This window comes from Flavobacterium branchiicola, from assembly GCF_018383905.1.
GTDB lineage: Bacteria > Bacteroidota > Bacteroidia > Flavobacteriales > Flavobacteriaceae > Flavobacterium > Flavobacterium branchiicola.
In genome coordinates this window covers 366,275-423,945 of record NZ_JAGYWA010000002.1, presented here as the reverse complement: position 1 = coordinate 423,945, position 57,671 = coordinate 366,275, and the positions used below count along the sequence as shown (strand labels likewise).

The window sequence follows — 57,671 nt, the reverse complement described above, 5'->3', positions numbered from 1 at the left end:
TGCGTTGCTCCCGTAGAACAAATTGAAGTTCCGGTCGTGCTTATTGTAGGCTGTATAGGTTCTATAACATTTATAGTTACAGGTAGTCGTGAATCACTTTCGCAACCCGGGTTTCTCGAAGTACTTATATAATAAGTTGTAGTAGCCGTTAAAGCCGGCGTTGTATAAGTAGCAGAAGTGGAAAGCGCTGTAGTAGCTGTTGGAGTATCATACCATGCAATAGTTGTACCTGTAGCCACAGTAGCCGAAAGTGCTACAGATTGCCCAAAGCAAACAGATTGTGTTTCCCCTCCTGCAATAGTTGGTTTTGCAAATTGCAAACGCACATCATAAATTCTTAAATTAACCAAGCCGGACAAAAGTCCTCCTGATTGAATTTGTACCTGATTGGCATCTCCCGGTAATGTATACTTTATTACTGCAACATTTCCACCTGATAATAATTGGAGATTAAGTATCGGATTATTTATGGCAACTGCCGAACCAACATCCGCTGCTCCGTTTTTTGCCTGAATCGTGGCGTTTGCTAATAAACCAACATCCAGTAGTCCATTACCTTCACCCAGATAGATCACTATTTGATCTCCGGCTTTTGCCGTCTGGTTAAAATGTAATGTCTCCTGAGCAAAACAACCTACACCTAGCACATTTGTAATAGATGCATAAGTTGCCAGGCTGGAATCGAATGCATTGCCTGGGTTCGTTACACTCATGCCTACACATAAAAGACCACCAGTACTATTAGTCTGTGAGTCTGGTCGGCAAAAAGTTTGTGCAAAGTTTTTATTGCAAAAAAGCAACAAAAACAACAAACCAAATAATCTCTTCTTTAGGATGAGATCATAAAAAGTAATTTTTTTTTTCATAATTTGGAAGATTAGAAAATGGACAATAAAATACCTGTTGCGATAAGCACGTATGCTTAGGCAATTCAAAAAATCGTTAATAATCAACTACTTAAAATAGAATTTAAAATCTTATCGACTAAGAATTTAAATCATATTTCTTCAAAAAAATTCATGGTGCATTGCGTCTACTATTAAGTAAACTAAAGAGCATTTTACCTAAATTAGGTACAAAACGCCCGGAAACTTTTAGGGAATACAGATCTTAATCAGTCTTCCATACGGAGTGATTTAATGGTGGCCTAATTTTCATACACGAAAATTTAAGTTAAGCTAAACAGGGGGAAAAACACTATAAATATATTGGGTATTTCAATATTCAAAGAAAGTTGATTAGGCAATCTGTGAACTTGTTTTTTATTTTGAAATAGTCATGTAAGTCAAAATAATTGAAATACGATTTTTAATAATTACTGCTATCCTTAATTAATAATTATTAGACATGAAAAAGTTTTTCATTTGCACAATCGCCGACTGGGCTTAGCAAATAAAAAACAAATATAATTTTGACTTTCGTGAAACAAGTCTGCTATAGAAACAAAATTTACTTTCGTAGCAAATTTTAAAAAAGCAAAAAATAAAGTTAAAATAATTTGAACGCTTAATACAAACTTAATTATTAGAGTAGTTGTCAATTCCATATGCAAACTAATTTAAGTTAATTAATAAACCTTATTCTTTTCTAAGACATTTTTTATTCTTAAAGATTAAACAAAACTGACTCTTAATTTGTTTTTAGAAAAAACGCAAAGTATTTTGTTTAACATTTTCCTATCCTAAAATTAAGCAAAAGAAAAATATAAAACAAACAAAATATTATTATTATTTTAAGACACTTGTGGCTAAAAGAGAGTGAAAACAGCTATTTTATAGGAAAAGACAGCTATATATCGCAAAAAAAGCTGTTTTATGAGTCAAGTTAAAAATAAAATATTTAACAGTTAAATTTAAAAATATAGTAATTATACTACACAATACTCAATTTCAATCGTTTTAAATTTAACAACATTAGAAAAATAGAGATAAAACCTACATTTTAAACTTAAATATCTTAAAATTTTAAGTAAATGGGAAAAAACACGTAAAAATACGGGGCAAACGAAAAATAAAAGATTAAACAAACGTTAAAAAAATAAAGAAAAGACAAACAATTTAAAGCAATATTGTTTATCCTTTCTTCACTAGTTAAAGCAGAACTAAGACTCGATTATAGTATTAATTTGCTTAAACAACAGTCCGTCGCTTAAAAAAGCACCTTGTTGAATTAATTCAAATATAGAAGCATTTCTATCTTCCGTAAACACCTTCTTCCCTACTTTCATTTCAATGTTCTCCGTAAACATATTATCACTCAACCATTGCAAACCTTCTTTAGATAAAAAATCAGTTTCCTGAATCAAAGACTTCAACACTATAGATTGCACATGCGTATCAAAACACTGAAATAAAAAGATATGATTTCTTGAAAAATGCTCTAAATATTCTGCTCTGGACAAAACGCCTTCCCAAATCAAATCTGAAAAGACATCCAGTTCCTGCTCAGCAACCTCTGGTTTGTTTATTTTAAGTGAATCCCATTCAGCCTTATCAATTGCCTGCGTAGCTAAAAAGCTGGCAAATTCTGCATGCAATTCATCAAATTGCTCCTTAGTTAATCTTGCGTATTTCATTTTGTTTGTTTTTATATTTAAACACTTGTAAAGAACTAATAACATTTTTACGACATTATTATGCATAAAAAAAGCCCCCGCAAATGCGAGGGCAAATTTATCACTTTTTTTGCTTTACTAAAAAATGTATCTAAGACCAAATTGAGCTTGCCATCTTGAAGTCAAACTAGCATCATAGCTGTACGTTTTAGTCTGAGTACCATTAAAGGTATAAGTAGGCACATTTCCTGCCACTGTAACCCCAATAGGCTGAACACTGGTAGGAACTTGCACAACTCCCCAATCAGAGTTTATAAGATTTCCAAAGTTTAAAACATCAATACTAAACTGGATTGTATTTTTCTTCTCTGAAGCCGATGAAATTTTAAAATTATAATCCTGCATTACTTTAAGATCGCATCTTCCTCTCCATGGCGATATTGCCCCATAACGCTCTGCGTATTGCCCTCTTTTGTTTTTCATATAATCATCCTGCGCAATAAATTTATCAAAAGCCTCAGCTTGTCCCGCACCGCTAAAATTCATCTGACCGATTTCTGCTGTTGTCGGAATATAAATCAAATCATTAACAGAAGAACCATCTCCATTAATATCACCTCCGTATGTATAATTATAACGTCCTCCCTGAGCATATTCAAAAAAAGCAGAAACAGTAGTTGCCCATTTGTCCTTTCCGTATTTCCATTTTTTAGAACCAACTGCTATAAAACGATGATTATCTCCATATTTAGAATTTGAAAGCACATCATTATTCACATTACCTAAAGCCGGATTAAAAGCAAAAGCATCTCCTGTTATCTCAGCTTCAATAGAGTTTACGTCTTTTGATTTTAAATAATTATAAGCAACACTTGCATACAAACCATTTTCAAAAGTTTTCTGTAATTTAATCGTCGCATTAAAAGCACTTCCTTTATCTGAATTTGTCATTACATAAGCATTATTTGCACCATGATCCGCTGCAGTATAAATCAATCTGTCATCTACACCTGCCAATGTTCCTGTTGGAGGTTTTAATCCCCAGTTTTGCACATGTACCGCATTAATATCTTTATTATAAGACAAATCAAGAGTTACAATATAATTACCTTCAAATCGATGATCGTACCCTAAACTAGTTCTCCAAACCTGAGGCCATTTATAATCCGGATCCATAATTTGCAAGAAGCTATCATCTGCACCACTTACCTGATTACCTAACCAAACAAACGGAATTCTACCGGTAAAAATTCCAGACCCTCCGCGAAGTTGCGAGGTTGCATCACCTTTTACATCCCAGTTGAAACCAATTCTTGGAGACCAAAGAATCCTGTCACTAGGCAAATCTGTCGAAATTAATTTAACTGCCTGCCCAGTTTGCGGATCATAATAATCAATACTATTATCTCTACCTGATCCACCATTATCTGTATCAATATATTTCTGAATCAAATCTGCAGTATTAAAATACAAAGGCTTATCAATTCTTAAACCTAACGATAATTTAAAATCATCACTAAGACGTATGTCATCCTGTGCATAAAAAGCCAATTGTCCCACGTTTAACTCAGCAAGTTTCCAACCTCCATCAGAACCCACCGCAAACTGACTTTTAGAATTATTAGTATCCTGGGCGTATTGAAGATTTTGAGCGATAATACTAGTAGCAAAAGGTTTAGCAGCATCATTCAAAAAATCTTGTGTTGTAAAATAAGGCGTAAAGAAAGTACCTGCATATCCATTTGGATTGCCGAAATTATCATACCCTGCTAAATTGAAAGAATTTTTGAAAGCAAATTTTTCGAAAGATCCTCCAAAAGTAAAAGCATGTTTACCAACCGTATAAGACAAGTTATTGGTAATCTGAATTACTTTTTGATCAAGTGTATTATTGATAGAAAAAGGTTCGTGCCCAGCAATAATATAATTAGAACCCGCACCATCCTGAATATTAATTACCGGAGCCGGAGTAGAAAACGGTCTTCTGTAATCATTAAAATGAGTATAACCCGCTTGAAGTTTGTTAGAAACCGATTCACTGAACTTTGAATTTAATTCTAATAAAACCGAATTCAACTTGTTATTAATCTGATATCCTGAATTCTGAAATTGCAAGATTGAAGCATTTGGACCTCTAAAACCTAGCGCAGTCGGGTGAGCCGGTTTATCTTTTGAAGCATCCAGAAAATTATAAATAACAGCCAGTTTATGATTATCATTTATATTCCAGTCTACTTTTATAATTCCTTTACTTGAATTTGACTCATGTATAAATCCCTGATAAGCTCCGGTATTATAACCTAAATCTGCCAAAGCTTTAGAAACCGCAATCAAATCAGACTCCATAACTCTGGATTCATTAATTCCCGTTATACCGTCATTATTATTGGCCACAAAATTAGATCCAAGATCACTTCTTTTATCAATTTCAAAATTTCCAAAAACAAACAATTTATCTTTTATAATAGGCGCCCCCAAACTGAAACCAGCCTGAGTCTGCTCTAAAGTAGGTACAAATATTTTTTCCCCTTTAATTTTACTTCCTGTTAAATCCTGATTTCTGTAAAACACATAGGCAGTACCATGAAATTCATTTGTCCCCGATTTTGTAACTGCATTTACAGAAGCTCCAGTAAAACCAGATAAAGTAACATCATAAGGAGCAGTTGCCACCTGAATTTGCTCAATTGCATCTAATGATATTGGCTGAGCACCTGTTTGCCCTCCCGGAGTTGCAGCATCCAACCCAAACGGATTATTAAACACCGCACCATTTAAAGAGTAATTGTTATACTGGTCATTTCTACCTCCAAAAGAACCGCCACTTGCAGTTGGCTCCAAACGGGTAAAGTCTTCAGCAGATCTTGATATTGTTGGCAGAGCAGTTAATTCTCTTCTTCCAATAGAAGTTTCAGCACCTGTTTTTCCACTTTTAAAAATCTTATCTTTAGCAGTAACTTTTACCTCTTCCAACGCCTGGCTTTCATCAGCCAGCTGAACATCGAGAGTAAAAGGCTTTCCCAAATCAAGATAAAGATCATTATATTCCTGATTTTGAAAACCAACAAATGATACAATTACTTTATACGGACCTCCAATTCTCATATTTAAAATACTAAACCTTCCATCTTCATTGGAAATAGCAGAATATTTAGTTCCTGTTGGAGTATGTATTGCCAAAATTCCGGCACCTGGCAAAAGTTCATTACTTGAACTCTTAATAATCCCTTTAATACTCGAAGTTGTGGTTTGTCCCGTGGCAAGGGTGAGCCCAAAGACACACAGCATTAATACAAAGATTTTTTTCATTTTATTGGTTTTGAGTGAGTTATTCACCCAAAAATAGACAAAAAAAAATCACTCCGAAGAGTGATTTTTATATTTTATTAACAAGAAGTTAACAAAATGTTATTTTTCAGCTACGATTTCGTAAGCTAATTCAACGATAACATCTCTGTGTAAACGGATGCTCGCTGCATATTTTCCAGTACGTTTAACGATACCACTAGTGATGAATTTTCTATCGATAGCATTTCCAGATTTCTCTAATGCTTCAGCGATATCAATATTCGTGATAGAACCAAAAAGTTTCTCTCCACCAGCTTTTGCTGTAAGTTTAATCTCAAGAGCTTTTAAAGTTTCAGCTAATGCTTTAGCATCAGCAACAACTTTAGCTTCTTTGTGAGCTCTTTGTTTTAAATTTTCAGCTAAAACTTTTTTAGCAGAAGGAGTTGCCAAAGTAGCAAAACCTTGAGGAATTAAAAAGTTACGACCGTAACCAGGTTTTACAGATACTACATCATCTTTAAATCCTAAGTTTTGTACGTCTTGTTTTAAAATAAGTTCCATGTTGTTGTCCTTATATTTTAGAAGTTAGGTTCTGCTTTAACAGAAACCAGCGACTAGAGTTTTTAATTATTTTAATAAATCGGCCACGTATGGCATTAAAGCTAAGTGACGAGCTCTTTTTACAGCTACAGAAACTTTTCTTTGGTATTTTAATGAAGTTCCAGTTAAACGACGAGGAAGAATTTTTCCTTGCTCATTTACGAATTTCAATAAGAAATCAGCATCTTTATAATCGATGTATTTGATTCCAGATTTTTTGAAACGGCAATACTTTTTAGTTTTGTTAGTTTCAATGTTTAAAGGCGTTAAATATCTGATATCTCCGTCTTTTTTTCCTTTTGCAGATTGCTCAATTGTAGACATAATAATTACGCTTTAGTAGATTTTAATTTAGCTCTTCTTCTTTCCGCCCATGAAATAGCATGTTTATCTAAACTTACAGTTAAGAAACGCATAACTCTTTCGTCACGTCTAAATTCAGTTTCAAAAGCTACAAGAACTTCTCCAGCTACTTTGAATTCGAATAAATGGTAAAAACCACTTTTTTTGTTTTGGATTTCGTAAGCCATTTTTTTAAGACCCCAATCCTCTTTCGATACCATTTCAGCTCCTCTACTAGTAAGAAATTCTTCAAATTTCGTTACTGTTTCCTTCACCTGAACCTCAGATAAAACGGGATTTAAAATGAAAACAGTTTCATAATGATTCATAAATACAATATTTATTTGTTAAAATTGGGTGCAAAAGTAATCATTATATTTAAATATACAACACAAATTTTCTTTTATTCGTCATAATGCAAAAAATAGTCGCTCATTTTAGTTTTTTGTACAAAAAAATAATACATTTACTATTGCTATCCTGAATTTATTCTAAATTTAAATGTTATGAAACTAAACTGTGTTGTTGTAGATGATAGTTCTATACAGAGGACAATTATTGCAAAATTAGTTAATAATCACCCAGGTTTGCACTTAATCGGGGACTTTTCTAATGCAATAGAAGCAAAAAGCTGTATCTCTTTAAATAATATCGATTTAATATTTCTTGATATTGAAATGCCTGTTATCAATGGTTTTGACTTCCTTGACGGACTAAAATCAAAACCTCAAATTATATTTATCACTTCTAAAGCTGAATATGCTTTAAAAGCTTTTGATTATGATGCTACCGATTATCTGCAAAAACCAATTGCCGTTGATCGATTTAATGCTTCTGTCAAAAGGGCAATCGATATGCATTTACTTAAGAAAGAAGTTAAAGAGGAAGAAGGAGAACATATCTTCATCAAAAGCAACCTTAAAAAACTTAAAATTTTCACTGCCAAAATCAAATGGATTGAAGCTTTTGGAGATTATGTAAGGGTAGTTACTGAAGATGACAGCAATTTGGTTCTTTCAACAATGAAATCTTTCGAAAATGATTTATCGAAAGACAAATTTATTCGTGTGCACAAATCTTACATTATTAATATTGATAAGGTAGAACGATTTAATAGTAAGTTCGCTGAAATTGGAATCACCAAAATTCCGTTAAGCCGAAACAAAAAAGAGGACTTAGTTAAAGCATTATCTACATCGTCTTAATAAAAATCGACGTTCACCACAACTTTTATAGCTCTGTACTGCGCGACAGCTTCAAAACTATTCAACATTTTCTGAATAGTTTTTTTTGTATTCCCTAAATGCAGATTTTGCGGAATTTTAATCAATATAGTTCTAAGGTATTCATTCCTGATTCTGCTTATTGCCGGTTCTTCCGGTCCTAAAACTGGTATATTCAGATTCTGACTCAAAACCTGATACAACCACATCGACCCTTCTTTTAATTTTTCGAATTCACGATGTTTTAAAGTCAGTTTTATAATTCTGAAATATGGAGGATATTTATAGATTTGTCTGTCATACAATTGCTCCTTATACATACCTATATAATTATGGTCTGTAACTTGCTGAATTGTATTGTGATTTGGATTATAAGTCTGAATTACTACTTTTCCTTGTTTCTCAGATCTTCCGGCTCTTCCAGCGACTTGTGTCATCATTTGAAAACTACGCTCAAAAGCTCTGAAATCAGGATGATGCAGCATATTATCTGCATTCATAATCCCAACCAGACTTACATTATCAAAATCTAAACCTTTGGCCAGCATTTGCGTTCCGACCAAAATATCAATTTCTCTATTTTTAAAAGTATCTATGATCTTTTCAAAACCAAACTTTCCACGCGTTGTATCCTGATCCATTCTTCCGGTTTTTGCTTTCGGAAAAAGAGATAATAATTCCTGTTCGATTTGCTCCGTTCCAAAACCTTTTGTTGTTAAATCGATACTGGAACAACTGTGACAATTAGTTGGTTTTGCAATTGAATATCCACAATAATGACAACGCAGCTGATTTTTATTTTTATGAAAAGTCAAACTAACATCACATTGCTGACAATGCGGTACGTGACCACAAGTCATACATTCTATTATAGGAGAATATCCACGTCTGTTTTGAAATAAAATAACCTGTTCACCTAAAGCCAAAGCCTCGGCTATTTCTTCTATCAAAAGGTCACTAAAATGACCTGTCATTTTTTTTCTGAAATGCTTATCTTTTAAATCAACCAGAAGAACTTCGGGCATTCGAACATTTTTATAACGCTCCGTCAACGTAACCAAACCAAATTTTTCAATCTGCGTATTAAAATACGTTTCAATACTTGGAGTTGCAGAACCTAATAATACTTTGGCATTATGCAGGTTTGCCAAAACAATTGCAGCGTCGCGCGCATGATATCGCGGTGCAGGATCAGTTTGCTTAAACGTTTGCTCATGTTCTTCATCAACAATCAACAAACCTAGATCATTAAAAGGCAAAAACAAGGCCGACCTCGCTCCTATTACAATTTGAGCTTTCTCAGAATTTTCAAGTGTTTGCCTCCAAACCTCAACCCTTTCATTATTACTATATTTCGAATGAAACACAGCTACTTTATCTCCAAAATGAAGTCGTAAACGTGAAACCAACTGAGTCGTTAAAGCAATTTCCGGAAGCAAGTACAAAACCTGTCTTCCTGTTACCAGATATTCTTCTATTAATTTAATGTAGATTTCTGTTTTCCCACTTGAAGTTACGCCATGAAGCAGACAAACTTCTTTTTCTGAAAAGTTATTTTTAATCTTAGAAAATGCATTTTCCTGTGCTTCACTTAGCGTAAGTTCTTTCTCGGTCTTTTCACCATTATAAGAAACCCTGTCATGCTGTAGAAAATACTCCTCAAAAATCTCCTTTTCAATTAAAGCCTTAACAACTGATGATGTCACATTCGAAACCTCGGTAAGTTTTTTAACTGTAATTGGCTTTTTTTCCGTAGCGTTAAGCTGAAAATATGCCATTACAATTTCCTTTTGTTTATTGGCACTTTTCAATACTTCCAGTAATTCCGCCAAACCATTATCCGATTCGTATTTCGAATGTAATTTTACATATCGAATCAGTTTTGGTTTGTAGGTTTCTTTTATTTCTTCTTCTAAAACAATGATATCCTTATTCATTAATTTCTGAAGAACCGGAAGTATATTCTTCTTATTTAAAATCGAAGCGATTTCCTGAACTTTCAAGGAACTCTGATGCTGTAAGGCTTCATAAACCAAAAACTCATCATCAGAAAGCTCGCTGTCATTAACAACAACTTCAGGTTTATGCGTAACTATCGTTTCACTTTCCAGTAATAATCCACTCGGAAAAGCACCACGATAAACATCACCAATACCACACATATAATAATTTGCCAACCAAAGCCAGTGTTTAATCTGAATTTCGGTTGCAATAGGTTTCTCATCTAAGATCTGATGAATTTCTTTGGCTTCATATAATGTTGGTGCATTTTCATGAATATCCAATACAAGAGCCGTGTATATTTTACTTTTACCAAAAGGTACCGCCACCCGCATTCCTTTTTTAATGAAATGAAATTCAGCCTCAGAAACACGATATGTAAACGTTTTTGCTAAGGAAAGCGGTAAAATAACTTCGATAAAAAACATGTAGAAAATTATAAGAAAAACAAAAATTAAAGATTAGCAGATTTTGTTGCAGCAATTAATTTCTTTCAAACCAATTCTCCATTTGAATCCCATTTAAAAGTTTAAAATCTTTAGTATTATCAGTAACTAGAGTTAACTGATTTTCAATTGCAGTAACCCCAATTAAAAGATCAAATTCATCATTCATTGGTTTGCCAATTTTCCTAAGTCGTACTTTCTCTACTGCATATCTTTTAATAGATCCAAAAATTGGAATTATTGTTAGTCCTTTCAAAAAAGTATCAACTGCTTTATTTGATTTTGTTGGATCTTCGCTATTTTCAGCACCAAAACGAAGTTCAGCAACTGTAATTTCGGAAATATAACAATTTTCCAGTCCAACATCCCGAAACTTTTTATCAAGATCAAGTTTTCCCCTAAGAAAGAAAACACAAATACTAGTATCTAATAAATAACCCATTAAAAATCAATTTCCTTATTTTTAAAACTTCTATTAGCTTTAATTTCAGATACAATATCTTCTGCAGGTTTTTCTGAAGCAAATGCGCCAAATGATTTATAAAAATCATTTTCTTTGGCTTTATTACTTTTTATTGACTTTGTCAACCTTTCTATAAGTTCAATTTTATTAGAAAAACTAAGCCCCTCAAATAAATTTGAATACGATTCAAGTATATGTTTATCGGTTACTGTCATTTTCATCACTCTTTATACTGTTTCAAATATACGCATAAAAATTATTTCTTCCCTGAAGATTTCTGAGCCAGATACTCATCAACTAATTTCTGCGTATGATTTAAAGATCCTATATTACTCCAATCATCATGACCCGGAATAATATAAACTGGATTTTTACATTTTGCCTGTACTTTTTTAATCGATTTCTGCCACTCTTTTACATCGGCATCACCCAAATAACCTAAATCTGTAGCCACGGTACTTTTTACAAAACAACCTCCATATAAAATTTTCTCTTTAGCAAACCAAACCACAACATTATCCGGTGCGTGACCTTTTCCTGGATAATAAACTTCAAATTTATATTTTCCAAGTGTAAAAATGGTATCATTCGGGATTATAAATTCAGCCGTTTTTTCCTTATTCTTTTTAAGAATTTCGTCTGTTAATTTTATCGTGTAGGTTTTAATTCCTTTTTGTTTATAAAAATCCAGTCCGCCGGCACGATCTTCATGAGAATGAGTTGCAAAAGCCATTACTACATCTTTATGGTGTTTTGCTTTTATACTATCCAACAAAGGCTGAAACTGCGTTTTATCCCATGGAGCATCAAACAAAACAATACCTTTATCTGTAACCAGATACATGGCATTGGCAGAAATCAACGTTCCTTTATAATCATGAAACGTTTTATAAACATAAAAGTCACCTGTAAGATGACTTATTTGTAATGGCGAATTCTTAGATTGTCCAAAAGTATTTGAAAAAATCACTAAGAATAAAACTATCGAAGCTAATTTTCGCATTTATATTTTAATTAGTTTTTTACGCGTGTCCAGTATTGAGTTCTTCCCATTAAAGAGATTCCAACATATCCACGAAGTTTCAATTTATCTGCAGAATCTAAAGTGATATAACATTTGTATTTTTTACCATTTGTTGGGTCAAGAATAGTTCCGTCGTTGTATTCGCTTCCGTCTTTTTTAAGACCATTGATGATAACCATTCCTAAAATTGGTTTGTTTTTCTCTGCACCGTCACATTTAGTACAAACATCTTTTTTGTGGCTCTCACGAAGTATTTCTACTACTTTACCATAAATTTTTCCAGACTTTTCATAAACCTCTACAATAGATTTTGCTTCACCTGTTTCATCATCTATTGTTTTCCATTTGCCAACAACACTTTGCGCCTGCATTGTCATGGCGAAGAAAAAAACGCCAATAGTTAACATCCAATTTTTCATATTATTTATTTTTTTTTTGTTTTAATTTTCTGATAGTAGCATTCAGTTCGAACCCCAAAAGCAGAATCATACAGTTTATCCAAATGTAGAACATTAGAATTAATAATGTACCAATTGAACCATAAAGTTCGTTATATTTTGAGAATTTTATAACCCAAATCCCAAAAAAGAACGAAGATATAACAATTAAGATGGTCGTAAAAACAGATCCAATACTTATAAACGGCACTTTATTATACTGCTTAGTACCATAACGTAATAATATTGAAGATGTTATCAAAATCATTAAAACAACAAACAAATATCGACCCAAAATAATCAACGGAATTCGGTCACTAAGTACATCCTGAATAATCGTTTTTTGAATAAATACCTCAAAAACTACAATTGTTGCCACGGTTACAAATAATATAATAGTCATAACCAGTGAAATTGCCAAAGCGACAAGATACTGATTCAAAAAACCACGTTTATCAAAAACATGTTTGGATGATTCGAAACCACTCAAAATTCCGTTAATACCATTTGCCATCAAAAATATCGAAAGCAAAAATCCCGTCGACAGTAATCCTGAATGACTATTATTTAAAATATCACTGATAATTTTACTTATCGCATCATAAGTATTTGGAGGAACTCCTTGTTGCACAAACTGAAGAAAATCATCCTGAAAATTATCTATCGGAATAAACGGAATCAAGTTCAAAATAAACAGTGCAAAAGGAAATAAAGCCATAAAAAAGCTAAATGAAACTGCACTTGCATGATAGGAGAATGCACCATCAATAATTCCGATAGTGTACATTTCAAGTAAATCATACAATGAAAAACCTTCCAGCCAAGGCAATTTTATTTTCTTTAAAAGTCGAACCAAAGAACGTACCACGGGTATTTTCTCAATCCGGTCTTCTATCTCTTTAGACATATTATTTTTGATTTTAGATTGTTGAGTTTAGATTTTAGCTTTTTTTTTACCTAACTCATAATTTATAACTCAAAACTCATAACGCTATTAAAAAGCTTTCAAACTCAAATCCATATTGTAAACTGAGTGTGTTAAAGCTCCGGATGATATATAATTTACACCGCAAAGTCCATATTCGCGGATTGTTTTTTCATTAATATTCCCTGAAGATTCTGTCTGGCACTTTTTACCAATTAAAGCAACTGCTTTTTTAGTATCTTCATAATTAAAGTTATCTATTAAAATTCTGTGCACACCATCACTTAATAATATCTCACGAATTTCATCCAGATTTCTGGCTTCAACTATAATCTTTAAATCGAGATTATTGGCTTTTAGATATTCTTTTGTCTTTTTGATTGCAAGCGTGATTCCCCCAGCAAAATCAATATGATTGTCTTTTAGCATAATCATATCGTAAAGCGCATAACGATGATTTTCTCCTCCTCCTATTTTTACAGCCCATTTTTCGGCCACTCTAAAATTTGGAGTCGTTTTTCTTGTATCCAGTATTTTTGCACCAGTTCCTTCTAATAATTGCATCAAATGACTCGTTTTTGTTGCAATTGCCGACATACGTTGCATGGTATTCAAAACAACTCTTTCAGACTTTAAAATAGATTGTGAACTTCCCGAAACTTCAAAAACCACATCGCCATATTCTACATGAGTTCCGTCTTCAATAAAGGTTTTTACTTTTAATTTGGGATCAACAAATTCAAATATCATTTTTGCAATTGCAACTCCGGCAATAATTCCCTGATCTTTTACCAATAATTTAGCCTGACCGTGTGCAGTATCAGGAATACAGGCAAGCGAACTGTAATCGCCCGGCCCCACATCTTCTCTAATGGCATTACGGATCAAAAGTTGTAATTCTGCTTGAAATTGAGCTTCGCTTATCATTTTTCTATTTTTAATAATATGCTAAATTAAAATATATTTTACGGATTTGAAAGTTTCCTTAACATGAAAAATTTTTCAAAACATTAAAATTTTCTTTTTTAACCATTAAGATATTAAGAAAATTAAGTGCAAATTCTTAATGCTACTTCTTTCCTCATTAATTAAACAATGAATTTAAAATATTTCTTTTTTAAACAACCAACTGATTAAGAAAAATTAAGCAACAAATCTTAATAAACTTACTATCTTGATGGTAGAAAATTCAATAAACATTAAATATCTTTGAAGTTCAATCAAGCATTATTTATGGCATTAATTAAAGATATATACTCGGTTACTTTCTACGAAAAATTTGGTCAGGCTGTCGCCGAAGTGCATCCAACATTCGATAAACAAAAATTTATTGAAGCAATTTATGAAGGTGATTTTGCACAGAAAGAATGGAAAGAACGCATGAAACACACTACAGTTGTTTTACATCAGTTTATGCCACATAATTTTCCCGAAGCAACTCTTTTAATTGACAAAATCATTGAAAACTTAAAGAAAAACAATTTTGCTGATAGTAATCTTGCCTTCATCTTTTTTGCCGATTATATCGAAATGTATGGTTTAGACGATTTTAAAACTTCGGCGAAAGCATTTGTTTCTATAACACAATTTATAAGCTGTGAGTTTGCCGTTCGCCCTTTCATTTTAAAATACAAAGAAGAAATGATTGATGAAATGGTCAAATGGTCTTTACATGAAAATCATCACGTGCGACGATTGGCAAGTGAGGGTTCACGCCCGAGATTACCGTGGGCAATGGCGATTCCGTTTCTGAAAAAAGACCCAACTTCCATTCTTCCCATTTTAGAAAACCTTAAAAATGATCCTTCAGAATATGTTCGCAGAAGCGTTGCCAATAATTTAAATGATATTGTAAAAGATAATCCGGAAATTGTTTTGGAAATCGCCTCAAAATGGAAAGGACATACTAAAGAAACAGACGGAATCATTAAACACGGCTGCCGAACTTTATTAAAACAAGGACATCCTGAAATTTTAAGTCATTATGGTTTAGAAAGTAGTAATATTGAACTTTCGTCTTTTGAAATCAAAACGCCAACTGTAAAAATTGGAGATTATTTGCAATTTCATTTTCATCTGAATAATAAAAATGAAGAACCTAAAACGATTCGTCTGGAATATGCTGTTCATTACAAAAAAGCAAAAGGACATCTGGCGAAAAAAGTCTTCAAAATCAGCGAGAAAATCTATCATCCAAATCAATTAACTAAGGTTGAAAGGAATCAATCTTTTAAATTGATTACGACTCGTGTTTTTTATACTGGAATTCATCAATTGTCAATTATAATTAATGGGACAGAAAGTGAAGTTTTGGAGTTTGAATTGGTTGATTAAACATCATTTTCACACTTTCCTCTATGCTTTAACCGTCAAGTTTGTCATTTCAAAAAAAAGAAATCTATATCAGTATTGTCAGACTGAGCGAAGTCGAAGTCCCGCAAAGTGATTCAGCATGTGAGACTTCGACTTCGCTCAGTCTGACAATAAATGCGATAACGAAATTAAAAAGAGGAATTTGAATAAATTAGACTTTTTAATTACTTTTATAGATAATACTAAAAACAACTTTTCTTAATCTAAATTAAGTTACAGACTAACATCACAACTGTAATTTTGTTTTTAAATCAAAATAATACCACATGTCAAATATCAATTTAATTATCGAAGAACGTGCTGCCAATATTGGCAATTTTATGGTGGGCAGATTATTGCCTTTCCGTGAAAAAAGAGCCGTTGGGCCATTTGTATTTATCGATCATATGGGGCCTGCACATTTAAGCGACCATGAAAATATGGATGTTCCTCCGCACCCACATATAGGACTTTCTACACTTACTTTTTTATTTGAAGGAAGCATTATGCACCGCGATAGTTTAGGAACTGAATTAGAAATAAAACCAGGCGCTGTAAACTGGATGACGGCCGGAAAAGGAATTGTTCACTCTGAAAGAACTCCAGAATATTTGAGACATTCAGACAAAATGCTTCACGGATTACAGATTTGGGTAGCTCTTCCGAAAGAATTAGAGCAAATGGATCCAAACTTCACTCACGTTGAAGCGCAGGATATTCCAGCTTGGGAAGAAAATGGCGTTTCATTTAAACTAATTGCCGGTGAAGCTTTCGGAAAAAAATCTCCGGTTCCTGTTTACAGTCCGTTGTATTTTATTGAAATTAAAAGCAAGGAAGCTCAAAAAATCAATATTGGAAGCCATCTTTTTGGAGAAAGCGGTTTATATATTTTAGAAGGAAGTATTAAAAGTGGTGAACATGTTTATGATCCGAAACAAATTTTGATTACAACCGACAGTACACTTTGTGAATTTGAAATTAGTGCAAATTCAACCGTTTATATTTTTGGCGGACAACCTTTTCCTGAAGAACATTTTATCTTTTGGAATTTTGTTTCTTCTGACAAAAACCTTCTCGAAAAAGCCAAACAAGACTGGACAGCTCAGACTTTCCCAAAAGTTCCAGGCGAAACCGAATTTGTTCCATTACCTGAACCAAGAATGAAATAATTATGAATACAGTATCAGCAAAAATAGACACCCGTTTATATCGCACCGAAATAACTTCTGCAAGTGGAAATATTCTAATTTCTGACGAACCGCAACAATTGGGTGGCAAAAACTTAGGTTTAAATCCAACTGAGCTTTTGGCATCTTCATTGGCTTCATGCACTTTAATTACTTTACGAATGTACATCAATCGCAAACAATGGAACGTTGAAGAAATCAATATTAAAATTGATTTTGAAAGAGATTCTGAGCGAAATTGTACCTCATTCACGAGAAAAATTGAGGTAATTGGCGAGGTCGACGAAGCACAAAGACAAAGATTAGAAACGATTGCAAATAGTTGTCCGATTCATAAAACACTAACGCATTCAATCGAAATTAAAACGACATTAATATAACTTAATAATGGAAATTCAACAAATTAACGATACAAGAAGAGGCTATTTTGAAGCTCTAGAAGACGGAAAAGAAGCCGGAAAAATGACTTACACCTGGGCAGGAGATTCTAAATTCATAATCGATCATACTGAAGTTAGTCCGGATTTTAATGGTAAAGGTGTTGGTAAAAAATTAGTGATGGCTAGTGTAGAATACGCAAGAGCAAACAACTTAAAAATCATTCCGCTTTGTCCTTTCGCTAAAAGCGTTTTTGATAAGGTTCCTGAAATACATGATGTACTTTTTTCTTAAAGTTACTAAGGTTCTGAGATGCTAAGGTTCTAAGTTTCTTAACCGCAAAGGACGCTAAGGGTTACGCGAAGTTCGCAAAGTTTTTTTGATAAAGCTTTGCGAACTTTGCGGTTATATTAAGCTAAGTATATAAAAAATACCTTGCGTGCTTTGCGGTAAAATCCCCCGCAACAAAATTCCATTTTAAAATCTCCGCAGAAAGTCGTATATTTGCATGTAATTTAAACTTAGAGTATGACAAGGATAATTACGCTTTTCTGTATTTTTATGGCACAAATCGGCTTTTCTCAATCGGCTGAAAGTTATTTAGAAAAAATCAGAAATAATGAAGCTCTCTTAACAGCTTTTTTTCAACAAATGCCAAAAGGAGGCGATTTACACCACCATTTTTCAGGATCAGTTTATGCAGAACCGCTTTTAGAAAGAGCAATTGCGGAAGATTTTTATTTAAATATAGAAACTATGGCAGTTTCTAAAACGAAACCTGCCAATGGAAACTGGCAAACCTTCTCCTCTATAAAAAATCAAGGCAAACTAGATTACTATCAACAACAAATTATGCAAACCTGGTCGGCTAAAGATTATAATGGCTCAGTTCCTTCTGATGATTTGTTCTTCGACTCTTTCATGAAATTTGAGCCAACTATTCAAGGTCATTTTGCAGAAGGAATGCTCGAACTTAAAAAACGTGCCATTGCTGAAAATGTAAGTTATATCGAAACACAATTATCGACAATTCCATGCGATATGAATGTTTCCGATTTAAATGATTTCAATACAAAACTTCGTCAGGCTGCTTCTCAAAAAGATGAAAAAGCGGTCTTAAAACTTTTAGACGATTTGTATAAAGCAATTCAACAGAAAGAGGCAAAAAAATATGCTTTAGATTTCAACAATAATTTCATTGCGAAACTGCATAAAGACTTAAAAATGGATGATGAAAAATTCACCATGCGTTATCAAAACTTTGTGCTTCGTTTTATGGATCCGGTAGATTTATTCAAAAACTTAAGCATTGCTTTTATCTCCGCAAACGATAGTAAATTGGTTGCAGGTGTGAATATCGTTTCTCCGGAACACGGCGAAAATTCAATGAAAGATTACTGGTTGCATATGGTAATGTTTAAATATTGCCATTCGAAATTCCCTGATGTAAAATACACGCTTCACGCAGGCGAATTGACTTTAGGCTTAGTTCAGCCGGAAGATTTAACGTGGCATATTAACGATGCAATTTATATTGCCGGAGCCAACAGAATTGGTCACGGAGTTGATATCGCTTACGAAGCAAATTCATATGATTTATTGAAATATATGGCAAAAAATACTATTCCGATTGAGATTAATTTAGCGAGTAACGAGTTTATTTTGAAAGTTAAAGATAACAGACATCCTTTTACACTTTACAAAGAATTTAATGTTCCAATTGTAATTAGTACCGATGATGCCGGAATTTTAAGAAGCAGTATGACCGAACAATATGTTTTGTTGGCAAACAGATATAAGGATGTGAATTACGAAACGATCAAGAAATACGTTTACAACAGTATCAATTATAGTTTTATTCAGGATACTTCGGTTAAGAAACAACTACTAAAAGATTTAGATACTCGTTTTAAAGCTTTTGAAGCGAAGTTTTCTAAAAACTAAATTATAACCATTAGACCTGACAGGTTTTAAAAACCTGTCAGGTCTAGAATATGCTAAACCATGATTCTAGAAGCAGCATTTCTTTATGTAAAACCAGAATTAGCTTCTCAATTTGAGGCTGATTTCGCTAAGGCAAGTCAATACATTTCATCAATTGAAGGTTATCTCGGACATCGTTTGGAAAAATGTCTTGAAATCGAAAACAAATATCTTTTATTAGTGGACTGGAATACTTTAGAAGACCATACAGTTGGTTTCAGAACTTCTGAAGCTTATTTGGAGTGGAAAAAGATTTTACATCATTATTATGAACCGTTTCCGATTGTAGAGCATTTTGAAACGGTTTTTGAGAATCAAAAATAGCCCACAGATTAAACGGGTTAAACAGATTTACACAGAATTATTTTTAAATTAAATTCGTGCCAATTCGTGTAATTCGTGGCAAACTAAATTATGAATATAAAACTTATCGCCATAGGCAAAACAGATAACAAATCGCTTCAAACTTTGATTGACGATTACACCAAACGTTTGTCTTTTTACATCAAATTTGACCTGGAGATTATTCCGGATATTAAAAATGTAAAAAACTTATCTGAAAGTCAGCAAAAAGAAAAAGAAGGAGAATTAATTCTTTCTAAACTCTCTGCAACAGATCAATTGATTTTATTGGATGAAAACGGAAAAAACTTCTCGAGTGTAGGTTTCTCAGAAGAATTACAAAAGAAAATGAATTCCGGTGTAAAAACTTTGGTTTTTGTAATTGGCGGACCATACGGTTTTTCTGAAACAGTATATAAAAAAGCACAAGGAAAAGTTTCGCTTTCGCTAATGACGTTTTCACATCAAATGGTGCGTTTATTTTTTATTGAACAATTGTACAGAGGTTTCACGATTTTACGCAATGAACCTTATCATCACCAATAAAATTTTATTTCAGGTTTTATTTGTTTCAAGTTAGAAGATGAATTCTACCGGAAGTTTATCAAGATTGTGGGTCACATGTTTTTGTAGTAGAATTTTGTATTGAATATATTCTTCATAACTCATATCCTTATCAAATAAAAATACCAAATCTGGTACTCTCTCAAACTTGATGCTGTAAAAAAGTTGCAATATTTCTGATATCTTTATTTCCTTATCTCCAATCAAAACCTGTTTTTTCCCTTTCTTAAAAAATACTACAAAATTTCCTTTAGCAGGTTTTTCCATTTTATAATACACTTTTGTGAAAGGCAGAAAGGCCAAATTCTTTCCGATAGAATCGGCGTAAGAATAATAATTTTCAGCATTTTCGTTTTTATGTGCGCTGTCTGCTCTTTTCTTTTCCTGCATTTTGATAACCTGTGGCATAACCAATTTCAATGGCAAACGCTTATCGATATTAAAAATCCAATTGGTTGAAATAATGGCACTTTTTCGGTTTAAATCGGCTATTGTGTCTTTTCCTTCAACTTTAAAGAAAAGATAAATTGGCGAATGATCCTGTACATCTTTTACGATTGAAACATTTGATTTTGGGAGTAGAACGTCTTGTTTTTTTTCGCATGAAAATAGAAAGCAAATTATAAGTAGAGAAAAGTATTTCATAATTAATAGATTTTTAAGCTAATAGATTTTAGGATAATTTAGTAGAAAACAATCTAAAAAATCTATTTTTTTTGGAAATAACATTCCTTCTTCATAAAAAAAAACATTTGGATTTATTTCTCCATTAGCATTAAAATACCAAAACATATAACCTTGATGCATCATAAAAACAAAATCTGTATCTGTTAAAAAATTATCTGTTCTATCTTCATTTATTAATTCTAGTGCCCAAATATTTAATTCTTTATATTTATTAAACAAATCAGTTCCCACAAATCCTTTAGGAGTTGAAATATCACATTCAATATAAAATTTTTTATAAATTAAAGGAAAAATGAAATTACTTTCTTTTTCAATTTTATCAAGTTCTTCCATTATAAAATAAAGACAAATATTTAATAATTCATTTTACCAAACAAAGTAACACATTCCAAAGCTTCTTTAACATCATGAACACGAAGAATTTTCGCTCCTTTCATCAAAGCAATTGTATTTAAGAAAGTTGTGCCGTTTAAAGCTTCTTGCGCAGTAATATCCAGTGTTTTATAAATCATCGATTTTCTCGAAATTCCAGCTAAAACGGGTAATTCTAAAAGATTAAAAAGTTCCATTTTTTGCATTACTTCATAATTCTGATTGGTTGTTTTGGCAAAACCAAATCCCGGATCTAAAATCAAATCATTAATACCTAAACTTCTTGCTTTTTTTACTTTTTCTGAAAAATAGAAAAGCATTTCTTTTATAATATCATCATAATGCGTCAAACTCTGCATTGTTTGTGGATTCCCACGCATGTGCATCATAATGTACGGAACGTTATAATGCGCAATTACATCAAACATTTTCTCGTCCAATTCTCCTGCGGCAATGTCATTAATAATCGCTGCACCGCTTTCTATACTTGCTTTTGCTACTTCTGCTCTAAAAGTATCAATTGACAATAATGCGTTTGGATAATGCTTTAAAATCAATTCTATTGCGGGAACAATTCGGTCTATTTCTTCTTGTTCGGTCACAAATTCGGCACTTGGTTTACTTGAATACGCTCCAATATCAATAAAAGTTGCTCCTTCTGACAGCATTTTATCAACCTGCGAAATAATTTCGTCTTCGTTTTTATATTTTCCGCCATCAAAGAAAGAATTCGGAGTAACATTCAGGATTCCCATTACTTTTGGAATCGATAAATCTATAAGTTCACCTTTGCAGTTTATCAGCATTTTGTTTATTTTTTTGTTTCAAGTTGAAAGTTTCAAGTTGAAGCAGATTGCGTGTTTCCAGAACATGAAATATGAAACATGAAACTTTAAACATTTTCACATTCTAGTTCCATTAACACTTTGTTAAGAAAAAACTTGAAACAAAGAAAACCTGAAACTTGAAACTATTTAATTTTATACCTATTTTTGAAGAAATTTTAGCAAATATACAGCATATAAATGAAGAATACTTCCCAAGAGTTTGATAATGTAATCGCGGTTTGCCGAACCTTGTTTATCAATAAAATGACAGATTACGGCAGTGCGTGGCGAATTTTAAGATTGCCATCACTAACGGATCAAATCTTTATAAAAGCGCAAAGAATTAGAAGTTTACAGGAAAACGAAGTCCGTAAAGTGGATGAAGACGAAAAAGGAGAATTTATCGGAATCATCAATTATTCTATCATGGCTTTGATTCAGCTGGAACTTGGCGTTGTTGACCAACCGGATCTTGACGTTGAAAAAGCAACTGAATTATATGATGCTAAAGTTAAACTGACCAAAGAATTAATGGAAGCCAAAAATCACGACTACGGTGAGGCATGGCGTGATATGCGTGTAAGCTCACTGACTGATTTGATTCTGCAAAAGCTTCTTCGCGTTAAGCAAATCGAAGATAATAAAGGAAAAACAATCGTTTCTGAAGGTATCGACGCCAATTATCAGGATATGATTAATTATTCCGTTTTTGCTTTGATATTAAATCCTATTACTAAATAAAATTCCAAATTTTAAATTCCAAATTCCAATTTTCCGACATGATTTTGGGATTTGGGGTTTTAAAAAATTGGAATTTTAAAAATTTTATATTTTTATGAAAAACATCCTTACCCAATTCTCCCGATTATTTGTCGGTGTTTTATTTATCATTTCCGGATTAATCAAATTAAATGATCCTGTTGGTTTCTCTTATAAATTAGCCGAATACTTCAGTGAACCTGTTTTCAACATGCCTTTCTTAGAGCCATTGGCTTTAGGATTAGCTATTATTTTAGTGATTCTGGAAGTAGTTTTGGGTGTAATGCTTTTGGTTGGATACAAATCAAAACTGACGATTTGGGCTTTACTGCTTTTAATTGTTTTCTTTACCTTCCTTACTTTCTACTCTGCTTATTTTGATGTAGTAAAAGATTGCGGATGCTTTGGAGACGCTTTACACTTAACACCTTGGCAATCTTTCACCAAAGATGTTGTTTTGTTATTCTTTATTTTGATTTTATTCATCAATCAAAAATTAATTAAGCCTTTATTTTCAACACCTCAAACCAATTTTGCAGTTTATGTAAGTGTTGTTTTATGCGCATTTATGGCAGTTTGGGTTTTAAATCATAATCCTTTAAAAGATTTCCGTCCGTACAAAGTTGGAACTAATATCGAGAAAGGAATGGAAATTCCTGAAGGTGCTCCAAAATCTGTGGTAGAAATGATTTTTATCTACAAAGTAAATGGTGTTGATAAAGAATTTACGGAGAAAGATTTAATGAATATTCCTGAAGGCGCGACTTTTGTTGATCGTAAAGACAAAGTAATTACAGAAGGTTATGTACCGCCAATTCATGATTTTACAATGACAAAAGAGGATTCTGATTATAAAGAAGAATTATTAAAAGAACCTAAATTGGTGATTTTTGTTACTTACGATTTGACTTTATCAGAACCTGCCGGTATGAAAAAATTAGCTAAAGTAACTGCAGATGCCAAAGCAAAAGGTTACAAAGTAGTTGCTATGACGGCTTCTGGTGCTGATGAAATTGCAAAGGCTAAAAAAACTTACGGACTAGATGTTGATTTCTATTTCTGCGATGCTACAGCGCTTAAAACTATCGAAAGAGCAAACCCTAGTATTGTAGTTTTACATAAAGGAACAATAGTACAAAAAGTACATTATAATGACGTCGATAAATTAGAATTATCAGATGTTGCATACGGTATTTAAGAATACTAAATAATATAATAAGGCGTTAATATTCTATATTCTAGATATATTAACGCCTTTTTTTTATCCACTTAATACCAACCAATAAACTAAAATGATGAACCAAAACTTTAAACAACTTCCTTTTTTAATCATTATGCTTTTTAGCATAATAGGATTTAGCCAGGATAAAACAAAAAATGCCGATCAACGCTATATCTTCTTTTTTCATAACAAATTTGTAGAAGATAACGATCTAAGTGTTGCTCATCCAGAATATGGTAAGGCAGAATACAATGAGATTTTAGCCTCTTTCAGAAAAGATAACTTTATTGTTTTTAGTGAAAAAAGAAAGAAAAACACCAATTCTGCTGACTATGCAGAAAAGATTGTAAAACAAATTAAAGCGCTTATAAAAAAAGGCACTCCATCCAATCATATTACGGTAATCGGAACTTCACAAGGTGGTTATATTGCTCAATATGTTTCTACTTATCTGGCAAATCCAGATGTAAATTTTGTTTTTATTGGTTGTTTCAGGGATCAGGATATTACCGAAATTCCGGATATTAATTTCTGCGGAAATATTTTAACGATTTACGAAAAATCAGATATTTACGGCGTTTCTGCCATCAAAAGAAAGGAAACTTCCAAATGCAATATAATTCATTTTAAAGAAATTGAACTTAACACTGGTCTAAAACATGGCTTTTTGTACAAAGCCGCAGACAATTGGATTGCTCCAAGTAAAAAATGGGCAAACGGAAATTACGACTAAAATTACTTAAGCCTTCAATGAAATTATTTATTGAAGGCTTTTTTATGAAAATCTGACGTTTTTTTGCCGTAAATTTTTTCTGAGAAATAAAAATCTTCTTCATTTTTGTAGTCATTAGAAAAAACATTTTGAAAAACAGGCGGTTTTACGCTCAACTATTACGATTTCATTTGGTATTTTCTAACCTAAATTTCCCGTTTTGTTATAAAATAAGCTAGTCTTGAAATTTTGTTAATCTGGAATTGGCATTCCATTTGTTTGTTTAACTTTGTGAATTCAGTATTAAAATAAAAATAGAAACTTATATGAAACAATTAGCCCTAATCGTTATCGCATTTATTACATTTTCTTGTTCTCAAGCGCAGAAAACAAGTTTTTCTAAAGAGGCGTTATCAGAAAAATTATTAGCAACAGACGGAAGCCAGGTTGCGTTTAAAGACATTTTAAAAAAATACAAAGGAAAAAATCTGGTTATTGAGGTTTGGGCTTCATGGTGTGGAGATTGTGTAAAAGCGATGCCAAAACTAAAAGAATTACAAGCTGCAAATCCGAATGTATCTTACTTATTCCTTTCTGCTGATAAAACGGCTGACAAATGGAAAGCAGGAATTGAAAAACACGAATTAAAAGGAGATCATTTTATGATGAATGACGGTATGAAAGGTGTTTTTGGAAAAGCAATTGATTTAGACTGGATTCCAAGATATATTGTTATTGACAGAACGGGTACTATTGTACTATACCGTGCTATTGAAACTGATTTTGATAAAATCAATGAGGCGGTAAAAACTACACAATACGAATAATTCGCCGACTTATTTAAAACAAAAATTAAAAGAATAATAAAAACTACCAAAATGAGAAAAAAGATTGTTGCAGGAAACTGGAAAATGCATAAAAACGCAGCACAGACTGAAGAATTATTAAGCGAGTTAATCACTAAAATACCTGCAAAAACTACTGCACAAGTAATTGTAGCTCCAACGTTTGTAAACTTACAAGCTGCGGTTGCAAAAGTAAAAAACACTACAATTGGTGTTTCTGCTCAAAACGTTCACCAGGCAGAAGGTGGTGCTTTTACAGGAGAAATTTCTGCAGACATGTTAACTAGTATTGGTGTAAACACTGTAATTCTTGGTCACTCTGAGCGTAGAGCTATTTTTCATGAAACTGATGCTTTAATCGCAAACAAAGTTGATACTGCGTTAAAACATGATATGACAGTTATTTTCTGTTTTGGAGAAGAATTAAAAGACCGTCAGTCTGGAAATCATTTCAACATTGTTGAAAATCAATTACGTGACGGATTATTTCAAATCTCAAAAGAATCATGGTCTAAAGTTGTTTTAGCTTACGAACCAGTTTGGGCTATTGGAACGGGAGAAACTGCTTCGCCAGAACAGGCTCAGGAAATGCACGAATTTATCAGAGAAGTTGTTCGTAAAGCTTACGGAGCTGAAATCGCTGACGAAGTTTCTATCCTATACGGTGGTTCTGTAAAACCGGATAACGCAAAAGAAATCTTCTCTAAACCAGACGTAGACGGTGGTTTAATTGGAGGTGCTGCTTTAAAAGCAGACGATTTCTTAGCAATCGTAACGGCAATCTAATTTTAGATTTTGAAATCCCTATAAAAAAAGCGTTCGCATATCGAACGCTTTTTTTATTTTCCAATTCCACTCATAACTCATAACTCATAACTCATAACTCTAAAAGCTAATTAATAAATGATTTCAAAAGCGGACAATTGTACTTTTTAAATGTTGGCGTTGTTTTGTAAACCGAATAAAAATTAACTAACTCCTGCCCTGCTTTAAACGGATTTTTCTCTTCTTCCTCGGCAGAAATCACATTAGCATAATGATTGTAATAATTACATTCAAAAATCATTAAACTGGCTAACGCTTTTTCATTATTATTTTTAGACATCTTCAGGGCTTTTTCGTAATACATTTTAGCCATTGTTAAACTATAATAATTGCCTTTTTGATAACTCTTTTCAAGCTCAGAATTATCTCCATAAACATAATCAACATACGATTCTCCAGAGGTCCAGTCATACGCGACCATCATCCAGGAATTCCCAAGATAAGACACATTAAAATAAGCGTGGGCTAATTGTAAATTGCTTGTGGCTGTATTCTGCTTCTTCAATTGAATAAGTTTCGCAATAAAATCGGCTTTATTGAAATGATAATCAAATTTGCGTTCTTTATCTTTTTGGAGAATTTTGGGTGCAAAAGGATTTTCGTTTAAATAATTTTTAAACTCATAGTTTTTATCCCAAAAATCTTTCGGCATACTCGCAAAAGTTTCAAGAGCTAATTCTAAATTATTGTTTCTAAAAGCGATGGTTCCTTTCAGATCTTTATAATAATTAATGTCCGGAGCAATTGTTCCCGAGCAAATATATTTCTCAAAAGGCGTTTTATCTTCTTTTTCTTTTAATGCTATTAATCGATCAATATCTTTTGTCGTTGCACTGCGGTCAAAGTAACCGATGTAACTGTAATAATACGGATTATTGTAAACAGAATATTCTCCTTCGTTTTTAAGATCCGATTTCATCATTAATAAACCTGCTGAAACGCGATCTCCTTTTTTCGAAAAGTCGGCACTGGCAATTCTATACAAACTGTATAGATTCTTAAACAATCCGTAATCCGTTTCAACCAGATTTTCAACGGAATCAAAATAAGTGAAAAGCTGATTTTGCACTTTCTCACTTTTTAAATCGTCTTGTTTTAATGATACCAAAGCCAATTGAATATTTTTCTGCATTTGTATCGATGCATTGGCTTTATCAGAAATCATATTAGTATATTTTTTTCCTTCTTCAACCTGATCATCTATAAAGCAAAGTTGCGCTATGGCAGCTGTAATATAGTCTTTTTGTTCTCCTGATGTTTGTTCCCGTATAGAAATCAAGAAATACTCTAATGCTCTTAAATGCAAAATATCTTTGTTGAAATTTTCTTCTTTTGCTTTAGCATAATTATCATACCAGACTGTTCCGTCAAAAACAACCGACGGGCTGCCGTTATTGGTATATTGTGGCGTAAAAATCCAGTCTTCTAGTTTGTTAATTTCTCTTCCGATTAAAAAACTCAAATTGACGCTGTTTGGGCTTAACTTATAGATTTCTTCAATTGTTTTTAAGTCCGGTGCGGGGTTTCGAAAACTTTCTATAGCTAAAATTACACTTCGCTCTTCATCGTTTTGTGCTAAGGCTAGCGTTTCTGCGGTTAATTTCCAATTATAATGTTGCAGGACAGCAAACGATTTTTCTTCGCAAGCAGCAAAAACTTTACTTAATAAATAATTTTGCATTGTAAAATCATCAATACACAATGCTTTATAATATAAGGCCCAAGGTGCTAAAATAGTGTTATCCTTTTCTGTAAAATAAGTATCATATAAACGAATTACTTCACTTTTATCCTGAGCATAAAAACTATATCTCAAAGTTAAAAAAGCATAACGCTGTTTCAGGAAAGTATCTTTTGCGGCTTTTATTCTCTTTTCAAAATCGGTCACCTCCGCAAGTTTATGGTCTTTACTTCCATAACCAATTTGCGACCAGGATTCCCATTTCACCTCTATATTGCTATTGTATTCCAGCTTTTTAGCAAATACTATATAATTTAAAAAAGCTTTATTTTTTGGCAATAACAACGCCTCAATAAAAGTGTTTTTTTCAAATGCTTTTTTTAGCGATTTGTTTTCAAAAGCGGTTTCAAATTGCTCAGAATCTGTTTCATACAAAATAGTATGAATATCTTTAGGATCAATCTGATTTCCTAATTTTTTCTTCCATTCTAAACAATTCAATTCCTGATCAACTTCGGAAACAGTGTTCGTCGAATAGTAATAATCTGCAGAATAATAAAACGGCGTAAGTTTAAAAAAGCCTTCACGTTGTGCTTTAAATAAAGCCAAACGACTGGTTTCGGGCGAAACACTCCAACCACAGGCAAAAGAAACCTGAAAGCTTAAAACGAATAGAAGGCTACTAAAAACGCGCATAATAATTTGAGATATTTGGAATTCCATAATCGTTAATGTATTTTTTATCAAAAGAGAAAAACGTGACTTTAGTTTGATTATCAATCTGAATTTTACTTTTTACAATCGAAATCATTTTCTCGAGTTCCTCTTCAGAAATTTTCTCAATTCTGATTTCGTCACCATTTCGCAAATAGGTTTGTCCAATTAAAACATCGTCCTGAAGGATATATTTAGAGTCCGAAATCTTTTTCACTTTAAGACTGTCATTTCTCAATTGATCATAATCGGATAAGATTCCTTTAAACTGATCTCCTCTAAAAACTACTGCCCAACTGTACAGCGGCAAAGCAATATCGAGCTTTAATTTGTATTTATCATGGGTAATGTATTGTGCTAATTCTTCACTTGTCCCGATTGAATTTTTAGCTTTAAAATCATCCGGTTTCGACAAATTATAACACATTAGCAAACCTTTATCTACTGGCGGTGTTCCCGCTTTTTCAGCATATTTATATTGCCAGAGTCGTATTGTTGCCGCAATTTTTGCTGCCGGATATTCTTTTTTGATTTGTTTCAATAAATAGAAATAATTCTTTTGGGACTTTTGCGTCCAGTCGCAATCAATTAAAATCTCTTTAAAATCGACTTTTAATTTTGCTAATTCTATAGATTTTACCGAATCGTAATTAAGACGTTTATAATTTTCGTTTTTATAATAATCCTGTGGATAAACAATTGCGTTTGTATTTTTATCGGCCGTCACTTCATTCATTTTTACTCCAATCTGATTCACACGCTTAGCAATTCGAACTGCCAGACTATCCAATTGTTGCTTATTAGATTGCAAAACCACTTCGTTTGTTATAAATATACTTGGCGTTATATCAGGTTTGCTATCATTTAATCTTATATCATAAATGGTCGCAACAGGCAATGGCTCCTTGGCATAAGGATTCCAATCAATATCGAAAAAGCGTACATACATATGCTTTACGTTCAAATTCTGCATTAAAGAATCATCCTGTTTATCGAAAACCAGGTTGGTTTTCCAATAACAAAATGATCGTATAACTTCATGTTCTTTCTCACAACTTCCTGAGGTTAACACCACAAAGAGCAAAACAAAAATAATATTCCTCATATTCAAAAAATCCTTACAATTTGAATCAAAATTAACATTAATAAGTATTAGAATCCGAATTATTTATAAACAACTTTTGCTTTGTATTCTTACCTTTGCAAAAAAATAATTTATGTCGAATATATATTTAGGATATCATTTTACGATTGAGCCGAAAGAATTAGGATCAGAAATTTTAGTTGCTGAATTAGGCGAGAAAGCGTTTGAAAGTTTTACGGAAACTGAAAACGGTATTTCGGCTTTTGTGAAGAAAGATTTGTGGGATGAAAACATTCTGGATGATATTTACATTTTGCAATCGGAAGAGTTTAAAATCGAATATACTATTGAAGAAATCGATCAGGTAAACTGGAATGAGGAATGGGAAAAAAACTTCGAACCTATTGATGTTGATGGAAAATGCCACGTTCGTGCTCCTTTTCACCCAAAAACTGATGCCGAATTTGATATTGTTATTGAGCCTAAAATGAGTTTTGGAACCGGACATCATGAAACTACACACATGATGATTCAGCATTTATTAGAAATGGATGTTAAAGGTCTGAAAACTTTAGATATGGGCTGCGGAACTGCAATTCTGGCAATTCTTGCTGAAATGAAAGGTGCCGAACCAATTGATGCAATTGACATTGACAACTGGTGTTACTTAAATTCTATCGAAAATGCTGAACGCAATAATTGCAAACATATCAGCGTTTATGAGGGCGATGCTGCTTTATTGGCTGGTAAAAAATACGATTTGATTATTGCAAACATCAATAGAAATATTTTGTTGAACGATATGCAGGTTTATGTTGATTCTTTAAACCCTAAAGGTATTATCCTTTTTAGTGGTTTTTATGAAGAAGATGTTCCTTTTATCGACGCTTCATGTACTGAAAAAGGTTTAACTTATGTTAAAAAATTTCAAAGAAACAACTGGGTTTCATTAAAATACGTAAATTAGTTAATATCAATTACAAAGTACAAAAACTAAAAAAGATGAGTACTAAAGAAAAAGTAAGAGAAAAAGTTCGGGAAAAAGAAGCGACAGGTTTCAATAATGAAATCATTATGTATAACGATGATGTTAATACATTTGATCATGTTATCGATACCTTAATGCGCGTTTGTAACCACACGGCAGAACAAGCAGAACAATGCTCCTTAATTGTACATTACAACGGAAAATGTACTGTAAAAACAGGTCCGATTGACAAACTGAAACCTCAATGTTTACAACTTTTGGAAGCTGGGCTTAGCGCCGAAATTGTTTAATTGCAAATAATTTAAAAAACATTCTATTTTATTCTATATTTGAAATAAAATAGAATGTTTTTTTTATGGAAGAATACGGAAAGATATTAATTATTGCGATGCCCATATTTCTAACCTTAATAGTGATAGAAAAGCTATATGGCATTTATAAAAAAGACGACACTGCTCCTTTAATAGATAGTGTGTCCAGCATAAGTTCAGGAATAACCAATTCTGTAAAGGATGTTTTGGGACTAAGTATAACTTTCCTTTCTTATGAATGGCTGGTTTCTAAAATTGCTTTACAGCATTTAGAACCAAGTATTCTTTCTTATTGTATTGGCTTTTTTGTCATTGACTTTTATGGTTACTGGAGCCATCGTCTGGCGCATCAAATCAATTTTCTCTGGAACAAACATGCTATTCATCACAGTAGCGAAGAATTCAATTTGGCCTGTGCTCTTCGTCAGCCAATTGCCAGTTTAGTTAACTTGTTTACTTTCTTATTAATTCCTGCTGCCCTTTTGGGCGTTCCGGCTTCGGTTATTGCTATTACATTGCCTTTGCATTTGTTTTTGCAGTTTTGGTATCATACCAAACACATCAAAAAAATGGGTTTTCTGGAACACATCATTGTTACACCTTCGCATCATCGTGTGCATCATGCTATAAATCCTGAATACTTAGATAAAAATCATTCTCAGATCTTTATTTTCTGGGACAAGCTTTTTGGTACTTTTCAGGAAGAACTAGACGATGTTCCGCCAGTTTTTGGAATAACTAGACCAGCAAATACATGGAACCCGATCCGTATTAATTTTCAGCATTTAGGTTTATTAATTCAAGATGCGTGGCGTGCCGAAAACTGGAAAGATAAATTTACGATTTGGTTTAAACCAACAGGCTGGAGACCTGAAAATTTTGAAGAAAAATATCCGGTAAACAAAATCGAAAATGTTTTTGATTTTGATAAATACGGTACACAAAACTCATCAAAACTTGTTTATTGGTCAGTTGTACAAATGTTGATAACACTTTTGTTTGTGAGTTATCTATTTGATAATATTGCCAAAATCGGGCTTCCAAATATTTTTATCTACGGCTTTTTTATTCTGGTGACTATTTACAGCTACTCCGAACTGATGGATAAAAGCAAATATGCTATTTTCTGGGAAGGTTTACGTTTTGCAACTGCAGTTTCAATTATCACATATTACGGAGACTGGTTTGGTTTAAATCATGTTTTTTCTGCCAGTAATTATATTATTTTAGCTTACCTGAGTTTATCGTTTCTAACCACCATATATTTTGTAACGATCGACTTTAAAACTTACCAAAACCAACTAATAAATTCTTAACCCCACGATGAGAAACGCAACATTTTTTAAAGCCTACATCCTATTCAGCATTTTTTATCTCTTTGCCATGCTTTTAGGATACGAAAATCTGGATTGTTTTTTAAAACCGGCCTTAATTCCTCTTTTAAGTTTAGGCGCCTATTTTTACAGAAAATTTCCATCACAAAATATCCTTTTAAGCGCTTTATTATTTTCCTGGATTGGCGATGTAATTCTGCTCTTTACAGATATGGGCGAAATTTATTTTATCCTTGGATTAGTTGCTTTTCTAATTTCACACATTCTGTATTGTGTACTTTTTAATAAACAAGGCAAAAAAGAAAGAAAAAAGAATAAAACACTATTTGTACTCGGATCTGTTGTAATTGCCCTGTATTTAGTGGGGATGCTTACTCTTTTATTGCCTTCATTGGGAGAATTAAAAATTCCGGTAATTGTATATGCGACCGTTATTTCATTTATGCTTTTGTTTGCTTTTAATGGCTATTTAGTATGGAAAAAACCGGGCAATCTTTACGTTTTTTTAGGCGCAATAGTATTTGTACTTTCAGATAGTATTTTAGCAATCAACAAATTCTACTCGTCTATTGAAAAAAGTTCGTTTTTTATAATGTTAACCTATCTTGTGGCACAATATCTGATTGTGGTTGGAATATTAAAACTGAATCCAAAAAAACCAAAAGAATAATCTAGCTTCGGAAATAACCTTTATCATGAAAAAAATAGCACTTTTTATTGTTTTACTTCTTTCAACCGCTTCCTGTATAAGTACAAAATCAACTTTGAAAAATGTTGATGATAATGCTCCGGATTTGGTTTTGACTAAAAATAATACGTTTGTAATTTCATTGTTTAGTAAAGACAAAAAGTACGGTTATGATCCTGATTATCCTGTAAATATATTTTTTAGAAATACCAGAGACGAAGCAGCAAACGAAGTACGTTTCCTTAACGCTCTTGCTGGTCCAAATGGTGAAAAAATCACTTATAAACGCATGGAGACGTGCTGTCCTTTTCCAACAAAACGAAGCGATATGGGCGCCGGATTTTTGAATGTTTATGAATTAACGTGGGAAGGACAAAAAAAGCCAATTACTCTTTATTTGAACATTTATGAAAAAGGAATCTTAATGGTTCCGATGGGATTGACTCTTAAAAAAGAGTAGTTTTTTAATTAATTTTCAAGAACTAAAATTATGCTCAGTCGGCTACCCTTTATTTTAATCCTTCTGCCATTATTATTTCAATTAATAATAGGAACAAAAGCCATTTTTAGATCTAATTCGTTAAAATTTGGAACCATATCAGGAATAAGTTTTATAAGCCAATTAGTGTTTTCATTTGTTGCGGTGTATATTGTAAACTATAATTTCTCCAAATACTTTGAAGAACATCCAAATGCAACTAAATGCGGAATGCCTTTTTTAGGTTTCATCATGGCTACACTATTTTTTATTGTGGTACTTATAGTGGTAATAATTATTCAGTTCCTTATTAAAAAATGGAGCGATAAAAAACTTAGATAAAACAAAATGATCAGAACAAAAACGGCATTTATTGTATTCTTGATTTTGTCTCTAATTATATTTCCGTATTACATTATTTACTTACAGTCTGATTTTTTATCCTCTATAGTTCCAGGCTGGAATACTAATATTTTTCCCGGCGAAATTATGGGAGATTTATTAAAATTTCTGATTCTAATTGTTACTGTTTATTTTTATTGGAAACTTTCTAAAATCCTGAATGAATTTAGCTTTAGAAGATTTATAGTTCATTTTTTACTGACTCTTCCGGCTATTATTATTTCGAAAATCAGTTATTATGAGTTTTTCAATTTTAATACTTTAGATGCTGAAAGACTGATTCAAAAAACGCATCTTATTGTTTATTCCATTACGTTAATCAATGTTATGTTTTTTATTAGTCAGGCGCTTTTTTGGAGGTTTTATTCAAAAACGAAAAGAGCTTTCTCAAAGCATTCCAGCAATAATCTTTAGACCAATCCACTTTAAATAATTTAACTTAATTTCACATAATTCCACTAAAGTACTAGCCCTGATAGCAGCGGAAATCCTTTTTTGAGAAAGCCTATTTTTTATGGTCGTTGCAGAGCGACCAACGGAAGCTCCTGCAAGGACCCAGAAAAAAAGGATTACGATAAAAAGATTGAAGCGAATAGCAGGAATAGCTACTTCTGTTGCTTCTTATTTTAGTGATTTCAATTTAGTTTTTGATTAAAAGGTGGAGAGCAAAAAAAGTATTAACTGCAAAACTTTAGGACATGATAAATGTCATTTATTAGTTTCCATTAATGCTTTAATATTGCTTCGAAAAAAGTATTTAATCATTTTTAAGAAATTTTAAAAATATACTAATTCTATTAGCTGCCAGCCAGCCATGGTAGTTCTTAAAATAATCATAAATCTTCATCTGAAACTCATAAATCATAACTACCTTTGCACTGTCAAAAAATCATATTATGAACATACAACATATTCCTCAAATTAAGCATACTGACAGCGGGAATTTCTTTTTATTGGCGGGGCCTTGTGCTATCGAAGGAGAAGAAATGGCGCTTAGAATTGCTGAAAAATTAGTTGGTATTACCGACAACCTTCAGATTCCTTATGTATTTAAAGGATCTTTTAAAAAAGCAAACCGTTCCAGAATTGATAGTTTCTCTGGAATTGGTGACGAAAAAGCATTAAAAATCTTAAGAAAAGTTTCGGAAACGTTTCATGTTCCAACAGTTACAGATATTCATACGAATGAAGATGCTGAAATGGCGGCACAATACGTAGACGTTTTGCAAATTCCGGCTTTCTTAGTTCGCCAGACTGACCTTGTTGTTGCTGCGGCCAATACAGGAAAAGTGGTAAACCTGAAAAAAGGACAATTTATGAGTCCGGAAAGCATGAAACATGCGGTTCAAAAAGTATTAGACTGTAACAACGAAAACGTAATGGTTACAGATCGTGGTACTATGTTTGGTTATCAGGACATGATTGTTGATTTTAGAGGTATTCCTACTATGCAGCAATATGCTTCTACAGTACTTGATGTTACGCATTCGTTACAACAACCCAATCAAACTGCCGGTGTTACGGGCGGAAGACCAGATATGATCGAAACTGTTGCCAAAGCTGGTATTGCAGTTGGTGTTGATGGTATTTTTATCGAAACGCATTTTGATCCTGCTAATGCAAAAAGTGATGGCGCTAATATGCTTCATTTAGACTATTTCGAAGGTTTAATGACTAAGTTAGTTGCTATTAGAAAAACAGTTAACTCATTCTAAAATTATAATACTAAGTTCTTTGAAAACAAAATTTTTATTTTTCGTTTTGCTGGGATTTTCATTAAGCACTTTTGCACAAGATGAAATTCCGGTACAAAAATATGCTGCTCACAATAAAGGAAAATTCTTTGTTATGTGGGGTGGAAACAGAGAAAGTTACTCTAAATCTGATGTAAATTTCAGAGGTAAGGATTACAACTTTACAGTTGAAAATATGGCCGCACATGATAAACCAAAAGGTTGGCACGTAGACTATATTAATCCGGTAAATATGACGATTCCACAAACTAATTTAAGATTGGGGTACTTTTTTAGCGATCATTATAGTGTAACAATTGGTGTTGACCATATGAAATATGTAATGTCACAAAATCAAATTGCAAACATAAACGGTAACATCAATTTACCTGCAGATGATCCCGGATCATACTACAACGGTGAGTATATCAACAGACCAGTAGACATGTCTTTACATGGTGCTCAGGAAGGTGGTTATGATAATGGTATTCAGCAAGGAAATCCTCCAGCTTTCCTGATGTACGAACATACAGATGGTTTAAACTACATTAACACTGAGGTCGCAAGATTTGATGATGTTTCTAAATGGTTTGGATTGCCTAATATTGATAAAGTTCAGATTAATTTAACTGAAGGTTTGGGTGCCGGAATTTTATATCCTAAAACCAATACAACACTTTTAGGTAAAGAACGTCATGATGACTTTCATGTTTCGGGTTATGGTGTTTCTGCAAAAGCGGGTCTTAATGTTACTTTTTTCAAGCACTTCTATATTCAGGGTGAGTTGAAAGGTGGTTATATCAATATGCAGGATATTAAAACGACAACAAGTAACGAAGATAAAGCCTCTCAACACTTTACTTACTTTCAACGTATTATTGCCGTTGGAGGAATTTTCAGAATCTAATATTTGCATAAAAATATATTTAAAAAATAGCTGTCATTTTATTTGGCAGCTATTTTTTTTATTATTTACTTTGTACTTCAAAGTACTTTAAAAATATACTTTATGAAAAAATATTTATTTCCGCTGATTACTTTTATTCTAAGTTTTGGATGCGCCTTGTTTGTTGCCCTGAAAGTTTTTCCAAATAATCCGTTTACGGGAACAGCACCTGAAAAAACGGTTGCAAGCAAATACAAAGACGGCGATATTATATTTCAGACTTCAGAATCGAAACAATGTGAAGCGGTTCGTATTGCAACTAATTCTAAGTTTTCGCACTGCGGAATTATTTATGATATTGACGGAAAATGGTTTGTTTTTGAAGCGGTTCAGCCCGTGAAACTTACACCTATTGAAGACTGGATTAAACACGGAAAAGATAATAAGTATGTGGTAAAAAGATTAAAAGATGACAGCGCTTTGAATCCGCAGGTTTTACAAAAAATGAAAGAGTACAGCCAGCAATTTGATGGTAAAGAATATGATGCTTATTTTGAATGGACAGATAACAGGATTTACTGTTCTGAACTGATCTGGAAGATTTACAAGAATGCTGCAGGAATTGAGTTATCTAAACTACGGGAACTGAAAGAATTTAACCTTGAAGACACACGAGTTCAGAAGATTCTAAAAGAGCGTTATGGAAAAGATATTCCGCTTGAAGAAAAAGTCGTTGCCCCTTCTGATCTTGCCAATTCTAATTTATTAAAAACTGTAATAGACACTTATTAATATCCAAAAAAAGCTAGTGGATAATTCTCTGGCTTTTTTATTTGCTAACCAACTTTGAATTTCAAAGAACTTTTTAAAACTATTTTATGAGAGATTTTTTAATTGAAAAACTATACGAATGTTCGAAGAAACCTTATCAAAAATATTTCAAGAAAAATGAGCCCTGGAATATTCCAAAATCGAAATTAATGGATTATCCGGAAGATAGTTTAGGATTTGGTCTGGGTAGTTTTTTGTATAAAAATCATTTTGACATTCAGGAAAAACTGGAAGATCACGACATCATTCATGTTTTAACCAATACGGGAATTTCTGTTTACGAAGAAATTGGAATGCAGTATTATTTGCTGGGAAACGGAAAGAAAAGCTTGTATTTGTTTATGGTCATTTTATCCGGTACTACTTTTTATCCTAAACGAATACAGTATTTCATTCATCAATACAGAAGAGGAAGAAAAGCGCTTCCGTTTCATTATTTAGATTTCTCAAAAATGCTTTTTATGCCTGTTCAGTCTATTAAACAAACTTTTAATATTTAAAATTATGAAAACGCTTAACGACAACCCTTTTGAAGAAAAAGAATCAACCGAGTTAGCTGTTGGTTCATTTATCATCAGTACAGTTTTAATGCTTCTTTATATTCTTTCAAATGAAAGTCCGACTGTTTTAGTAATTGGCTGGCCATTTGCTTTAGGTGCCATCATTGTCAATACAATTATGCTTGTTCATTTAACAGATCGTTTTATTCATCTGCCTCAGCAACGAAAAGTTATTGGCATTAAAATTTTGATTTTGTTATCGAATATTCCTATTGCCTTTTTTTATTATTTGATTGCGATGAAATCTTGATTCTTACTATATGATTTGTCCCAATTGGATTTTCGGATAATTTACACCTGCTCTGACGGATTGAAATCCGTCGCTACAATATGACACATTCCTACGGAATTAAGTACAAAAAAAAATGCCCCAAATAGTTTTTAACTTTTTGGGGCATGTTCAAATTTGTGGCTTTTCAAATTTATTTAAAAATCTTAATTTGCTTTTTTTGTTTCGATTCCGTTTTGGTCTAATAAATACATTAATGCAGTCATTGTTGCAGCACCAAGTTCTAACTCTCTTTTGTTGATAGCGTCAAATTTATCATTTGCTGCGTGGTGGTAATCAAAATAACGTTGTGAATCTGGTTTTAAACCCGCTTTAACGATTGCCTGAGACGTCAAATGATTAATATCTGAACCTGCGTGGCCAATTGTAAAACTATGTACTAAATAAGGCTCAAAAAGATCTCTGTATCCTTGTATCTTTTTTAAATTGGCATCATCAGCTTCAATTGAAAATCCGCGTGGTGAAAATCCGCCTGAATCACTTTCTAATGCAAAAATGTGATTCTCTTTCTTTTGCTTAGAAACTTCTTCATATTTCGCTCCACCTTTTCCTCCATTTTCTTCGTTCATAAACAATACTACACGAATGGTATTTTTAGGTTTGTAGTTTAAGTTTTTCAAAATACGAATTACCTCCATACTTTGTACTACTCCTGCTCCATCATCATGAGAACCATCAGCTAAATCCCAGGAATCTAAGTGTCCTCCAACGACCATAATGTTTTCCGGAGTTACTGTTCCTGTTAATTCTCCGATTACATTATAAGACTTAACATCCGGCAAAGTTTCACAAGATTGTTTGAAATAAAATTTTAAAGACGGGTTACGTTTTAAACTCGCACTTAACAATTCTGCTCCGTTTGTACTAATCGCTGCTGTTGGAATATATTGCTCTTTTGGTAAATCTCCGTAGCTCTGTGCTCCTGTGTGTGGAAAATCATCCAAACGTAAATTCATCGAACGAACAATTGTTCCTACTGCGCCTAGTTTTGCCGCTTCTTTTGCTCCGGCATATCTTTGATCAACACATGCTCCGTAAGAGGTAAATGTTTCGATGTTTTCAGGATTCATTGGTCTGTTGTAAAACACAATTTTTCCTTTTACTTTATCTCCAAGTGCTTCCAGTTCTTTGATGCCCTGAACTTCTATTATCTCTGCAGTAAGTCCTGTTTTTGCTGTTGCAACTGAACCTCCTAAAGCACAAATTGGCACAGCCGTTTTGGTTTTATTGTCTAAAATAAAAGCTGTTTCTTTGGCGCCACGTACCCAGTGCGGTACCATAACTTCCTGCAGGTAAACTTTGTCCAGTCCTAAACTTTCTAATTGCGTTTTAGTATACTGAACTGCCTGCTCTGCAGTTGCTGATCCTGACAGACGGCTTCCGATATCATTTGACAAATATTCTAACCAAGTGTAGCATTTAGCTTCGGTTAAAGCTTTTTTATAAAATAATTTAATGTTCTTTTCATCATTTGACTGCGCAAAAGATGTTAATCCGCTTAAAACTATTGCGGTTAAAAGAATCGTTTTTTTCATAGGTTTATTCCGTTTTTGGGTTGTTTTCACAAAGGAACAAAATTCTTCAGACGTGTAAGAGTTTTTGTTTCACCTTTTCTCAAAAAAAAACCTTGATTGCAAATTATTTTGTTTGCAATCAAGGTCTTTATAAGTTTATAGGCTAAAATCTATTTCACTTCTATAATTTTAGTTTTTGTACCAATTCCATTTTCATTGAATGGTTCAATTGTAAAATAATATTTTGTGCCTTTATCTAATCCTCTAAAATCGTATGAGCTTTCGTCATAAACCATAATACTGTTGTACAATTTATCAGGGCTGATTCCGTAATAAATATTATATCCAATAGCATCTGTCTGTTTTTTCCAGCTAATCATTGCATTTCTTGAATCTTTAGCATTTCTCGCCACTTTAAAATTAGAAACTGCTTTTGGTTTGGCTTCTAATCCGTTTCCGAAAACTCTGAAATCTGAGATTGCAAATAATCCGGATGCATTATGAATATTTACCATTTTGATGTAACGCGCCTTAAATGATTTTGTCAATTCTACATAATCGTGAGGAACATCTTTCGTATTTTGAGATTTATCTACGACCAATGTCCAGTTTTGAGCATCATCAGACATAAAGATTTTATATTGATAATAAATATCCATTGCTTTATTGTACTGAGTTGCTTTATGATCGGCATAATTGATCTGAAGGGCATTTATATCCATTGATCGTCCTAAATCAAGTTGCAGCCATTCTCCGGGAGCATCTGTTTTTGCCGACCAATACGTCTGAATATTTTCATCTGTTAAATTATTTGCACCGTAGCAAAACTTCTCGTACACTTTTTTCCCTCCATTATCCATTCTATGGGTTTCGACTTCCATACAATCCTCCGAAGAAGAAACTGTAACCGGTTTTTTATACGAAAGCAACATCCAGCCTTTTGAAGCTCCTTTTTCCTGATTTCTCTCACTGGTTGGTAGAACGGTTGGAAAATCGCCATAAGCCGTAATAGAATACATTACATCATCTTTATCAAATCCGGCAGGGAACATATCAATACGACGTTCAAAACGATCTTTAATAGAGATTTTACACGTTCCGGTATTCCAGTAATTTCCATAGTTATCTGCAAAAGTATTTCCGTGTCCGGCACCAATTACAAATCCGCCTGGTTTGTATGACATCGGATTATGTTTTTGATAAGTAAAAGGCCCTAACGGATTATCACCTACATGCACACCATTTGCATAGCCTTTAAACTCAGTTGCTGGCGCACCATATTGCATATAATATTTTCCGTTGTGTTTGGTCATCCAGGCTCCTTCAATAAAATTCCCCCACGGAGCCGGTTCCATATCATTATTAGGACCAAAACGCTCCCAGCCATGATTTGCAGGATCTAAACCTACAACTTCTTTTATTTGACCGTACGGACGCTGAATATCTTCTACTTCTGTCGCTTTGTATAATTCTGCATAATCTGCCTGATTTCCTTTTGGCAGCCAGGTATTATAATCGACTTCTGTACCTACAAGTGGTAATTTTCCGCTTGATCCATAATACATATAGACTTTTTTGTCGTCATCCTGAAAAATGGCAGGATCCCAGGTTGGTAACATGGCTTTGTTTACGTGACGTGTCCATCTTCCTGATTTTGGATCGGCAGTTTTCCAGATTGGATGGTCTCTTTTCCAAGTTGAACCAACGTAAAATAAGGTATCGTTTACAACCCACGCAGCTGGTGCGCACTGGTCATCATCGCCAGGTTGTCTCTGAAAACTTCCGTAAACAAAATTCCAGTCTGACATGTCTTTACTCCAAAAGAAACCAGCCTGATTGGTCGCAAACAAGTAATATTCGCCTTTGTAAGTAATAATTACCGGATCTGCACTTGAACGGCGGGATTCCGGAATTCCGTTATGATTGTGAGTTGTATAATTGTAGCCAATATTGATTGGATTACAATAAGTCGTCGCTGGCTTATTTGGATCAAACCATTCCGTTTTACCCGGAAGAGCCAGATTTTGAGCCTGAATATTGTTGTTAAAAAACAGCGCAAACAATATAACGGGCAATGTAAACTGTTTATATATTTTTTTCATGATTTGGTTTGTTTTTGTAATGCAATTACTTTTTCTTGTTTATTCTCTCCTGCAAAAGCTCCGGTTCATTTGTAGTGATATAATTGAATTTATGATCAATAATCCAATCCATATCTGCCGCTTCATTTACTGTCCAGGCGTTTAGAATAATATTGTTGTCTTTTGCTTCCTTAATCCATTCCGGATGTTTTTTGAAAACGGAATAATGATAATCAACACCATTAATTTTGTCTGCTTTAACTTCCTTTGGAGATTTATTTCCTTCCAGATATTGCAATGATGTTTTGGAATCAATCGCTCTGATTTGTTTTAGAATATCATAATCAAAACTGATGTAGCAGGTATTTTTATCGGCTTTTAATTTTTTAATGGTTTCGACAGCTGCTACACCCGTTTTTTGTCCTCTTTCTTTACTGATTTCCGAAGGTTTGATTTCGCAAACCAAAAGAGTATTTTTATTATTTTTTATTCCTTCTGAAATGTATTCGTGTAACGTTGGCAACTTTTCACCATTAGACAATTTAAACTTTTGTAAATCTGCGTAATTGGTTTCTTCAATAAGCAATTTATTGTAATGTGCATCGTGATTGATGACAAGTGAATCATCTGCGGTTCTCCAAACGTCAAACTCTGATCCTGTCAAATTTAAATCGATGGCATGTCTTAGAGATGCTATGGAGTTTTCGGGCATATTATTTTTTTTCCAGGCACCACGATGTGCTACAATGCCATTCTTTTGTACACTGCAGGAAGAAAAAACTACTAACAGAACTAATGAAGTTATTTTAAAAGTATTCATACGATTTAGAAATTAAAAGCGAGCTTTATACTAGAAAAAAAGCCCTTCGCTAACCAACACGAAGGGCTAATTACTAATCAATAAACCAACTATTTAGTTAACTCAAAACTAACTTTCTTGTCGGCAGCTGAATTTCCTCCAACGAAAATTTCAAACTGTCCAGGCTCTGCTACGAATTGTAAATCAGAGTTATAAAATTTTAAATCTTCAACAGTAATATCAAAACTTACTGTTTGTTTTTCACCTTTTTTAAGTGCTATTTTTTGGAAACCTTTCAATTCTCTAACTGGTCTTGTTACTGAACCAACTAAATCTCTGAGGTATAACTGAACTGTTTCTTTTCCGTCAAAATTTCCTGTATTAGCCAAATCAACTGTAACTTTTAATTTTCCTGTTGGATTCATTTTATCAGATGAAATCTTCAAATTTGAATAATCAAAAGTGGTATAACTTAAACCAAATCCAAATGGGAATAAAGCTTCGTTTCTTTCGTCGATATAGTTTGATCTGAATTTCTCGAATTTTCCTTCTGTGTTAGAAAGTGGTCTTCCTGTGTTTTTGTGTGCGTAATAAATTGGCAACTGACCAACGCTTCTTGGGAAAGTTGAAGTCAATTTTCCTGAAGGATTTACATCTCCAAATAAAACATCAGCAATAGCGTAACCTGCTTCTGTACCCGCAAACCAAACGTTTAAGATTGCAGGAACTGTTTTTGCTTCGTCTGTAATTACCAACGGACGTCCGTCGAATAAAACTAAAACAACTGGTTTTCCTGTTTTTAATAAAGCGTTTAATAAATCTTTTTGTGCCTGAGGAATTTCTAAGTTGGTACGGCTGCTTGATTCTCCGCTCATTTCTGCAGATTCTCCTAAAGCGGCTACAATTACATCTGATTGCTCAGCAACTTTTAGAGCTTCTGCTAATAATTCTTCTTTTGAACGACCATCACGGTGTAATGTTTTTCCAAACATTGTTGCGTTAGTTTCAAAAGTTTCATCATAATCTAAGTTACTTCCTTTTGCATATAAAACTTTTGTTCCTGCTCCCGCCACTTCTTTGATTCCTGCTAATAATGAAATAGCATTTTCCATTTTTGTAGCTACACTCCAGGTTCCTGGCATATTTTCTTTAGCATCTGCTAATGGTCCGATAAGTCCAATAGTTCCTGATTTTTTAAGAGGCAATACCTGATTTTGGTTTTTTAACAATACTAAAGATTGTGCAGCAATATCACGCGCTTCTTTACGGCTATCCATTGTAAAGATTTCAGTTTTAGCTCTTTTTTCGTCACAATATTTATAAGGATCCTGGAATAAACCTAAATCATATTTTGCTTCTAAGATCAGTTTAACAGCATTATCGATTGTTTCGATTTTAACTTTTCCTTCATCTAAAGATTTTTTCAAAGTTCCTAAGAAACCTTCTCCAACCATATCCATTTCAACTCCTGCATTTAATGACAAAGCCGATACTTGTTGAAGATCTCCCATTCCGTGCTCGATCATTTCAGGGATTCCTGTAAAATCTGTTACCACAAAACCTTTAAAACCCCATTGTTTTCTTAGAATATCTGTCATTAACCATTTATTTCCTGTTGCAGGAATTCCGTCAATTTCATTGAAAGAAGCCATAACCGAACCTACACCAGCATCAACAGCTGCTTTGTAAGGAGGGAAATAATCATTAAACATTCTGATGTGACTCATATCAACTGTGTTGTAATCACGTCCGCCTTCCGGAGCACCGTATAATGCGAAGTGTTTAACACAAGCTAAAATTGAATTGTTTTTAGAAAGATCGTGTTGTTGGTAACCATTAACCATTGCTTTTGCAATCTGGCTTCCTAAATAGGGATCTTCTCCTGAACCTTCAGAAACTCTTCCCCAACGCGGATCACGAGAAATGTCTACCATTGGTGAAAATGTCCAGTTGATTCCGTCTGCACTAGCTTCTTTTGCAGCAATTTGCGCACTTCTTTCAATTAAGCCCATATCCCAGGTACAAGACAATCCTAACGGAATTGGGAATGTTGTTTCATATCCGTGAATAACATCCATACCAAAAAGCAAAGGAATTTTTAAACGGCTTTTTTCAACCGCAATTTTTTGAACTTCCTTAATTTTTTGAACTGATTTAATGTTGAACAAACCTCCTACTTTACCTTCAGCAATATTTTTTGCAACATTGGAGCTGTTTGCCTGTCCTGTTGTAATATCTCCTGATGTAGGTAAATTTAATTGCCCTAATTTTTCATCTAATGTCATTTTTGACATTAACTCTGCTACAAACTCCGACTTAGGTTTAATTTTTACTGTACTCTTTGTGTTCTTTTTTTGAGCGTAACCCAAAACAGCACATCCTAAAAAAAGTAAGACTAATTTGTTTTTCATTCTATTTTATTTATTTGTTCGTATTCTTTTTATTCTGTTTAAACATCCAGTCGTATATTTCCTGATTGTCATAAACTTTTGTCCAACTATCGTGATTTGCATCATCAAAAATCGTCAGCTTTACATCTTTTGCATTGCATTTTTTCAATTCCTTGTAAATCGCAATTGCATAATTCACATTTACCACATCATCCAATAATCCGTGGAAAATTCTGGTTGGAATATTGGCTATTTCACACGTTTTTTCTAACTGAATTAAATCTACAAAGCCTGCGACAGGTATGTTTGCGGCAAATAGATCCGGATGTGCAAAAGCCAAATTCCATGAAGCCCAGCCTCCTGAGCTCAAACCAGTAACATATATTCTATCAGAATCAATTTTGTTTTCCTTCTGAATTTTTACAATCAGCTGGTAAATTGATTCTATATCCCAATTTTCGTCTTCTTTGCACTGCGGTGCTAAAACATAAGCGTCTAATTGGTGCGTTTTTAAATATTTTAAAGGACCGTTAATTTTTACTTTTTCAAGATCGGTTCCTTTTTCTCCATCTCCCGAAATAAAAACGATTAAGGGCTTTTTCTCCTTAACATTTGCCGGACGATGTAGAACATAACCCAACTCATATTTAGACATTATAACTGTATTGATTTTTCCGGTTGTTTCTGTTTGTCCAAAAACAATTATAGAAAAGAACAGAAATAAAAATGCTGCTTTATACTTCATAGAATATTAAATTCCGTATTTACCTGATTTAAAACCAAGTTTTGTTAATCCTTGTTTTACTTCCGGAGCATTCATAAATAATTTCCAAAGTAAACCTGTACGGTAATTTTCGATCATCACTATTTCCGGGCCCTGATCAATTGCTAAATAGCGTTTTGCTACCCAATTGTCATTTCCTAAACTTAGTGCATCATAAAAGCCTGCATCGCCCCAAGTTTTATCTTTATGATTTTCGTATAAATTACGTATTACAGCCATTGATTCTTTTGGCGTATAAACAATTGAACTAATTGCAGCAGTCGGAGAAATTACGTCCTGATCATTGCTTGGCATGTGTGCATTATATCCAATTGAACCGTCAGGATTTCTTGAATAAGATGCTGTTAAGCCCCAATAATCCTTACCGTAACCTTTAAACTTTTTAGGATTTTCTAAACAATATTGGTAATCGATCTTAACCTGATTTACGTTCAGATCCCAATAGTTTGCATATTTATCTGTTAATTGATTAGGATCTAATCCTACATAAGAATAATGCGCCCAAAATAATGGCCCGCCAAATTCTTCAGCACCGTTGTGTTTTAGCACTAAAGGAATATTATATTTAGTTTTTGAAGAAACAATTCCGCCACTTCTTGCCCAGCCTTCATGGTATGCTTTTGCATCAATACCGTGTGTTGGCGAAGAAGCTGCCAAAATATAAGTAATTAAACATTCGTTGTATCCTTCCAGCGGGAAATTCATTTGCCAGTCGTAGTTTGGTGACCAGTGCCAGTACAGAACATTTTTGTTATTAGTATACCATTGCCATTCTACACCTTTCCAAAGTGCATCGTATTTTTTTGCAACTGCTTTCTCTTTTTCAGAACCATCTTTCAGATATTCACGAACAGTAATCATGCCTGAAATTAAAAATGAGGTTTCGACTAAGTCTCCTCCGTTATCTTTAGTCCCAAATGGTTTTACTTTTCCTGTATTTCCGTCAATCCAGTGTGACCATGCTCCGTGAAAACGATCTGCTTTTGCAAGAAAATCGGCAATTTTATCTAATCTTTTTACTCCTTCTTCTTTTGTAACATAACCTCTTGACATTCCTGAAACAATTGCCATTAATCCAAAACCAGATCCTCCTGTTGTTACAATATGGGGGTCTTTGTCTGGATAATTCCCATCAGGATGATAACGTTCTCTTCCTAATCCGGAATTTGGTTCGGCATAATCCCAAAAATATTTAAAGGTTTGTTTTTGAACGACATCTAAAAGTTGTTCATCTGTCAATACAACGCCAGAAGTATTTTCTCCTGTATTCTTTTTTGTTTTGTCGGCATTTGATCCGCAACCAAAAAAAGTAAAAGCTAAAAATAAAACTGAAATTCTAATCATTATAAAAAATTTAAAATGTAAAAAATAATCACTTCCCTCAGTAAACTGAAGGAAGTGATATATAAATGGTATTAATTATAACCAGGATTTTGAGTACTTAAACCTTGAGCCTGCAAAATAAATGATGCAGGAATTGGGAATAATTCATTTTTACCTACTGTAAATACTCTTCCATTAGGGAAATAAATACTTTTGTCAGCAGCAAAGGCATCTTTAGCCTGACCAGTTCTAACTAAATCAAAGAATCTGTCAAATTCAAATGCTAATTCAACTCTTCTTTCTTTCCAGATCGCCGTTTTAACTGCCGCTTGAGAAGTTGCAGGTGTTTCATCTAAACCAGCTCTGTGTCTAATTATGTTAAGCAGCGAAATAGCTTCTGAAGTTTGGCCTAATTCATTTAAAGCTTCCGCTTTCATTAATAAAACTTCGCCATATCTTAAATACTTAATATTGGCATCTGTTTCCCATCCATTTGTGAATGCAGAAGAATAAGCTTTATAGTTATATCTTGGATTAGGATCCGTTTGTCCTTCTTCAACTTCTACTGTTGGAACTACAGTACCATCATACAAAGTTGTTCCTCTAAAAATAATAGTTGCATCTTTTCTAACATCTCCTGCTTCATAAGCGTCTACTAAACTCTGAGAAGGTTGGTTAAAACCCCATCCCCAAGAATCACGCACACCTTGAGTGTTTGAATATCCTTGAATTCCACGTGCTGGTACAGAACCAACACCATTTATTTCAAAAATAGATTCTCCATCATTTTCTCCTTCAAGCCTAAACATTTTAGCGTAATCGGGAGAGATAATGTATCCTGTAACCTTATTACAATTATCCAGAACACTTTGCCATTTTTTCTGATACAAGCTTACTTTGGCCAATAAAGCATAAGCCGCACCTTTTGAAGCTCTAGCTTTTTCAGCATCAGCATATTGAGATTTATTTGGTAAAACCGCAGCAGCTTCATTTAAATCTTTTTCAATGAAAGCATAAACTTCAGCAGCTGTTTTACGAGTTAACTGCATTGCTTTATCTTCTGCTGATAATGGAATACTAGATACGTGATCAACAATTGGCACACCGCCGTAACATTTCACTAATGTGAAGTACATAAAAGCTCTTAAAAACTTAGCCTCACCCATTAATCTATCTCTTAATGCAGGATCAGCTTTATCTAATTTAGGAAGAATAGCCAATGCCTGATTACATCTATTGATTCCGTCGTAGTTAGCATTAAATGTACTTTCAGCAGATGGATTTGATGCATTATAAGTTAAGGCATCCAAAACATCTTTATCAGTACCTGTATCACTTGGTGTTGAACCTTTGTCAGCATCATCAGATGTAATACTTGCTAAACCAATCCATCCAAATGAACTCATATCCCAGTCCAAAAACTTGCTGTAAATAGCAGTAACAAATGTTTTTGCTCCATTGTCATTGTTATACAATTCGATGTCGTCTGTAGAAACTGTTTCTGATTGTTTAACATCCAAGTAATCATCAGCACATCCTGTAAAGGTAAATGCTGCTAACACGAAGATTGATATATATATCTTTTTCATAATATTAAAATTTTAAATTAGCACCAATTACAAATGATCTTAATGTTGGATAAGCATCCAATTCTACACCTTGTGTTCCGTAAGGATTACCATCACCATTTAACTCAGGAGAAAAACCAGAGTATTTCTGTGTAATGAAAGGGTTGATTGCATTAAAATAAATTCGGCAAGAACTAATAAATTGATCTTCTTTAAGAGGAAGTTTATAACCTAAAGTGATGTTATTGATTCTAAAGAAATCTCCAGATTCCATGTAGTAAGTTGAAGCTACAGGAACCGTATTAAATGGTCTTGGATTTGGCGAAGTTGTATTTGTTGGTGACCAAAAATCATTTGTCATAGAAGCTTCTATGTTTTCACCTCCAAAACGTTGCGCTTTTTTACCATTGTATACTTTTGCTCCACCTGTACCATATCCGTCTACTGAGAAATCAATGTTTTTGTAAACAATTCCTAAAGAAACTCCGTAGTTAGATGTTGGTAAAATTGAACCTACATATTTTTTATCAGCTGTTGCAGATAATGCATCCTGAGTTACTTTGGCACCAGAAGCATTATAGTAAAGCATATTTCCGTTTGCCGGATCTACACCTGCATATTCATAAAGATAAAAACTACCTAATGGCTGACCAATTGAGTTGTTGTACAACAACTTAGTATCCTGTCCATTTCCTAAATTACCTCCAATAACCTGAGATAATGAAACATCTTTTAAACCTGTAAGTTCATTTTTATTGTGAGAGAAGTTACCTCCTACCCAGTAGCTTAAATCGTCAGTAATTTTATCGTCCCAACGTAATGCTAATTCATATCCTTTGTTTGAAACTTCACCAACATGAGATGGAGTTGCTACAGTAATACCAGAAGTTGGAAAAGGCTTAATGTTCAAAATAACATTATCAGTATTTTTATTATAAACATCAACAGATCCTTTTAATCTGTTTCCTAAGAATTCAAAATCAATACCTGCAGAAGTTTCTTCAGTAATTTCCCATGTTAAAGTAGGGTCAATTTGAGAAGTAATACTAGTACCTTCATTTAAAATAGAACCACCTAAATAACTATTTAATCCAGAAGCATAACCTTGATTGTTTAATGGTACATTTTGGTTACCCAATTTACCCCAGCTTCCTCTTAATTTAATTAAATCAACTCCTTTAATATCTGATAAGAAGCTTTCTTTTGTCATAATCCAACCAAGACCTACAGATGGGAAAGTTCCCCAACGATAATCTTTAGCAAAGTTTGATGATCCGTCACGTCTGATAGTTCCCGTCAATAAGTATCTGTCCATTAATTTGTACTGAGCACGACCAAAATAAGAAGCTAATTTACTTTCGTTGAAAACGATATCTTGTAAATTTGTAACAGTACCAGAATAATCAACACCTTTTGAATCTGTTGCATTATATAAAGACCAATAATTAGAATCCGGACTTACATTTTTTCTAGTAATTACCAATTTCTCTCTAGGGCCTTTTACAGAAGTCTCAATACCTGCCGTTAACTCAACATCGTGAATGTTAGCAAATACTTTATTGTAAGTAAAATAGTTAGATAAATTCCAGTTGAAATACTGCTCTCTTCCTCTTGTCAATAAATTGATAGGATCTGATGAAGGATATTTCGACTCAACACGAGTTGGATTTGCCGCTAACCAAACATTTTTAGTATCTTCATAATTATATTGTTTCCAAGTATAATACTCTCCATTAAATTGTGAGGTAAACTTTAAACCATCAATGATTTGATAATCTAATTTCAAACCACCTTGAAGAGTAACACTTCTTTGTTGCTCATTATAAAAATCTAATTGTGCAACTGGGTTTCCAACATTGTTAAATGAGCTACCAGTTGGACTTGCTACTCCATTAGCATCTGCGAAAGGCACACCATATTGACCGTTAGCAAAACGTACAGGAACAATTGGTGATTGTTTGTATGCATTTGTAAATGCACTTAGCGGTTTTGGAGCAGAATTAGCTGATGTAAAACTGAAGTTTTGATTTAAAGTAACTTTTTTAGAAAGTTTAAACTCATTGTTATTTCTAAAACTTGTACGGCTATAATCTAAACCGTTAAGAACTGCTTTTTCCTGATAGTTACCAGCACTAAAAAAGTATTTAACATTTTCTGAAGCACCAGAAATAGAAATATTATTTTGTGTATAAGTTCCTGTTCTTGTAATTTCGTCTAGCCAATTAGTATTAACTGGTTGATCTGTAGAGAATTTATTTGTTCCTAAGGCTGCGTTAGAATAGTTTGCATATTGATTTGCGTCAGCCATTTTAACCTTTTTAAGCGGTGTTCTAACACCTCCGAAGCTTTCAATTTCTACCGAAACTTTATCTCCTTTACCTTTTTTAGTAGTAATAATGATAACTCCGTTTGCAGCTCTCGTTCCGTAGATTGCTAATGAAGAAGCATCTTTAAGAATCTCATAAGAAGTAATATCATTGGTATTAATATTATTGATGTTTTCAGTTGGCATTCCATCAACAATATATAAAGGATTTCTTCCTCCTAGTGCAGTACCTAATCCTCTAATAACCACTGAAGGTGTACTTCCCGGAACATCAGATGAAATTACCTGAACCCCAGCAGCTTTACCCTGAATAGCTTGTGAAGCATTCATTACCTTTGTTTTTGTAACATCTTCAGCTTTCAATGATGTAATGGCCGAAGTATTATCAATTTTCTTTCTGGTACCGTAACCAATTACAACAACTTCTTTTAAAGCAGTATCGCCTGCTTCTTTTAAGGTAATCGACATAGCTCCTGCAGTAGCAGTAGTTGATACAGAATCAAAACCAAGCATAGAGATCTTTAAAGTTTCTCCAATCTTAGCATTAATGGTAAAATTACCATCAAAGTCAGCATCAGTAGATGTTCTGGATTCCGAAGCACTAATTATAGCTCCCGGAACTCCCATTCCACTACTGTCTACTACTTTTCCTTTAATTGCCTGTGCCTGTCCCATCATATATGATGGCAGCAACAAGAGTGCTAAAAAGCTAAAAATAAAATTTTTCATACAGTATGTAATCGTTTAAGTTAGTAGAGCCAAATTAAACAATTACAACGTTGTAGTACATCAAACAGCACTACTACATAGCTACATCATTGTGTTAAAATTATCGTGTATACTAATGATAATCAATGTTATAATTATCAAAAAATTTACATTAACATAACCTTATGATGTAGTAATGATGTATTGTAATTCTATAAAGAATGAATTGAAAAAATATAAATTATTTAAAAAATAAAATCAAATCTTACAGACTTAATAAAAACTTTGACAGGTTTTCTTCCTGATTAAGGTTTAATTTCTTTCTTAAACGATATCTGTGCAGTTCTACACCTCTAAAAGAGATGTTCATCATAGGTGCAATTTCTTTTGAAGAGAGGTTCATTTTAAGATAAACACACAGTTTTATATCCTTTGGAGTTAGTTGTGGATACTTTTTAGACAAGGTAATGATAAACTCATTGTGAATTTGATTCAGATTGGTTTCAAAAATCTCCCATTCATGTTTATTCACTTCATTTATCTTAATTGCTTTTTTAATTTCGCTTTTAAGTTTATTGAAGTCTTTCTCAGATTCCAGAATATTTTGAATCTTATCAATCATTTCGCTTTGCTTCGCGATAGACAATGATTTTCCTGCTACTTCTGAAGCTTTGGTTTGCAATTCGAGTTCCAGAATATGCTTTTCATATTCCTGAATATTTAATTCATTTTCTGTTTTAAGCTCCATTTCCAGAATTTCGCGCTGATGCTTTAATTCTTCTGCCTGCAACTTTAACTTTTGTCTATAACGTAGTTTATTCCATTTATAATAAAAAAACAGCACTGCTCCTATTACTAATAAATAAAGAAGAATCATCCAAAATGAAAAGTACCAGGGTTGTGATACTCTAAAATCAAAACTGGAAACTTTATCATAATTTACTCCGTCGTGTTTAAAAATCACAATAGAATGCGAACCACTGCTTAAGTTATTCAGAACTATTGTTCCATTTGAAATTGGAACGTAATTTTTACCTTTATTTATCTGATAAAATAAATTTGGCTTGCTGGCTCCATAAATTCCGGAGATAACATTAATTTTTAATTCTGTATTATGCTTAATCTTTCCATCGTCTGGTAAAAGTGTGTTTTCATTATAAGCTTCGACTTTGACGCCTTTATTTTGTTTATTCTCATAACCTAACTGAAGAGAAATAAATCCATCATCTAAATTCATTAAATAATGGTTGTTGCTTTTGAAAATTCTTAAGTTTTCATTGATCAGTTTTCCTTTATAATATTTCTCCTGAATTATGTTCCATAAAAATTTATTTCCCTGCGCATAGATATGATACAAAATCCCATCCTGTAGCACAATAAAATGATCTTCGTCTATGGCGACAACATCAGAAATGTTTTTAAAATTAGAATTGAATAAAACATTCTCTTCTAATTTATTTGAAATAGAATTAAAAGTGTACCAAACATTATTTATCAGGAAAAGCAACTCTTTTCTAAATTCAAAAATCTTAACCCCAAAGTCATTTTTTATTTTACTCTGTTGTGTAATATTTTCAACTTTTAAGGTTTTGTAATTGTCATCAAAAAGGACCCTGTATAATCCACGATAATTATCTGCTGCCCAAATCTCATTTCTTTTATTTTGTGCAACATATTTAATTGGTTTTGAGAGTTCATTAATTTTTTTTGTTTTTCTTAAATCTGAGACATCGTCATAAACCAGAATTCCGCTATAAGTAGATTGAAAATAGGTGTCATTAATAATACTTTTGGATAAATTCCAACCGCCGCTTACATTATTAATTTTAGTTAATGCGCCATTTTCATAACAAAAAGTTCCATCGTTATGACCAATTAAATATTTATCACCAATTTTCGTAATATTCCAGCCTTGTCCCTGTGTATTAGAAAGCATTTTAAAATTTCCCGAATCGAACTCAAAAATTCCATGGTTTGAAGCGATCAGATATCCTTTATTGGTAGTCGCAACCGAATAAACTGATCCTAAAATTCCGGAATTATCATAAAAAAAAGAAATTGGCGAATTTACCTCAACATGAGCAATTCCGTTATCCAGACCAAGCCATAAATCTTCTTCTTTATCAAGACCAATGCTTAAGACGGAATTATTCATCAAAACATTATTTCTATCGATATTCTTGAAAGTATCTTTACTTAAATCATAAATAAAGACTCCTTTATTACCGGTTCCTATAACCAGTTTATCATTCTTAATAAATTTAGCAACATTAATTCCATTTGATTTTAAAGTTTCATTCAATGGATTATTCCACGGTTTTAAACCCTCTCTTTCGACAATAAAAATTCCTTTTTTCTGTGTAAAAATATAAGTCTTCTCTTTATACTTTTCGACTGCATGAACAACAGTATTTTTTAAAACATTCCATCCTTTTGGATTAGTAATTTTGGAACCGTTCATTTTAAACATCCCTTTGCTTACAGAAGCTACGTAAAGATTCTGATCGACTGCAAAACAATAGGAGATTAAAAATGGAAATTTAATTTTTTGAATATGCTTTCCGTCATAAATAAAAATATCATTAAAAGACTGAAAATATAAAGCCCCATTAAACCTGAAAATTTTCCAGATTTCTTCATTGTCTTTTTCATCAAATAAACGGAGATTTTTAGTGATTGAAACATAGTGCATTTCTCCATTTTCTCTGTGCCAATAGCCAAATTCTTTATAAGAGCCCGAATATATTCGATCACCTTCGATTAGTATGGAACGAATAATGGTTTTATTGGGCAATGAATATTTTTCCCATATTACGCCATCATATCGCAGTAAATAGTGATTATTGGCAAAATACATTGCTTTGTCTTTTCCCTGAGCAATATTCCATATTTGGTTGTCTCCCTGATAATCTGATTTACTGTAGTTTTCGACGAAAGGAAGCAACTCTTGTGCCTGAATTTGAAAAGCAATGAAAAAGAGGAAAAGTGATTTTAAAAGTATCGATTTCAAGATATTCGGTTTTATATTCAAAGATACTGACAAATATTTAATTTGGAGGCGTAAAAAAAGCTTCCCGATAGAGAAGCTTAGTTATATAGAATCGTTTAAAATTTAATTTTGAAGCAAATTATAAACCTGATTGGCAATTTCATATTCTTCATCAGTTGGGACTACCAGAACTTTAACTAATGAGTTTGTTGCATTGATTTCTCTGATTTCTTTAGAACGAATTTGATTTTTTTCTAAATCGATCTGAATTCCAAAATAATCCATTTCGGTACAAATAAGTTTACGCATATGTGAAGAATTTTCACCAATTCCAGCAGTAAATACAATTGCGTCCAATCCGTTTAATGCTGCAGCGTAAGCACCGATTGTCTTTTTAATTCGATAAGCATTCATTAATAAAGCTAATTGACATTCTCTATTTCCTTTTTCAGCTTCCGCTTCAATATCTCGTAAGTCACTATAACCTGTCAGACCAAGCATTCCGCTTTGTTTAAGTAAAACTGCATTAACCTCATCGGGAGTATACCCAAGATTTTTAATCATATAAAAGATAACGGACTGATCAATGTCTCCTGCACGGGTTCCCATTATTAACCCATTTGACGGTGAAAAGCCCATTGTAGTATCAATACATTTTCCGTTTTTAACGGCTGCCATACTACAGCCATTTCCTAAATGAATAGTAATAATATTAGCACCTTTCTCTAAAAAGTTAATTGCTTTTTCAGAAACGTATTTGTGACTAGTACCGTGAAAACCGTATACACGCACTTTATTTTCCGTTAGAAGATAATTCGGAATCGCATATTTATAAGCTACTTCAGGCATTGTCTGATGAAAAGCAGTATCGAAAACTGCAATTTGCTCTGCTGAACTAAAAATCTCTTCTGCAACATTAATTCCTTCTAAATTCGCGGGATTATGCAAAGGTGCCAATTCAAAAAGCTGTTTGATTTTGGCTTTTACTTTATCATCAATTTTTACTGTATCACTAAAATCACTTCCGCCATGCACTACACGATGACCAACAGCTGAAATTTCTGATGTTGATTTAATTACACCTTTCTCGGCATCTAAAAGCATATTGGCTACTTTTTGTAAACCTACTTTATGAGTCGGAATTGGTAATGTTTCTTCCTGTGAATGAGATGATGTTTTAAATGTAATATTTGAAGTTTCTAATCCAATTCTGTCAATCATACCGCTACAAATTACTTCATTTGAAGGCATAATCATTAATTGATATTTTATTGAAGAACTTCCTGAGTTTATAATTAGTATTTTCATTTTTTTTTTAAGGTGCTAAGTTTCTAAGGTGCTGAGTTTTTTTTTAAAAGCTCAAAAAAATAATTTATAATTCATAATTAACAATTCATAATTAATTACAATCCTTGTGCCTGGATCGCTGTAATTACAACTGTGTTTATAATATCATCTACTGTACAACCACGGCTTAAGTCGTTTACAGGCTTGTTTAGACCTTGTAACATCGGTCCTATTGCCAAAGCCCCGGTTTCTCTTTGAACCGCTTTATAGGTATTGTTTCCGGTATTTAAATCAGGGAAAATAAGTACGCTTGCTTGTCCTGCTACTTCAGAATCCGGCATTTTGCTTTTTCCAACTTCGCGATCAACGGCAGCATCATATTGAATTGGCCCTTCTATTTTTAAGTCCGGACGTTTTTGTTTTACAATTTCGGTAGCAGTTCTTACTTTATCAACCTCATCCCCTTTTCCAGATGCTCCTGATGAATAGGAGAGCATAGCTATTTTTGGTTCAATTCCGAAAGCAGCGCTTGATTCTGCCGATGAAATTGCAATTTCTGCCAATTGCTCCGCTGTTGGATTTGGATTGATGGCACAGTCTCCGAAAACAGAAACTCTGTCTTCTAAGCACATAAAAAATACCGAAGAAACAACAGACGAATTTGGTTTGGTTTTAATAAATTGAAGCGCCGGTAAAATGGTATGCTGCGTAGTGTGTGCTGCACCGGAAACCATTCCGTCTGCATGACCTTTATACACCATCATTGTACCAAAATACGAAACATCTTCCATTAAATCTCTTGCCATAGTTATACTTACATTTTTAGCTTTTCTTAGCTCGTAATAAGTATTGGCGTAATCTTCGTAAAGAGGTGATTCTTTTGGGTTTATAATATTTACTTTTTCAAAATCAAAAGTAAGTCCCAGTTCTGTTACCTTACTTTCAATTTGCTTTTTGTCACCAATAATCGAAATATCAACTACATCCATATCTAATAATCGTGATGCAGCCATAATAATACGGTCATCATTTCCTTCCGGTAATATAATATGTTTGCGATGCTGCTTGGCTCTTTTCACCATATTGTACTGAAACATTTTTGGTGTCATTCCTTCCACTACAAAAGTGATTACTCTTTGTGATAAAGCTTCAATTTCTACATATTTACCAAAAGTATTTATCGAAGTTTCAATTTTATGGGTATTGTTAGCATAAATCTCCGATCTAATGGCTCCAATTCGGTTGGTAATGTGATAAGTTCCCCCATCAACAGCGATAATAGGCACGATAGCAGAAAGTCCTTCTATAAGCTTTAAAATGCTTTCCTCCGGAACAATATTTCCAGTTAGTATAATTCCTGATATTGTTGGATAATTTGCCGATTCATTAGCCTGTAATGCACCTAAAATAATGTCTGAGCGATCTCCCGGAGTAATTACAAGTGCATTGTCATGCAAGTGAACTAAATAATTGTGCAATTGCATCGCTCCAACACTATAATGTCCAATTTCATTATTTAGATAGTTCTCTCCAAACAATACTTTAGCATTAAGTTCATTTACAAT

Annotated in this window: 54 protein-coding genes (2 of these 54 running past the window's edge); 25 read left to right on the top strand and 29 right to left on the bottom strand. The window is 33.2% G+C overall.

Features of this window, described 5'->3' with window-relative positions:
* From KHA98_RS05470 to rpsF, 6 genes are all read right to left on the bottom strand, one after another.
* Positions 1-713, bottom strand: partial view of an Ig-like domain-containing protein gene (locus KHA98_RS05470; RefSeq protein WP_455424126.1) — the beginning only. 10,396 nt of this gene lie to the left of the window's left edge; only the first 713 of its 11,109 coding nucleotides appear in the window; its start codon is at positions 711-713; the stop codon falls past the left edge of the window.
* 1,388 nt (positions 714-2,101) lie between these two features.
* A complete protein-coding gene (locus KHA98_RS05465; RefSeq protein ID WP_213256068.1) occupies positions 2,102-2,575 on the bottom strand; it encodes a DUF6495 family protein in 474 nt (157 codons plus the stop codon).
* 117 nt (positions 2,576-2,692) lie between these two features.
* A complete protein-coding gene (locus KHA98_RS05460; protein WP_213256066.1) occupies positions 2,693-5,863 on the bottom strand; it encodes a TonB-dependent receptor in 3,171 nt (1,056 codons plus the stop codon).
* Positions 5,864-5,962: 99 nt separating this feature from the next.
* Positions 5,963-6,403 carry a 50S ribosomal protein L9 gene (gene rplI / locus KHA98_RS05455; RefSeq protein WP_213256064.1) on the bottom strand — a complete coding sequence of 147 codons (441 nt, stop codon included), beginning with the start codon at positions 6,401-6,403 and terminating at the stop codon, positions 5,963-5,965.
* A 66-nt stretch (positions 6,404-6,469) separates the two neighbouring features.
* Positions 6,470-6,766 (bottom strand): 30S ribosomal protein S18, encoded by a 297-nt coding sequence (gene rpsR / locus KHA98_RS05450; protein WP_002987043.1) that lies wholly within the window; start codon positions 6,764-6,766, stop codon positions 6,470-6,472.
* A gap of 5 nt (positions 6,767-6,771) precedes the next feature.
* Positions 6,772-7,113, bottom strand: coding sequence for a 30S ribosomal protein S6 (gene rpsF, locus KHA98_RS05445; protein ID WP_026729424.1), 342 nt, complete (start codon positions 7,111-7,113; stop codon positions 6,772-6,774).
* Positions 7,114-7,290: 177 nt separating this feature from the next.
* Here rpsF and KHA98_RS05440 point away from each other — a divergent pair, with 177 nt between their 5' ends.
* A complete protein-coding gene (locus tag KHA98_RS05440) occupies positions 7,291-7,989 on the top strand; it encodes a LytR/AlgR family response regulator transcription factor (RefSeq protein WP_026729423.1) in 699 nt (232 codons plus the stop codon).
* On the opposite strand, the gene priA is transcribed toward KHA98_RS05440, so the two are convergent.
* The 7 genes from priA to nadC all read right to left on the bottom strand — a co-directional run bounded on the left by priA (position 7,986) and on the right by nadC (position 14,230).
* Complete coding sequence (gene priA, locus KHA98_RS05435) at positions 7,986-10,436, bottom strand: replication restart helicase PriA (RefSeq protein ID WP_213256062.1); 2,451 nt, start codon at positions 10,434-10,436, stop codon at positions 7,986-7,988. The two genes, KHA98_RS05440 and priA, sit on opposite strands and share 4 nt — an antisense overlap.
* Before the next feature lie 55 nt (positions 10,437-10,491).
* Positions 10,492-10,896 (bottom strand): type II toxin-antitoxin system VapC family toxin, encoded by a 405-nt coding sequence (locus KHA98_RS05430; RefSeq protein ID WP_213256060.1) that lies wholly within the window; start codon positions 10,894-10,896, stop codon positions 10,492-10,494.
* Entirely contained in the window at positions 10,896-11,132 is a 237-nt protein-coding gene (locus tag KHA98_RS05425; protein ID WP_213256058.1) for a hypothetical protein, read from the bottom strand. The genes KHA98_RS05430 and KHA98_RS05425 overlap by 1 nt, the downstream gene beginning before the upstream one ends.
* Before the next feature lie 41 nt (positions 11,133-11,173).
* Positions 11,174-11,920 carry a subclass B1 metallo-beta-lactamase gene (bla-B1-FLAV, locus tag KHA98_RS05420; RefSeq protein ID WP_213256056.1) on the bottom strand — a complete coding sequence of 249 codons (747 nt, stop codon included), beginning with the start codon at positions 11,918-11,920 and terminating at the stop codon, positions 11,174-11,176.
* Between the two features lie 11 nt (positions 11,921-11,931).
* Complete coding sequence (locus KHA98_RS05415) at positions 11,932-12,360, bottom strand: DUF2147 domain-containing protein (protein ID WP_213256054.1); 429 nt, start codon at positions 12,358-12,360, stop codon at positions 11,932-11,934.
* A 1-nt stretch (position 12,361) separates the two neighbouring features.
* Positions 12,362-13,285 carry a YihY/virulence factor BrkB family protein gene (locus KHA98_RS05410; RefSeq protein ID WP_213256052.1) on the bottom strand — a complete coding sequence of 308 codons (924 nt, stop codon included), beginning with the start codon at positions 13,283-13,285 and terminating at the stop codon, positions 12,362-12,364.
* An 87-nt stretch (positions 13,286-13,372) separates the two neighbouring features.
* Positions 13,373-14,230 carry a carboxylating nicotinate-nucleotide diphosphorylase gene (gene nadC / locus KHA98_RS05405; RefSeq protein WP_213256050.1) on the bottom strand — a complete coding sequence of 286 codons (858 nt, stop codon included), beginning with the start codon at positions 14,228-14,230 and terminating at the stop codon, positions 13,373-13,375.
* 306 nt (positions 14,231-14,536) lie between these two features.
* Here nadC and KHA98_RS05400 point away from each other — a divergent pair, with 306 nt between their 5' ends.
* The 7 genes from KHA98_RS05400 to rlmH all read left to right on the top strand — a co-directional run bounded on the left by KHA98_RS05400 (position 14,537) and on the right by rlmH (position 20,091).
* On the top strand, positions 14,537-15,637 hold the full coding sequence (locus KHA98_RS05400) for a DNA alkylation repair protein (RefSeq protein WP_213256048.1): 1,101 nt from the start codon (positions 14,537-14,539) through the stop codon (positions 15,635-15,637).
* Positions 15,638-15,942: 305 nt separating this feature from the next.
* Positions 15,943-16,824, top strand: a complete 882-nt coding sequence (locus KHA98_RS05395) for a pirin family protein (RefSeq protein ID WP_213256046.1) — start codon at positions 15,943-15,945, stop codon at positions 16,822-16,824.
* Between the two features lie 2 nt (positions 16,825-16,826).
* Positions 16,827-17,222: an OsmC family protein gene (locus KHA98_RS05390; RefSeq protein WP_213256044.1), complete on the top strand. Its 396-nt coding sequence runs from the start codon at positions 16,827-16,829 to the stop codon at positions 17,220-17,222.
* Between the two features lie 7 nt (positions 17,223-17,229).
* Positions 17,230-17,514, top strand: coding sequence for a GNAT family N-acetyltransferase (locus tag KHA98_RS05385; RefSeq protein ID WP_213256042.1), 285 nt, complete (start codon positions 17,230-17,232; stop codon positions 17,512-17,514).
* Between the two features lie 234 nt (positions 17,515-17,748).
* Entirely contained in the window at positions 17,749-19,164 is a 1,416-nt protein-coding gene (locus KHA98_RS05380; RefSeq protein ID WP_213256040.1) for an amidohydrolase family protein, read from the top strand.
* A 60-nt stretch (positions 19,165-19,224) separates the two neighbouring features.
* On the top strand, positions 19,225-19,527 hold the full coding sequence (locus KHA98_RS05375; RefSeq protein ID WP_213256039.1) for an antibiotic biosynthesis monooxygenase family protein: 303 nt from the start codon (positions 19,225-19,227) through the stop codon (positions 19,525-19,527).
* A 90-nt stretch (positions 19,528-19,617) separates the two neighbouring features.
* Positions 19,618-20,091 carry a 23S rRNA (pseudouridine(1915)-N(3))-methyltransferase RlmH gene (gene rlmH, locus KHA98_RS05370; protein ID WP_026729408.1) on the top strand — a complete coding sequence of 158 codons (474 nt, stop codon included), beginning with the start codon at positions 19,618-19,620 and terminating at the stop codon, positions 20,089-20,091.
* Between the two features lie 30 nt (positions 20,092-20,121).
* Here rlmH and KHA98_RS05365 read toward each other — a convergent pair whose 3' ends face one another.
* From KHA98_RS05365 to folP, 3 genes are read right to left on the bottom strand one after another with little or no spacing between them, the layout of a single operon-like run.
* A complete protein-coding gene (locus KHA98_RS05365) occupies positions 20,122-20,754 on the bottom strand; it encodes a hypothetical protein (protein WP_213256037.1) in 633 nt (210 codons plus the stop codon).
* Between the two features lie 18 nt (positions 20,755-20,772).
* Complete coding sequence (locus tag KHA98_RS05360) at positions 20,773-21,129, bottom strand: SMI1/KNR4 family protein (protein ID WP_213256035.1); 357 nt, start codon at positions 21,127-21,129, stop codon at positions 20,773-20,775.
* A gap of 20 nt (positions 21,130-21,149) precedes the next feature.
* Positions 21,150-21,974, bottom strand: coding sequence for a dihydropteroate synthase (gene folP, locus KHA98_RS05355; protein WP_213256033.1), 825 nt, complete (start codon positions 21,972-21,974; stop codon positions 21,150-21,152).
* A gap of 219 nt (positions 21,975-22,193) precedes the next feature.
* On the opposite strand from folP, the gene KHA98_RS05350 reads away from it, so the two are divergent.
* The 5 genes from KHA98_RS05350 to tpiA all read left to right on the top strand — a co-directional run bounded on the left by KHA98_RS05350 (position 22,194) and on the right by tpiA (position 26,319).
* A complete protein-coding gene (locus KHA98_RS05350) occupies positions 22,194-22,736 on the top strand; it encodes a DUF1599 domain-containing protein (RefSeq protein ID WP_213256031.1) in 543 nt (180 codons plus the stop codon).
* A gap of 94 nt (positions 22,737-22,830) precedes the next feature.
* On the top strand, positions 22,831-23,952 hold the full coding sequence (locus tag KHA98_RS05345; protein WP_213256029.1) for a BT_3928 family protein: 1,122 nt from the start codon (positions 22,831-22,833) through the stop codon (positions 23,950-23,952).
* A 94-nt stretch (positions 23,953-24,046) separates the two neighbouring features.
* Positions 24,047-24,709 carry a lipase family protein gene (locus tag KHA98_RS05340; RefSeq protein WP_317192564.1) on the top strand — a complete coding sequence of 221 codons (663 nt, stop codon included), beginning with the start codon at positions 24,047-24,049 and terminating at the stop codon, positions 24,707-24,709.
* 305 nt (positions 24,710-25,014) lie between these two features.
* The gene (locus KHA98_RS05335) at positions 25,015-25,515 is read left to right on the top strand and encodes a TlpA family protein disulfide reductase (RefSeq protein WP_213256027.1); all 501 of its coding nucleotides are present in this window, start codon (positions 25,015-25,017) and stop codon (positions 25,513-25,515) included.
* 51 nt (positions 25,516-25,566) lie between these two features.
* Entirely contained in the window at positions 25,567-26,319 is a 753-nt protein-coding gene (gene tpiA, locus KHA98_RS05330; protein WP_213256025.1) for a triose-phosphate isomerase, read from the top strand.
* Between the two features lie 106 nt (positions 26,320-26,425).
* On the opposite strand, the gene KHA98_RS05325 is transcribed toward tpiA, so the two are convergent.
* Both KHA98_RS05325 and KHA98_RS05320 read right to left on the bottom strand, forming a co-directional pair.
* Positions 26,426-28,762: a hypothetical protein gene (locus KHA98_RS05325; protein WP_213256023.1), complete on the bottom strand. Its 2,337-nt coding sequence runs from the start codon at positions 28,760-28,762 to the stop codon at positions 26,426-26,428.
* On the bottom strand, positions 28,722-29,858 hold the full coding sequence (locus tag KHA98_RS05320; RefSeq protein WP_213256022.1) for a hypothetical protein: 1,137 nt from the start codon (positions 29,856-29,858) through the stop codon (positions 28,722-28,724). Before KHA98_RS05320 ends, KHA98_RS05325 begins: the two co-directional genes overlap by 41 nt.
* Before the next feature lie 112 nt (positions 29,859-29,970).
* Here KHA98_RS05320 and prmA point away from each other — a divergent pair, with 112 nt between their 5' ends.
* The 12 genes from prmA (at position 29,971) to KHA98_RS05260 (ending at position 38,298) form a co-directional block, all read left to right on the top strand.
* Positions 29,971-30,804, top strand: a complete 834-nt coding sequence (prmA, locus tag KHA98_RS05315; protein ID WP_213256020.1) for a 50S ribosomal protein L11 methyltransferase — start codon at positions 29,971-29,973, stop codon at positions 30,802-30,804.
* A gap of 35 nt (positions 30,805-30,839) precedes the next feature.
* Positions 30,840-31,115, top strand: a complete 276-nt coding sequence (locus tag KHA98_RS05310) for an ATP-dependent Clp protease adaptor ClpS (RefSeq protein ID WP_213256018.1) — start codon at positions 30,840-30,842, stop codon at positions 31,113-31,115.
* A 65-nt stretch (positions 31,116-31,180) separates the two neighbouring features.
* Positions 31,181-32,452 carry a sterol desaturase family protein gene (locus KHA98_RS05305; protein ID WP_213256016.1) on the top strand — a complete coding sequence of 424 codons (1,272 nt, stop codon included), beginning with the start codon at positions 31,181-31,183 and terminating at the stop codon, positions 32,450-32,452.
* Between the two features lie 7 nt (positions 32,453-32,459).
* Positions 32,460-33,140, top strand: coding sequence for a lysoplasmalogenase (locus KHA98_RS05300; RefSeq protein ID WP_213256014.1), 681 nt, complete (start codon positions 32,460-32,462; stop codon positions 33,138-33,140).
* Positions 33,141-33,165: 25 nt separating this feature from the next.
* The gene (locus KHA98_RS05295; protein ID WP_213256012.1) at positions 33,166-33,618 is read left to right on the top strand and encodes a 2-dehydro-3-deoxyphosphooctonate aldolase; all 453 of its coding nucleotides are present in this window, start codon (positions 33,166-33,168) and stop codon (positions 33,616-33,618) included.
* Positions 33,619-33,648: 30 nt separating this feature from the next.
* Entirely contained in the window at positions 33,649-33,978 is a 330-nt protein-coding gene (locus KHA98_RS05290; protein ID WP_213256010.1) for a hypothetical protein, read from the top strand.
* Positions 33,979-33,984: 6 nt separating this feature from the next.
* Positions 33,985-34,452 carry a hypothetical protein gene (locus KHA98_RS05285; RefSeq protein ID WP_213256008.1) on the top strand — a complete coding sequence of 156 codons (468 nt, stop codon included), beginning with the start codon at positions 33,985-33,987 and terminating at the stop codon, positions 34,450-34,452.
* A gap of 482 nt (positions 34,453-34,934) precedes the next feature.
* Positions 34,935-35,753, top strand: coding sequence for a 3-deoxy-8-phosphooctulonate synthase (gene kdsA, locus KHA98_RS05280; RefSeq protein WP_213256006.1), 819 nt, complete (start codon positions 34,935-34,937; stop codon positions 35,751-35,753).
* A gap of 19 nt (positions 35,754-35,772) precedes the next feature.
* A complete protein-coding gene (locus tag KHA98_RS05275) occupies positions 35,773-36,678 on the top strand; it encodes a hypothetical protein (protein ID WP_213256004.1) in 906 nt (301 codons plus the stop codon).
* A gap of 102 nt (positions 36,679-36,780) precedes the next feature.
* On the top strand, positions 36,781-37,449 hold the full coding sequence (locus tag KHA98_RS05270) for a YiiX family permuted papain-like enzyme (protein ID WP_213256002.1): 669 nt from the start codon (positions 36,781-36,783) through the stop codon (positions 37,447-37,449).
* Between the two features lie 86 nt (positions 37,450-37,535).
* Complete coding sequence (locus KHA98_RS05265) at positions 37,536-37,988, top strand: hypothetical protein (protein WP_213256000.1); 453 nt, start codon at positions 37,536-37,538, stop codon at positions 37,986-37,988.
* A 4-nt stretch (positions 37,989-37,992) separates the two neighbouring features.
* A complete protein-coding gene (locus tag KHA98_RS05260; RefSeq protein ID WP_213255998.1) occupies positions 37,993-38,298 on the top strand; it encodes a hypothetical protein in 306 nt (101 codons plus the stop codon).
* Between the two features lie 185 nt (positions 38,299-38,483).
* Here the strand turns inward: KHA98_RS05260 and KHA98_RS05255 are convergent, their stop codons facing one another.
* From KHA98_RS05255 to pta, 11 genes are all read right to left on the bottom strand, one after another.
* Complete coding sequence (locus KHA98_RS05255) at positions 38,484-39,872, bottom strand: M20/M25/M40 family metallo-hydrolase (protein ID WP_213255996.1); 1,389 nt, start codon at positions 39,870-39,872, stop codon at positions 38,484-38,486.
* A gap of 149 nt (positions 39,873-40,021) precedes the next feature.
* Positions 40,022-41,953 carry a family 43 glycosylhydrolase gene (locus KHA98_RS05250; protein ID WP_213255994.1) on the bottom strand — a complete coding sequence of 644 codons (1,932 nt, stop codon included), beginning with the start codon at positions 41,951-41,953 and terminating at the stop codon, positions 40,022-40,024.
* A gap of 25 nt (positions 41,954-41,978) precedes the next feature.
* On the bottom strand, positions 41,979-42,752 hold the full coding sequence (locus KHA98_RS05245; protein WP_213255992.1) for a glycerophosphodiester phosphodiesterase family protein: 774 nt from the start codon (positions 42,750-42,752) through the stop codon (positions 41,979-41,981).
* An 89-nt stretch (positions 42,753-42,841) separates the two neighbouring features.
* Positions 42,842-45,142, bottom strand: a complete 2,301-nt coding sequence (gene bglX / locus KHA98_RS05240) for a beta-glucosidase BglX (RefSeq protein ID WP_213255990.1) — start codon at positions 45,140-45,142, stop codon at positions 42,842-42,844.
* A gap of 10 nt (positions 45,143-45,152) precedes the next feature.
* Positions 45,153-45,866, bottom strand: a complete 714-nt coding sequence (locus tag KHA98_RS05235) for a carboxylesterase family protein (RefSeq protein WP_213255989.1) — start codon at positions 45,864-45,866, stop codon at positions 45,153-45,155.
* 6 nt (positions 45,867-45,872) lie between these two features.
* The gene (locus KHA98_RS05230) at positions 45,873-47,249 is read right to left on the bottom strand and encodes a glucoamylase family protein (protein ID WP_213255987.1); all 1,377 of its coding nucleotides are present in this window, start codon (positions 47,247-47,249) and stop codon (positions 45,873-45,875) included.
* A gap of 71 nt (positions 47,250-47,320) precedes the next feature.
* Positions 47,321-48,817, bottom strand: a complete 1,497-nt coding sequence (locus tag KHA98_RS05225) for a RagB/SusD family nutrient uptake outer membrane protein (RefSeq protein ID WP_213255985.1) — start codon at positions 48,815-48,817, stop codon at positions 47,321-47,323.
* 4 nt (positions 48,818-48,821) lie between these two features.
* Positions 48,822-51,851 carry a SusC/RagA family TonB-linked outer membrane protein gene (locus KHA98_RS05220; protein ID WP_213255983.1) on the bottom strand — a complete coding sequence of 1,010 codons (3,030 nt, stop codon included), beginning with the start codon at positions 51,849-51,851 and terminating at the stop codon, positions 48,822-48,824.
* A 244-nt stretch (positions 51,852-52,095) separates the two neighbouring features.
* Complete coding sequence (locus KHA98_RS05215; RefSeq protein WP_213255981.1) at positions 52,096-54,840, bottom strand: helix-turn-helix and ligand-binding sensor domain-containing protein; 2,745 nt, start codon at positions 54,838-54,840, stop codon at positions 52,096-52,098.
* A gap of 102 nt (positions 54,841-54,942) precedes the next feature.
* Positions 54,943-56,127: an acetate/propionate family kinase gene (locus tag KHA98_RS05210; protein WP_213255979.1), complete on the bottom strand. Its 1,185-nt coding sequence runs from the start codon at positions 56,125-56,127 to the stop codon at positions 54,943-54,945.
* Positions 56,128-56,222: 95 nt separating this feature from the next.
* Positions 56,223-57,671, bottom strand: the 3' portion of a protein-coding gene (pta, locus tag KHA98_RS05205; protein ID WP_213255977.1) for a phosphate acetyltransferase. It continues 645 nt past the right edge of the window; only the last 1,449 of its 2,094 coding nucleotides appear in the window; the start codon falls outside the window, past its right edge; the stop codon is at positions 56,223-56,225.

Coding starts and splice junctions, on each gene's coding strand:
- KHA98_RS05465 (WP_213256068.1), bottom strand. CDS start 2,575: ATGAAATACGCAAGATTAACTAAGGAGCAATTTGATGAATTGCATGCA.
- KHA98_RS05460 (WP_213256066.1), bottom strand. CDS start 5,863: ATGAAAAAAATCTTTGTATTAATGCTGTGTGTCTTTGGGCTCACCCTT.
- rplI (WP_213256064.1), bottom strand. CDS start 6,403: ATGGAACTTATTTTAAAACAAGACGTACAAAACTTAGGATTTAAAGAT.
- rpsR (WP_002987043.1), bottom strand. CDS start 6,766: ATGTCTACAATTGAGCAATCTGCAAAAGGAAAAAAAGACGGAGATATC.
- rpsF (WP_026729424.1), bottom strand. CDS start 7,113: ATGAATCATTATGAAACTGTTTTCATTTTAAATCCCGTTTTATCTGAG.
- KHA98_RS05440 (WP_026729423.1), top strand. CDS start 7,291: ATGAAACTAAACTGTGTTGTTGTAGATGATAGTTCTATACAGAGGACA.
- priA (WP_213256062.1), bottom strand. CDS start 10,436: ATGTTTTTTATCGAAGTTATTTTACCGCTTTCCTTAGCAAAAACGTTT.
- KHA98_RS05430 (WP_213256060.1), bottom strand. CDS start 10,896: ATGGGTTATTTATTAGATACTAGTATTTGTGTTTTCTTTCTTAGGGGA.
- KHA98_RS05425 (WP_213256058.1), bottom strand. CDS start 11,132: ATGACAGTAACCGATAAACATATACTTGAATCGTATTCAAATTTATTT.
- bla-B1-FLAV (WP_213256056.1), bottom strand. CDS start 11,920: ATGCGAAAATTAGCTTCGATAGTTTTATTCTTAGTGATTTTTTCAAAT.
- KHA98_RS05415 (WP_213256054.1), bottom strand. CDS start 12,360: ATGAAAAATTGGATGTTAACTATTGGCGTTTTTTTCTTCGCCATGACA.
- KHA98_RS05410 (WP_213256052.1), bottom strand. CDS start 13,285: ATGTCTAAAGAGATAGAAGACCGGATTGAGAAAATACCCGTGGTACGT.
- nadC (WP_213256050.1), bottom strand. CDS start 14,230: ATGATAAGCGAAGCTCAATTTCAAGCAGAATTACAACTTTTGATCCGT.
- KHA98_RS05400 (WP_213256048.1), top strand. CDS start 14,537: ATGGCATTAATTAAAGATATATACTCGGTTACTTTCTACGAAAAATTT.
- KHA98_RS05395 (WP_213256046.1), top strand. CDS start 15,943: ATGTCAAATATCAATTTAATTATCGAAGAACGTGCTGCCAATATTGGC.
- KHA98_RS05390 (WP_213256044.1), top strand. CDS start 16,827: ATGAATACAGTATCAGCAAAAATAGACACCCGTTTATATCGCACCGAA.
- KHA98_RS05385 (WP_213256042.1), top strand. CDS start 17,230: ATGGAAATTCAACAAATTAACGATACAAGAAGAGGCTATTTTGAAGCT.
- KHA98_RS05380 (WP_213256040.1), top strand. CDS start 17,749: ATGACAAGGATAATTACGCTTTTCTGTATTTTTATGGCACAAATCGGC.
- KHA98_RS05375 (WP_213256039.1), top strand. CDS start 19,225: ATGATTCTAGAAGCAGCATTTCTTTATGTAAAACCAGAATTAGCTTCT.
- rlmH (WP_026729408.1), top strand. CDS start 19,618: ATGAATATAAAACTTATCGCCATAGGCAAAACAGATAACAAATCGCTT.
- KHA98_RS05365 (WP_213256037.1), bottom strand. CDS start 20,754: ATGAAATACTTTTCTCTACTTATAATTTGCTTTCTATTTTCATGCGAA.
- KHA98_RS05360 (WP_213256035.1), bottom strand. CDS start 21,129: ATGGAAGAACTTGATAAAATTGAAAAAGAAAGTAATTTCATTTTTCCT.
- folP (WP_213256033.1), bottom strand. CDS start 21,974: ATGCTGATAAACTGCAAAGGTGAACTTATAGATTTATCGATTCCAAAA.
- KHA98_RS05350 (WP_213256031.1), top strand. CDS start 22,194: ATGAAGAATACTTCCCAAGAGTTTGATAATGTAATCGCGGTTTGCCGA.
- KHA98_RS05345 (WP_213256029.1), top strand. CDS start 22,831: ATGAAAAACATCCTTACCCAATTCTCCCGATTATTTGTCGGTGTTTTA.
- KHA98_RS05340 (WP_317192564.1), top strand. CDS start 24,047: ATGATGAACCAAAACTTTAAACAACTTCCTTTTTTAATCATTATGCTT.
- KHA98_RS05335 (WP_213256027.1), top strand. CDS start 25,015: ATGAAACAATTAGCCCTAATCGTTATCGCATTTATTACATTTTCTTGT.
- tpiA (WP_213256025.1), top strand. CDS start 25,567: ATGAGAAAAAAGATTGTTGCAGGAAACTGGAAAATGCATAAAAACGCA.
- KHA98_RS05325 (WP_213256023.1), bottom strand. CDS start 28,762: ATGGAATTCCAAATATCTCAAATTATTATGCGCGTTTTTAGTAGCCTT.
- KHA98_RS05320 (WP_213256022.1), bottom strand. CDS start 29,858: ATGAGGAATATTATTTTTGTTTTGCTCTTTGTGGTGTTAACCTCAGGA.
- prmA (WP_213256020.1), top strand. CDS start 29,971: ATGTCGAATATATATTTAGGATATCATTTTACGATTGAGCCGAAAGAA.
- KHA98_RS05310 (WP_213256018.1), top strand. CDS start 30,840: ATGAGTACTAAAGAAAAAGTAAGAGAAAAAGTTCGGGAAAAAGAAGCG.
- KHA98_RS05305 (WP_213256016.1), top strand. CDS start 31,181: ATGGAAGAATACGGAAAGATATTAATTATTGCGATGCCCATATTTCTA.
- KHA98_RS05300 (WP_213256014.1), top strand. CDS start 32,460: ATGAGAAACGCAACATTTTTTAAAGCCTACATCCTATTCAGCATTTTT.
- KHA98_RS05295 (WP_213256012.1), top strand. CDS start 33,166: ATGAAAAAAATAGCACTTTTTATTGTTTTACTTCTTTCAACCGCTTCC.
- KHA98_RS05290 (WP_213256010.1), top strand. CDS start 33,649: ATGCTCAGTCGGCTACCCTTTATTTTAATCCTTCTGCCATTATTATTT.
- KHA98_RS05285 (WP_213256008.1), top strand. CDS start 33,985: ATGATCAGAACAAAAACGGCATTTATTGTATTCTTGATTTTGTCTCTA.
- kdsA (WP_213256006.1), top strand. CDS start 34,935: ATGAACATACAACATATTCCTCAAATTAAGCATACTGACAGCGGGAAT.
- KHA98_RS05270 (WP_213256002.1), top strand. CDS start 36,781: ATGAAAAAATATTTATTTCCGCTGATTACTTTTATTCTAAGTTTTGGA.
- KHA98_RS05265 (WP_213256000.1), top strand. CDS start 37,536: ATGAGAGATTTTTTAATTGAAAAACTATACGAATGTTCGAAGAAACCT.
- KHA98_RS05260 (WP_213255998.1), top strand. CDS start 37,993: ATGAAAACGCTTAACGACAACCCTTTTGAAGAAAAAGAATCAACCGAG.
- KHA98_RS05255 (WP_213255996.1), bottom strand. CDS start 39,872: ATGAAAAAAACGATTCTTTTAACCGCAATAGTTTTAAGCGGATTAACA.
- KHA98_RS05250 (WP_213255994.1), bottom strand. CDS start 41,953: ATGAAAAAAATATATAAACAGTTTACATTGCCCGTTATATTGTTTGCG.
- KHA98_RS05245 (WP_213255992.1), bottom strand. CDS start 42,752: ATGAATACTTTTAAAATAACTTCATTAGTTCTGTTAGTAGTTTTTTCT.
- bglX (WP_213255990.1), bottom strand. CDS start 45,142: ATGAAAAACAAATTAGTCTTACTTTTTTTAGGATGTGCTGTTTTGGGT.
- KHA98_RS05235 (WP_213255989.1), bottom strand. CDS start 45,866: ATGAAGTATAAAGCAGCATTTTTATTTCTGTTCTTTTCTATAATTGTT.
- KHA98_RS05230 (WP_213255987.1), bottom strand. CDS start 47,249: ATGATTAGAATTTCAGTTTTATTTTTAGCTTTTACTTTTTTTGGTTGC.
- KHA98_RS05225 (WP_213255985.1), bottom strand. CDS start 48,817: ATGAAAAAGATATATATATCAATCTTCGTGTTAGCAGCATTTACCTTT.
- KHA98_RS05220 (WP_213255983.1), bottom strand. CDS start 51,851: ATGAAAAATTTTATTTTTAGCTTTTTAGCACTCTTGTTGCTGCCATCA.
- KHA98_RS05210 (WP_213255979.1), bottom strand. CDS start 56,127: ATGAAAATACTAATTATAAACTCAGGAAGTTCTTCAATAAAATATCAA.